This is a genomic window from Janthinobacterium sp. LS2A (assembly GCF_036543145.1).
GTDB classification, from domain to species: Bacteria; Pseudomonadota; Gammaproteobacteria; order Burkholderiales; family Burkholderiaceae_D; genus Janthinobacterium; species Janthinobacterium aestuarii.
The window spans coordinates 284,373-339,697 of sequence record NZ_JAZHPB010000005.1 but is presented as its reverse complement, the minus strand read 5'-3'; the positions used below and the strand labels follow the sequence as shown (position 1 = coordinate 339,697).

Here is a 55,325-nt window from a genome sequence, read left to right as displayed (position 1 = left end):
GTGCGCCGTTGTCGCTGGCGCCGCCGCCGGTTCCAGTCCGGTCGCTTCGATCGCGCCCGCGTTGGCAGGGGCGGCGAGGAAGCGCAGCAAGGAGCGGCCGGCTTCCGGTTCCTTGCCGCCCGGGACCAGCGCCGCCGAAAACTGCGTCATCTTCTGCACTTCCGGCGGCAGCAGGCCGACGATGTCGATACCCTCGACCGGCAGCAGCTCGCTGCGCTGCTGGCAGCCGAAATCGGCCTGGCCATGCGCGATGATTTCACCGACGGGGGTGGCGGGAATTTTTGCGGCCTTGCCCTGCATCTGCTCCGAAATCTGCAGCTTGTTCATCAGCTGCGTCTCGATGTAGACGCCGCTGGCGCTGTCCGAATAGGCGACCTTGTCCGCCTTCAGAAAGGCGCTGCGCAAGCCCTCGGTGGTGCTGATGTCGGGCTTGGCCGCACCGCGCCGCACGGCGCAGGCAATCGGTGAATTGGCCAGGACCACCTTGCTGCCGGGGACCAGGCGGCCTTCCTGCATCAGCTTGTCGAGCGCGTCGCCCACCATGATGACGACGTCGATCGGCTCGCCGCGCGCCAGGCGTGCCGGGATCGCATTCTTGGTCGTGCCCATCGACGGCCCCCATTCGGAAACCAGATGGTCGCCGCTGGCGCGCTCGTAGGCGGGCCCGAGGTTTTTGTAGGCCTGGGCGAAACCGCCCGAGCTGACCACGCGGATGTCGGCGGCATGGGCCGCGCCGGCGGCGAGCAGCATGAAGCCGGCCAGTAGGGGGGCGGAGCGCCGCACGAGGATATGTTGAAGCATGGTTGTTTCTCCTGTCGTTAAAATTTATGCATGAGGCCGAGCGTCAAGCCCATGCCTTTGCGGTCGTTGGCCCGCGTTCCCGTGACGCCGGCCGCATCGCCTTGCCACGTGGTGTAGTCCGATTCGAGATACAGGGTCGAGCGCGGCGAGAGCGTTTTTTCCAGATAGGCGAAAGCGCGCTGGAAGCCGTCGTCGACGTGGCCCGTGGCGCTGCGCCGTACCTTGTAGTAGGCGGTCGTGAGCAGCACGTCCGGCGCCATTTGCCGGCTTACGCCGGCCGATATCACGCTCTGCCGGACCGACTTGCCGGCGCCCACGTCGGCGCGGTTGACGCCCAGGTTGGCCTTGAACTGCCAGGCGTCCACCTTGTAGGCGGCGCCCACGGTGGCGGCGTCGAGGCTGCGGTTGTCGCGATTGCGAAAGCGCATCGCAGCCCCGCACACGGCCAGCCCCGCCTGCTGGTACGTCAGGGCGCCGCCCCAGGTCGACAATGGCGACGTGCCGCCCGCCACCTCGCCGAACGAGTAGGCGGCGCGCGCCACCACCGGCCCGAGGCTGGCGCTGGCTTTCACCATGTTGTCGAGACGGTAGAAGTTGTCGGCATAGCCGCTGCTGCCGTATTGCTGGCCGAACGAGTGGCGGCCAAAAGCCGTATTGCTCAAGCCCGTGATGTTCACGTTCGGATTGAACGAGGCGTAGCGGATGCCCAGCGGGTCCACCGGTGCGATGGCGTCGGCCAGCAAGGTCGCCTGGCGCCCCATGGTCAGGGAGCCCAGCGGTGACTTCAGGCCCACCCACGCTTGCCGGTCGAACAGCTTGTCGGATTTGGCCGCGCTGCCCGTATCCAGATTCAGGCCACCCTCGAGGCGGTACAGCGCCTGCCAGCCGCCGCCGAGGTCTTCCTGGCCGCGCAGGCCCCAGCGGCTCGTGTTGTTGATGCCGCTGCTGATGGCGGGCGTGGTGCCGCCTGGCGTGGGCGCATTGGCGGCGTTCAAGCCTTTGCCATAGCGGATGCCGGCATCCGCGATGCCATACAAGACCGCGCCGCTCTGGGCCAGGCAGGTGCCGCTGGCCGCGAACAACAGCGCGAACGTGGAACAATGTCGCATGGTGTCTCCATTTTTTTTGGGGGATGCCTTCTTGATGCCTTCTTGGCGAGGCTCAGCATTAAGACCCCATCATCGTTGAAATGGCATAATTTGATAATTGCAATTTTTCCGGGGATTCATGCATGCAGCGCATCAATTACGAACTTCATGATTTGCAGGCCTTCGTGGCCGTGGCGGAGCGCAACAGCTTTCGCCAGGCCGCGGCCGACCTGTTCCTGTCGCAGCCGGCACTGAGTCGCCGCATTGAAAAACTCGAGGATGCGCTGGGGGTCAAGCTGTTCGAGCGCACCACCCGGCGCGTGCAGCTGACCAATGTGGGGCAGGTGTTTCTGGTGAACGTGCGCGATGCGCTCAACGGTCTCGAGGATGCCGTGCTCGGTGTCGCCGACCTGGCCGCGCACCGTACCGGGATGGTGACGTTCGCCTGCGTGCCGTCGGCCGTGTGGCACTTCCTGCCGGACGTGCTCAAGCGCTTCAGCGCGCAGTTTCCGAAGATCCGCGTGCGCGTGCATGACGAAAGCGCGCAGGACGTGCTCAACCTCGTGCTGACGGGCGAGGCGGATTTCGGCATCAGTTTTACAGGCGCGGAAAATCCGGAGATTCTTTTCCAGCCCATCTATGTCGAGACCTACGTGCTGGCGATGCGGCACGACCACCGGCTGGCCAGGCGCAAGAAGCTGAGCTGGAAGGATACCGTCGACGAACGCTATATCTCGGTGTCCAAGTCGAGCGGCAACCGCAGCGTGCTCGATGCGGCGCTGGCCGGCGTGGAAAAGCATCCGTGGATCTCGTGCGAGATCAACCACGTGTCAGGCATCTTGGCGCTGGTGGAGTCGGGTTTGGGCGTGGCGGCGGTGCCAGGGCTGTCGATTTTGCCGGAGCGGCAGGGCACGGTGGTCGGCGTGCCGCTCGTCAATCCCGCCGTGAAACGGACATTGGGCCTGATCAGCCGGCATCAGCACGCGATGCCGCCCGCGTCGCGCACCCTGTTCGACATGATGAGCGCGAGCATAGGCAAGCAGGGGCGGCGGGCGTGAGCGGTCTTATTTTTGCATGATGGGATCGCGCCCCAGTGTACGCGCCAGCGCGCCGCCGTCGCCGCGCCAGAATTCGCGGTCGGCCAGGCGCACGCGCTCGGCCGCATGCTGCATGTGTTCCATGGCCGCCTGGCGCGCCCGTTGCGGGTCGCCGTCGGCGATCGCCTGGACGATCTTTTCATGTTCGTGCCGCACTTCGATGGAAAAGTCCGTGCGCCGCGCTTCATTCGCGCGCGTCACCTTCACGGCCGAGCGGATCGGGTCGGCAAACATGGCAACGAATTTCGGCCAATAGGGGTTGCCCGTCGCTTCAGCGATCGACAGGTGCAGGCGCACGTCTTCTTCCACGCCGTCGACGCCGGCCGCCACGGCTTCCTCGATCCGGTGCAACGCATGCTCGATGTCGGCCAGCTGGCCCGGCGTGCGCCGCACGGCCGCCAGCGCGGCGATTTCCGCCTCCAGTCCCTGCCGCACCTCGATCAGGTTCAGCAGCGATTGCACGGACTGCTCCGTCAGCGCGTCGCCCCGTTCGCCCGTCTTCGCGCCATCCTGCGCGCACACGAAGGTGCCGCTGCCCTTGCGCGTAACGAGGATGCCGTCGGCCTGCAGCAGGGCGATGGCTTCGCGCAGCACCGTGCGGCTCACGCCGAAGTGGCTGGCCATCGCCTGCTCCGACGGCAAACGCGTGCCGCCGGCCAGGCCATCGTTGTGGATTTGCTGGCGCAGCCGTGCCGCCACCCGCGCACCCAGGGTGCCGGTGGTGAAACTGCCCGCGGCGGGCTCCGGCGGGGGAAGGGTAAAGCGGAACGTGCGGTCCATCGGGTGCATCCTTGTGCTAGCGGTTCTCATGGGGCTTGCCTGCTTGCCATTATATGGAATATACAGCTTGACACACACAAAACACACACATAATATACATCCATACAAATTTTAGACAAGTTGCCAGCCACCTCCGGTGGACCATAAAAACCCGGCACGGTCGATCCCCCAGCGATCAGGAGACAAGCATGGACGTATCACAAGCATTGCCCGGACAGCCGGCCGGCGCCGCCGCAAGCCAGAAAACCATCGACGACGCCGTCTACCGCAAGGTGACCTGGCGCATCATTCCCTTCCTCATGCTGTGCTACATCGTCGCTTACCTCGACCGTGTGAACGTGGGCTTCGCCAAGCTGCAAATGCTGGCCGATCTGCAGTTTTCCGAAACCGTATACGGCCTGGGCGCGGGCGTGTTCTTCCTCGGCTACTTCCTGTTCGAAGTGCCCAGCAACGTGATGCTGCACAAGATCGGCGCGCGCGTGTGGATCGCCCGCATCATGATCACGTGGGCCGTCATCTCGGGCGCCTTCATGTTCGTCACGACGCCGACCCAGTTCTACGTCATGCGCTTCCTGCTCGGCATCGCCGAGGCGGGTTTCTTCCCCGGCATCATTCTTTATTTGACCTACTGGTATCCGTCCGAGCGCCGCGCGCGCATGGTGTGCACCTTCATGGCCGCCATTCCCGTGGCGGGCCTGATCGGCGGCCCCCTGTCGGGCTGGATCATGGAAACCTTCGCCGGCTGGCATGGTTATGCGGGTTGGCAGTGGATGTTCGTGCTCGAAGCGATTCCCGCCGCGCTGATGGGCGTGGCCGTGCTGTTCTACCTCGATAACAGCATCCGCGCCGCGAAGTGGCTGACGGAAGACGAAAAAGTCATCCTCGAACAGCGCATCGCCACGGAAGCGCAGGGCAAGGTATCGCACCCATCGATCCGCGCCATGTTCGCCGACCCGCGCATCTGGGTCATGGCCCTGATTTATTTCTGCTGCGTGATGGGCCAGTATTCGCTGACCTTCTGGTTGCCCAGCCTGATCAAGGCGGCCGGCGTGACGGGCGTGCTCAATATCGGCCTGTTCACGGCGATCCCGTACTCGGTGGCCGTGGCGTCGATGATTTTGCTGGGCCGCAGCTCGGACAAGTACCGCGAACGCCGCTGGCACATGGCCATCCCGCTGGTCGTCGGCGCCGCCGCCATCGTCTGCAGCGCGCTGGCCGGCGCCCATAACACGGGCTGGGCCATCTTCTTCCTGACGATCGCCGCCGGCGGCATCCTGGCCGCCTCGCCAATGTTCTGGAGCCTGCCGACGGCTTTCCTCGGCGGCGTCTCGGCCGCCGCCGGCATCGCCGCCATCAACTCGGTGGGCAACCTGGCCGGCTTCGCGGCGCCGTACATGATCGGCTCGATCAAGGACCTGACGCAGTCGACCGACATCGCCATCTACCTGCTGGCCGGCATCCTGGTGATCGGTGCCATCATCATCATGCGCGTGCCGGCCAAGCTGGTGAACAAATAAAACTGGAGTAGCAGATGAACGTAGAAATGAAAAAAGTGGGCGTGATCGGCCTGGGCGCCATGGGCATGGGCATCGCGCAATCGTTGCTGCGCGCCGGCTTTGAAGTACATGCCTGCGACGTGCGCGCCGACACCGTGCAAGCGCTGGCCGGCCAGGGCGCCCATGCGGCGCGGTCTCCGGCCGCGCTGGCGGCGCAGGTGCAAGCGATGCTGATCGTCGTCGTCAATGCGCAGCAGACGGAAGCCGTGCTGTTTGGCGAACACGGTGCGGCTGCCAGCCTGGCGCCGGGCAGCGTGGTGATCGCCTGTGCCACCGTGGCGCCCGAGTTTGCCGAGGCGCTCGGCGCGCGCCTGGCGGCCATGGGCCTGCGCTTCATCGATGCGCCCATTTCCGGCGGCGCGGCCAAGGCGGCTGCCGGCGAGATGTCGGTGATGGCGGCCGGCGCGCCCGATGCGTTCGACGCCTGCGCCGGCATTTTCGACGCCATCTGCGCCAGGCTGTACCGCCTGGGCGAACAGCCGGGGCAGGGCTCGAAGGTCAAGATGATCAACCAGTTGCTGGCCGGCGTGCACATCGCCGCCGCCGCCGAAGCGATGGCGCTGGGCTTGCGCGCGGGCTGCGACCCGGACGCCCTGTACGAAGTCATTTCGAACAGCGCCGGCAGTTCCTGGATGTTCCAGAACCGCGTGCCGCACATCCTGAAGGGCGACTACACGCCGCTGTCGGCCGTGAATATCTTCGTCAAGGATTTGGGCATCGTGCTCGATTACGCGAAGAAAAGCGTGTTTCCATTACCGCTGTCCGCCACGGCGCACCAGATGTTCATGCAGGCATCGGCGGCCGGCTTTGGCGGCGAGGACGACTCGGCCGTCATCAAGACTTTCCCGGGAATTACTTTGCCGGCGAAGGAGTCACTGAATCAAGAGGAACCATCATGACCGTACTACTGGGATGTATCGCCGATGACTTCACGGGTGGCACCGACCTGGCCGGCATGCTGGTCAAGGCCGGCATGCGCACGGTGCAGCTGATCGGCGTGCCGCAAGGGCCGCCGCCAGCCGATGTCGACGCCGTCGTCATCGCCCTCAAGTCGCGCACGAATGCGCCCGAGGACGCCGTGGCCGAATCGCTGGCCGCGCTGGCATGGCTGCAGCAAGCCGGATGCAAGCAGTTCTACTTCAAGTACTGCTCCACGTTCGACTCCACGCCGCGCGGCAATATCGGCCCCGTGGCCGAAGCGCTGATGCGGGCGCTCGACACGGATTTCACCATCGCCTGTCCCGCATTCCCCGCCAACGGCCGCACCATCTACAAGGGCAACCTGTTCGTCGGCGACGTGCCGCTGGCCGAATCTGGCATGCGCGAGCATCCCCTGACGCCGATGACGGATTCGAACCTGGTGCGCGTGCTGCAGCAGCAGGTGCAAGCCAAGGTAGGCCTGGCCGATTTCTCCGTGGTGGAGAAGGGTGCGGCCGCCATCGCCCAGCGCTTTACGGACTTGCGCGGCCAGGGCTGTCATTTCGCCGTCGTCGATGCCGTCTCGAACCGCGACCTGGAAGCCATCGGCGCCGCCTGCGCGGACTTGAAACTGATCACTGGCGGCTCCGGCATCGCCTTGGGACTGCCGCAGAATTTCCGCCAGCGGGGCCAGCTGGCGCCATCGCCGGCGGGACAGGCTGGACACTTGCCGCCGCCGACAGGACTGCGCGCCGTGATCTCGGGCAGCTGCTCGGTGGCCACGCAGCAGCAGGTGGCGCATTTGCGTGAACTGGCGCCGGCGTTCCACGTCGATCCGCTGCAGTTGGCCGCAGGCGGCGAAGTGGTCGACGCCGTGGTGGAACAGGCCTTGGCCTGGGCCGGCGCGCACCTGGCGCAAGGTCCGGTGCTGATCTATGCCACGGCCACGCCGGACGCCGTGCGCGCCGTGCAGGCGCAGCTGGGCGTGGAGCGTGCCGGCGCCCTCGTCGAGGAAACCTTGGCCGCCATCGCGCAAGGCCTCGTGCGCCTCGGCGTGGGCCAGCTGATCGTCGCCGGCGGCGAAACCTCGGGCGCAGTGGTGAACGCGCTGGGAGTGGCGGGCTTGCGCATCGGCCCCGAGATCGACCCTGGCGTGCCGTGGACGCAAGCCTTGCCTGCGCCGGGCGACGATGGCCGGGCGCCCTTGGCGCTGGCCCTCAAGTCCGGCAATTTCGGCACGGTCGATTTCTTCAGCAAGGCCTGGCAGGTGCTGGCATGAGCGCCACCGAATCGCGCCAGCGCGAGCTGATCGTCGACTTCGGCAAGTCGCTGTTCGAGCGGGGCTTGACGGCTGGCAGCAGCGGCAACCTGAGCGTGCGCCTGGATGACGGCTGGCTGCTCACGCCGACGAACGCCAGCCTGGGCCGGCTCGATCCGGCGCAATTGTCCAAGCTCGATTGGGACGGCAATCTGATCAGCGGCGCGCCGCCGTCAAAAGAGGCGTTCCTGCACCGCGCCATGTACGAACAGCGGGGCAGCGCCGGCGCCATCGTGCACTTGCATTCGACCCATTCGGCCGCCGTGTCGTGCATGTGCGGCTTGAACCATGACGACTGCATTCCGCCGCTCACGCCCTACTTTGTGATGAAGGTGGGGCGCTTGCCGCTGGTGCCGTATCACCGGCCCGGTGACCCGGCGCTGGCCGGTGCGATCAGCGCCATGGCGCGCAAGCACTCGGCCGTGCTGCTGGCCAATCACGGTCCCGTCGTCTCGGGCACGAGCCTGGAAGCGGCTGTGTATGCGGCCGAGGAACTGGAAGAGACGGCCAAGCTGTTCCTGCTGCTGCGCGACGTGCCCACGCGCCCGCTCGACGCGGCGCAGATCGCGGACCTGAAGCACACGTTCAAACTCGACATATAAGATTCCCAAGGAGATACCGCATGCCCCGCTTTGCCGCCAATTTGACCATGATGTTCAACGAAGTCCCTTTCCCGCAGCGCTTTGCCGCCGCCGCGCAAGCGGGTTTTAAAGGCGTCGAATTCCTGTTCCCCTACGATTACGCGCCGCAGGAAGTGGCCGGCTGGCTGCGCGAGCACGGTTTGATAAATGTGCTGTTCAACCTGCCGCCGGGCGACTGGGCGGCCGGTGAGCGGGGCATCGCTTCGCTGCCGGGCCGCGAAGAAGAATTCCGTGCCGGCGTGGCGCGCGCCATCGAGTATGCGCTGGCGCTGGGCACGCCGCGCGTGCACATGATGGCGGGCCTGCTGCCCTTGGGCGCCGACGTCAAGCTGCACCGCGCCACCTACCTGGCCAACCTGCGGTACGCGGCCCAGGCCGTGGGCGAGCATGGCCTTGAGCTGCTGATCGAACCGATCAACGGGCGCGACATGCCCGGCTACTTCCTCGTCACGCAGGCACAGGGCCATGCGCTGCGCCTGGAGTCGGGCGCGGCCAACGTCAAGGTGCAGATGGATTTTTACCACACGCAGATCGTCGAGGGCGATATCGCCATGACGTTCAAGAACAACTTCGACGGCATCGGCCACGTGCAGATCGCCAGCGTCCCGGCGCGCAATGAGCCGGACGATGGCGAAGTCAACTACCCGTATCTGTTCAAACTGCTCGATGACCTCGGCTACGAGGGCTGGATCGGCTGCGAATACCGTCCGCGCGGGCGTACTCAGGATGGCCTGGGCTGGCTGGCCGCTTACAACAACAAACAAGGAGCATGAACATGAAAGTACTGATTACCGGCGGCGCCGGATTCCTGGGGCAGCGCCTGGCGCGCCAGTTGCTGGCGCAAGGCCAGCTGACGGACAGCCACGGCCAGTTGCAAACGATCAGCGAGCTGGTACTGGTCGACGTGGTGGCCGCGCATGACTTCAACGATGCGCGCGTCAAAGTGGTCACGGGCGACATCGCCGACGGCGCTCTCATGCGCGCCACCATCGATGCGCAGACCAGCTCCATCTTCCACCTGGCCGCCATCGTCAGCGGCCAGGCGGAAGCCGATTTCGAGCTGGGCATGCGCATCAACCTTGACGCCTCGCGACTGCTGCTCGACATCTGCCGCGAACTGGGACACAAGCCGAAGGTCGTGTTTACCAGTTCCGTGGCTGTGTACGGCGGCAAGCTGCCGGACGTGGTGCAGGACACCACCGCCCTGAATCCGCAATCGTCGTACGGCGCGCAAAAGGCCATCGGCGAATTGCTGCTCAACGATTACAGCCGACGCGGCTTTGTCGATGGCCGCGTGCTGCGCTTGCCCACCATCAGCGTGCGTCCCGGCAAACCGAACAAGGCCGCGTCGTCGTTCGCCAGCGGCATCATCCGCGAACCGTTGAATGGCGAGGCGGCCGTGTGCCCCGTGTCCACCGATTTGCGTCTGTGGCTGCTGTCGCCGCGCGGCGCCATCGCCTCGCTGATCGCCGGCCATGAACTGGCGGGCGAGGCGTTCGGTGCCAGTCGCACGGTGAACTTGCCGGGTTTGAGCGTGAGCGTGGGCGAGATGATCGCCGCACTCGAAGAAGTGGCGGGCAGCGAAGTAACAAAGCGCATCAGCTATGCGCCCGATCCGGCCGTCGAGCGCATCGTCAAGAGCTGGCCCGGCGCCTGGGATACCCAACGCGCCGAAGCGCTGGGCTTGACGGCCGATGCGGATTTCGCCAGCATCATCCGCGCGTATATCGACGACGTGAAAGCGGCCGGCTAGGCGGCTGTCGGCAGTTGCGAGCGGCGATAGTCGAGCGGCGTGCTGCCCACCAGTTCCGCAAAACTGCGGCTGAAATGGGCCTGGTCGAAAAAGCCCAGTGCATGCGCCAGGCTGGCCAGGTCGGGCGCATCAGGCTGCGCCAGGCGCCAGATCGCTTCCTGCAGGCGGTAGCGCTGGATCACCCACTTCGGCGGCACGCCCACGTAGTTGGCGAACAGGCGCTGCAGCCGGCGTTCGCCGATGCCCATTTTTTCGCACAGCTGCGCCACGCTCGCCGGGCCGTTGTGGGCCGCCGCCGCGGCCGTCAGCCTGGCGGCCAGCAGGGCCGCGTCATCGACCTGCGGCAGCCTGGCCAGCAGCAGCGCCTGCGCCTGCGCCACCATGGCCGTATCGCCGGCTTGCCGCAGCACGAGCGCCTCGGCTTCCCCTGCCGGCATGCCCAGCAGGGCATCGGCGGCGATGGCCGTGTCGGTGAACGATGACAGGGGCTGGCTGATGAACGGGCGCAGGCCGCCCGGCGCGAAACGCACGCCCAGCACCTTACCCGCACCGGTCAACGGCCTGTCAAAGGCGCCGCGCACGACGCCATGGATGGCCGTGCGTCCAAGGTCAAATACCAGGTGGGCGTTCGGGTAGGGCAGCACACGCTGCGTCTCCGGTGGACAGCCTCGCCTGTCCCATTCCACCACCCAGAAATACTCGACGAACGGCGCCAGCGCGGTGTCCGGCGGATAGGTCGCCAGCCGCAGGCGGCGCGCCGCCGCCTGCGGGTCGACGATGCCCTTCGGCGCCTGGCAGCGCGCGGCGAGCACATTGCGCGTGCTGTCGGCTTTATCCAATATTTGTCTCCTGAGCGGTACTAGGATGGTTCTCTCGCATCGATTGAAAGGGAATCATGAAATCACACAGCTTGTCCGGCCTGGTGCTGGCCGCATGTTGTCTATCGGTGGCGCCGGCCGGCGCCGCTTCATCTGCAGAGGGAGATCATCGCATGCCAGTGCACGCCACGGGAAGTTTCAGCATCACCATGACGCCATCTGCGGCGCCGCAGCGTGCGGGGCGCACGGCCTTGGGCAAGGTATTGCTCGACAAAGTCTATGCCGGCGACCTGGTCGCCACGGCCAAGGGGGAGATGCTCAGCGCCGTCACCGACACCAAGGGCGCGGCCGGCTATGTCGCCATGGAAGCCATCACGGGCGTGCTGCAAGGCAGGGAAGGCAGCTTCGTGGCGCAGCATGCGGGCACCATGGCCGATGGCAAGCAGCAGCTGTCCATCGTCATCGTGCCGCATTCCGGCACGGGGCAACTGACGGGCATCAGCGGGACGCTGGCCATCCGCATTGAAAACGGCCAGCATTTCTACGACATCGACTATTCGCTGCCGGAGTAGGGCAAAGCCCATGGGCAGCGGTCCTGTAGGCGCTGGTGCGGTCAAGGCTTTTCAAGTAGGTCGGATTAGCGGCAAGGCCGCGTAATCCGACACCGCCACCAGCGCCAACGATGTTGTCGGATTACGGCCCGCAGGGCCTAATCCGACCTACCCAGTATCGATGTCACATTGTCGGTACCTGGTGCGCCGAACAGCTGCTGCTTGAGGATATGCAGCTGGTCGCGCACTTGCGCCGCTTTTTCGAACTCGAGGTTCTTGGCGTGGTCGACCATCAGTTTTTCCAGGCGCTTGATTTCCTTGCTGACCTGTTTCTCGCTCATGGCCTCGAACTTGGCCGCTTCCTGCGCCACTTGCAGGGTTTCGCGCGCTTCCTGCGGGCTGTAGACGCCATCGATCATTTCGCGGATCGATTTCTTCACGCCGATCGGGATGATGTTGTTGGCCGTATTGAAGGCGATCTGCTTGGCGCGGCGGCGTTCCGTCTCGTCGATGGCGCGGCGCATGGAGTCCGTGATGCGGTCGCCGTACAAAATCGCCGTGCCGTTCAGGTTACGCGCGGCGCGGCCGATGGTCTGGATCAGGCTGCGCTCGGAGCGCAAGAAGCCTTCCTTGTCCGCGTCGAGGATGGCGACCAAGGAGACTTCCGGCAAGTCCAGGCCCTCGCGCAGCAGATTGATCCCCACCAGCACGTCGAAGGTGCCCAGACGCAGGTCGCGCAGGATTTCCACGCGCTCCACCGTCTCGATATCGCTGTGCAGGTAGCGCACCTTGATGCCATGGTCGCCCAGGTATTCCGTCAATTGCTCGGACATGCGCTTGGTCAGGGTCGTCACCAGCACGCGCTCGTCCTTCTTGATGCGCTCGACGATTTCCGACATCAGGTCGTCCACCTGGCTGCTGGCGGGACGCACGATGATTTGCGGGTCGACCAGGCCCGTGGGGCGCACGACCTGTTCGACCACCTGGTCGGAATGGTTCTTTTCGTATTCGGCCGGCGTGGCCGAGACGAATACGGTCTGGCGCATCTTCTGCTCGAATTCCTCGAATTTCAAGGGCCGGTTGTCGAGCGCCGACGGCAGGCGGAAGCCGTAGTCGACGAGGTTCGTCTTGCGCGAGCGGTCGCCGTTGTACATGGCGCTCAGCTGGCCCGTCAGTACGTGCGACTCGTCTAGGAACATGATGGCGTCGGGCGGCAGGTAGTCGACCAGGGTCGGCGGCGGCTCGCCCGGCAGCGCGCCGGACAGGTGGCGCGAGTAGTTCTCGATGCCCTTGGTGAAACCGATTTCCGCCATCATTTCCAGGTCGAAGCGCGTGCGCTGCTCGAGCCGCTGCTCCTCGATCAGCTTGTTCTCCTTGCGGAAGAACTCGAGGCGCTCGCGCAGCTCGTCCTTGATGGTTTCCACGGCGCGCAGCACGGTGGAGCGGGGCGTCACATAGTGCGAGCCCGGGTACACGGTGAAGCGGGGGATCTTTTGCCGCACTCTGCCCGTCAGCGGGTCGAACAGCTGGATCGATTCGATCTCGTCGTCGAACATTTCCAGGCGCACGGCCAGCTCCGCATGCTCGGCGGGGAAGATGTCGATCGTGTCGCCGCGCACGCGGAAGGTGCCGCGGCCGAAATCGACTTCGTTGCGCGTGTACTGCATCTGGATCAGGCGCGCGATGACGTCGCGCTGGGCGACTTTGTCTTTGACGCGCAACGTCAGGATCATCTGGTGGTATTCGTTCGGGTTACCGATACCGTAGATGGCCGAGACGGTGGCGACGATGATGACGTCGCGCCGTTCCATCAGCGATTTGGTGCACGACAGGCGCATCTGTTCGATATGCTCGTTGATCGACGAGTCCTTTTCGATGAACAGGTCGCGCTGCGGCACGTAGGCTTCCGGCTGGTAGTAATCGTAGTAGCTGACGAAGTATTCGACCGCGTTTTGCGGGAAAAAGTCGCGGAATTCGCTGTACAGCTGCGCGGCCAGGGTCTTGTTCGGCGCGAAGACGATGGCGGGCCGGCCCATGCGCGCGATGACGTTGGCCATGGTGTAGGTCTTGCCCGAACCGGTCACGCCCAGCAGGGTCTGGAAGGCCAGTCCGTCGGCAATCCCCTCTGATAACTGGTCGATTGCCGTGGGCTGGTCACCGGCCGGAGGGAAGGGCTGGTGCAGCTTGAACGGGGAGTCCGGGAAAGAGATAATTGCGCTTTCCGTCTCGCTGGCGGTAGATAATTCGGGCATGTGAATCAGACCTTTGTTAGAATAGTGCTCTGCTGGCGGCCCTGGCGTTGTATTTTGGGGCGCTGTCTACAACTCCGCTGTGAACCTGCTTCCAATCGAATCCAATCTTATCATGACGAACCCAACTGTTTCTGCCAGTCTGTTTAGCGCCATCGAGATGGCCCCACGCGACCCGATCCTGGGCATCACCGAAGCATTTAACGCGGACCAGAATCCCGCCAAAATCAATCTGGGCGTTGGCGTCTATTATGACGACAACGGCAAAGTGCCTCTGTTAGCTTGCGTACGCAAGGCGGAAGCCATCCTGATCGAACAGGCGGCGCCACGCACCTATCTGCCGATCGAAGGCCTTGCCGCCTACGACAAGGCTGTGCAAGAACTCGTATTTGGCGCCGACAGCGCCGTAATTCAAGAGCGCCGCGCCGTCACCGTGCAAGCCATCGGCGGCACGGGCGCACTGAAGATCGGTGCCGACTTCCTGCAGCGCTTCGCGCCGGGCGCCCAAGTCTACATCAGCGACCCGAGCTGGGAAAACCACCGTGCGCTGTTCGAAAACGCCGGTTTCGTCGTCAATAACTACACCTACTACGATGCCGCCACCCATGGCGTGAACTTCGACGGCATGCTGGCCAGCCTGAACGCCATGCCAGCCGGCTCCATCGTCGTGCTGCACGCCTGCTGCCACAACCCGACCGGCGCCGACCTGAGCGTGGCCCAGTGGGATCAGATCATCAGCGTGGTGACCTCGCGCGGCCTGGTGCCGTTCCTGGACATGGCCTACCAAGGCTTCGCCAACGGCATCGCCGAAGACGGCGCCGTGGTGCGCCGCTTCGCCGACGCGGGCGGCCCGCTGCTGGTATCGAACTCGTTCTCGAAATCGTTCTCGCTGTACGGCGAGCGCGTGGGCGCCCTGAGCGTCGTCGCCTCGAGCGCCGACGAAGCGGCACGCCTGCTGTCGCAGCTGAAGCGCGTCGTGCGCACCAACTACTCGAACCCGCCAGTACACGGCGGCAAGGTGGTTGCCACCGTCCTGGCGACGCCGGAACTGCGCCAGTTGTGGGAAGAGGAACTGGCCGGCATGCGCGTGCGCATCCGCGAAATGCGCAATGCCTTCGTGGAAAAGCTGAAAGCCAAGGCGCCAGGCCACGACTTCGAATTCGTGCGCCAGCAAATCGGCATGTTCTCGTACTCGGGCCTCACCAAGGAGCAGGTGGCGTCTTTGCGCGAACAATCGATCTACGCCGTCGACACGGGCCGTATCTGCGTGGCAGCATTGAATTCGCGCAATATCGACATCGTCATTGACGCGATCGCCAAAGTACTTTAATATCTTGCTTCTTCGGCGCTGCATGCAAGTGCGGCGCTGATGGCGGTAGAAAGTCGGCGATGGCCGTGTTTGTGATGATGCAGTGTCGGTCTTGCAAATATGGAACAAGCGACATATAATATTGCCTCTTTTCCCTGATAGCTCAGTTGGTAGAGCGACGGACTGTTAATCCGCAGGTCCCTGGTTCGAGTCCAGGTCGGGGAGCCAGAATTCGAAAGGCCACGTTGAAAAACGTGGCCTTTTTTGTTTTTGCGGCGCCCGCGTATAGCTTGGGCCACGATAAGATTTTCCCTATGGAAATCTGGACAGCGCCAAGTTTGGCCTATATAATACGGCCTCTTTTCCCTGATAGCTCAGTTGGTAGAGCGACGGACTGTTAATCCGCAGGTCCCTGGTTCGAGTCCAGGTCGGGGAGCCAGAACACGTAGCAGCAGAAAGCCCAGCCTTCACCGGTTGGGCTTTTTGCATTTCAGCGCGCCGCGATGGGTGCGGGCAGGGTCTCGATGATCGATCGCTGGAATTTCTCCGGTTCATCCTGGTGTATCTGATGGCCCGACTGTTCGAATACAAACAGCCCCTTCCTCGGCGCCTGCAGCTGCTCAAAATAGTCTTGCGTGATGCGGGTGGAGGTCTGGATGTCGTTCTTGCCAACGAAGAAATAGACCGGGCAGTCGACTTTCTTTAAGGTTTTCGGCAAATCGATATGCATCACCTCGTTCCATACGGGCGACCAGGCTTTGGACCATTGCAGAAAACCGGTCTTGAAGCCATCGCTGGTAGCAAAAGCCTTCCCCTCTTTATGGAAAAGCCATTTGCGCAGGTAAAACAGGTCTTCATCCTGTTGAAAGGGGATATGCACTTGCGCCAGTTCCTTGCTGGCGAAGGCATCGTCCCGGAAATGCGTCTTCAAATTGGCCAGCAATGCCATTTCGCTGGCCAGCTGGCTGATGACGGGATTGACGGCGAAATACGCATGCAGCAATTCCGGATGCTGTTCGACGATATGAAAACCGAGCACATTGCCCCAGGAGCTGCCCAGCAAGTATATTTTTTCCTGCCTGAGCTCTTTTTGAAGAAACGTGATGACCTGATACGTGTCCTGCTTCATCTGCGCGACGGAAGGCTGGCTAGGCGACGGATTGAGTTTCAGGGTTTTTCCCGCATCGCGCTGATCCCACTGCACCAGCGTAAATCTGTTTTTCAGGATGGCGGTGAAGGCATCCGCATTCTTCATCATCGAACTTCCCGGTCCGCCCGATAAAAAGAGCAGAACAGGTTTTTTTGAGTTATCTGTCTTGATTTCCACAAACTGCTTGATCCCGCCGATGTCCGGTGTCAGCAGCGCATCGATGGCGAGCGCTTGCGCTTTGCTTGCGGAAAATGGCATCAGGGTGATGAATAGCACTGCCAGTAGCTTAGTCATGGGCGGATATCGATGGTGGCCTGCGGGTATGGGGTGTCCATGGGGGATATTATCCGAATAACATGTTGCATATAGAGAATATGTGTGGCGTGGCGGGCCGCTGCCTGTGTGCTTTTTCGTTTTGCGCTATCCTGAATGCAACCCCATAGGAGAGCTGCCACCATGACCTGTTCAATTCCGTTGCGCCATATCGTCCTGTGTGACTTTCTCGAGGACATCACACCGGCCAAGCATGCCGAGCTGGTCTATGAATTTTCTCAGCTTAAATACCGCATTCCCGGCGTGCTGCAATTCGAATGGGGACCGAACGTCAGCCCGGAAGGCCTCGATGACGGTTTTACCGATTGCTTTACCTTGACCTTCGATGGTGCCAGCGCGCGCGACGTGTACCTGGCCCATCCGGCCCACCTGGCCTTTGTCGATCTGCTCAAGCCATGGCTGGGAAGGGTGCTGGTGTTTGACTATCAGCCCCGGGAAAATCCGGGCTGATCGCCGCCGCGCGTAAATTTTTTGGCGTAAATCTGGACAACTGAAAATTTGCCCTATAGAATGCGGCCTCTTTTCCCTGATAGCTCAGTTGGTAGAGCGACGGACTGTTAATCCGCAGGTCCCTGGTTCGAGTCCAGGTCGGGGAGCCAGAACATCAGCAGTATCGAAAAGCCCAGCCTTTACGGTTGGGTTTTTTGCATTGCGGCCATGGTTCTCGTGACATTTCACGCTGATTTGCCAAAAAGTATCTGTCATACTTGCTCGGCACGTTTGCTGCCTCTCGATGAAAACAACCTTTCCTATGAAGAATCTCTGCGCCCTGCTGTTGATGCTGGCCGCCGGCACGGCCTACGTGCCCCTTGCCGGCGGCCAAGGGCGCCAGCCGGTATCCGAAGCGAAGGTCAAACAGCAGATCATCGCCGAGTCGATTGCCGCCTATCCTGGCCGCTGCCCCTGTCCCTACAATGCCGCCAAGAATGGCAGCGCTTGCGGAGGGCGCAGCGCATGGAGCCGGAAGGGCGGTTACGCTCCCATCTGCTATGAGCGCGAAATCAGCAGCGAGATGGTGCGCAAGTGGCGCGAGGACAATGCCGCCGCGCTGTGACTATTACCCCGTGCGCAACGCTTCCAGCGCCAGATAGCCGGGCTGTACTTGCGCGGCGATGGTGGCCAGGCCGTTGGCTGCGGCCACTGGCGGATCGCCGTGGTAGGCCGTGCCGTATTTTGCATGCACGCCGCCGCGCGCGCGCATCGCTTGCAACTGTGCCGGCGTGGGGGCGATGCCCAGGCGGGTCAATACATCGCTGAACACGATATCTGGCAATTGCTTGTAGTGAATTAATTGCAGCTGGCCGGCGGCAGCATGGGGCAGGGCGGCCTTGAACAGGCTGGCCAGTACGAGGCCCGTATAGCCATCGATATCGCCTGGCGCCAGCTGGTGCGGGGGCAGCGGCAGCTGTGCCTGGTGCAGCATGCCGGGCACCATTTGCGGGCCGCGCTGGCGCTGGTGCGAGGCCAGCACGGCCAGCGGTTCGCGGTAGACGAACAGGCAGGGCGTGCCGGGAAACGCTTGCAGCAGCAAGTCCAGACTGTGGATGTGCCAGCAGTCGAACTTGATGATGAAGTGCGTCTCTGTGCCCGAGCGGCGCTGGCCCAGTGCCAGGATGGTCTGGCGCAACAGGGCGATGCCGGCGGCTGGGGCATCGCTGTCGTGATACATGCGCAGCAGCGAATCGATCACGGGCGGCTCGGACATGACTATGCATTGCGGCAAGGACGCCAGCAGCTGGCTCAGCAGGGTTGAGCCGCAGCGCGAGACGTGGAAGATGAAGGCATCGGGCGCCAGGCCATCGCCCAGCGTGGCCATCATGGTTAGCGCGGCCAGCGGCGTGCGGCAGACGCGGCGCTCCTCATGCGGCTGGCGCGCCAGGGTATTGACAAAGAAGGCGTCGCTGAAAGCCGTGTCCCCCAGCGCGCGCCAGCACATGGCGGCGTCCGCCAGCGCCTCGCCGCGCTCCACATACAGCGGATACCAGCCGCGCAAGTCCATGCCTTCGTGCCACGCCACCGTCTCGCCCTTGGCCAGCAGGCGTTCCTGCTGTGCCAGGCCATGCGCGGCGCTCACGGCGCGCTCCCTTCTGCCAAGGCGGACAGTTGGCTGGCCAGCGCCAGGCTGGCGGGCGAGGGGGACAGCCGCAGCTGGGCGATGACGGCCCGCACATTGCCATCGTTGATGCTGGGGTCGCCATATTTGTTGGCTGCTTTCGGCGCGAAGCCGGCCGAGGCGAACAGCGTTTCGAGCCAGGCATTGGTGACGCAGTCGAGCACGAGGTGGATGCGCGGCGCGGCGCCATCGTTGCGCACCGCATGCAGGCAGCTGGCGTCCATGTACCAGGCATGGCCGGCCGCGAAGTGCACGTTCTCGCCGTCGATGCTGAACAGCACTTGGGGCGTAGTGTGGATGGGAATGTGGATGCGGATCAAGCCATCGGCCAGCGACGTGCCGGCGTCGCGGTGGGCGCGGATGATGGCGCCTGGCGCCAGAGCCATCAGGCGCGCGGCGCGGATCTCGCAGGCGAAGCTGGCGAGCACCTCGCGTAGGCAGGGGCAGCGCGCCAGTTGCGGTGTGCTGGCATAGGCGGCGCCGTCGACGGGCATGATGTCGCCGGCTGCTCCACCGGGCGAGCGCAGCGGCACGCAACTCCAGCCCGTGTCGTAGGCGCCCGTATTGAAATGAGGGAGCCACTCGCCGGCGGCGAACTGGTCGCTGTCGCGCTGCATGCGCGCCACGTCAAAGCGCAGCGGCAGCCGCAGCCAGGTGCTGGGCGGAATCGGCGCCCCCACTATGGCGCGCTCCATTCCAGTTGTTCCTGGACGTCGTTTTCCCCGCATAATCGAAAGCCCAGCCGCTGGTACAGCGCGCGCGCGGCGGTGTTGCTTTTGTTGACGGCAAGCTGGATCCGGCATTGCTGCGCGCCCGCTTGCGCTTGCAGGCCGCGCAGCACGGCGCTGCCGGCGCCCTGGCCTTGCGCGGCGGGCAGGATGGCGATGTCGACCAGATGCAGCACCTGATCCAGACGGTCCAGGACCAGGCGGCCGATGGGCGTGTCGCCGTGCTGCAGCACCAGGTACATGGCCTGCGGATACGCTTGCCGGTAACCGTGGCTTTGCATGCGCTGCTGCATGGTGATCAGCTGCTCGATGACGGCGGGATCGGCCGGCATCTGGCGCAAGTCGTCGCGCGTGGAGCTGTACAGCGCGGCGGCAAAGCCATCGTCGTCGTCGCGCTGGACGCGCAACTGGTAGGGGGCGGAAAGCGGCAAGTCGTGCATCGGTGCTCCGGTAGGTGGTGGCGATGGGGGCGATGGTGCCAAATGCGCAGGCGTTTATTTATTTGCTATGCTGCCAATTTTTCCGCTCACTTGCAATCATTTCAAGGAAGCCACCATGCATTCTGTCTTTATCCCGCCTTTTCCGTGGAGTTGCCCGTGGAGTTGCGCGTGACTTCGGCGCGCGCGGAACTGGCCGCCATGGCGGCCGCGCTGTGCGATCCTCAGCGTACCCTGGCCAGCCTGGTCGGCGAAACGGTGCAGCTGCGCCAGCTCGTCGAGCGCCATTCGCGCCTGCCCATGGACCGGCAGGACGGCTTGCGCGACGGCGAAAGTTTTCTCCCCAGCGGCTGGGCCATCTCGCCCGTGCAGGCGGGCCTGTGCGCGCGCGAGCCCTACCGCAGCGCCGCCTTTATCCAGGGCCTGGCGCAGGCCGTGCGCGAGCGGCTGGACGTGAACGGAGGCCGGCCCGTGCGCGTGCTGTATGCGGGCTGCGGTCCGTTCGCCTTGCTGGCCCTGCCGGTGATGGCCGTGCTGGACGCGAGCGAGGTGCAGTTTGCCATCCTCGACGTGCATGTTGAGACCCTGGACTATGCGCGCGAACTGATCGCCGCCCTGGGCCTGGATAGCCACGTCGCCGAATACCTTTGCGCCGACGCGGCAGCCTACCGCATTCCTGCGGGCGCCATGCCGGACGTGATCGTCAGCGAAACCATGAATACGGCGCTGGGCAAGGAGCCGCAGGTGGCCATCCTGCGCAACCTGCACGCGCAAGCGCCCGCGGCGGCGCTGCTGCCGGCGGCCGTCACCGTGCACCTGGGCCTGGACCGGCGCAGCCCCGGCGAGCCGTGCACGGACTGGGGCCGCGTGTTTGCGCTCGATGCGGACGCCATGCGCGCCTGGCAGGGGGAGCGGGGCGACACGCTGCCCGCCGCCAGCATCCGCCTGCCTGACGTGCTGGAGCAGGCGCCGCGTTTGCTCACGCGCATCCGCGTGTATGGCGACATCGTCCTGGGCGACCACGAGTGCAGCCTGAACCTGCCATTGCCTTTGCCGGACAAGCCCTCGTTGGCTGGCGGCAGCGTGCTGGACTTCCATTACCGCCTGGGCGGCCAGCCAGGACTGGCGTTTTGCCTGCGTGAAAAACAGGAATTGCACCAGCCAATATCTCAGTAGTAATACTACATTGGCAGACTATTTACTTCTGTAGGATAATATGGAACCGGTTCCATATATGCGCAAATGCAATGTGGCGCAATCATCGAAGTCAATAAAACAACAAGTCTTGCGGGAGTCTCATGAACCATCCAGGCAACGAACCATCTGCAACATCCGTGTCATCCCTTCCCCGCATCAGCCGCCGTCACGCCCTGATCGGCCTGGCCGCCTTGCTGGCGCAAGCCGGTTTCTGGAGCAATCCCCTGTCCGCCGCCATGCAGGCGCCGGCCAGCGCGCCGGCTGCCGGCCTGGCGCCCGCCACCATGCTGTTCTACACCCTGTCGCAAACGATCACGGGCCACCGCGATCTGTCCGTCGCGACGGCGGCGCGCATCGAGCAAGCCATGCGCACGAACGTGCCCGGCTTTGCCGAGCGCTTGCCGCAACTGGGCGCGCTGCTCGTCACGGGCCAGGAAGCGAAGACCTTGCTGGCGGCCGCCACCGCCGCCGATGCGCGTCTGCGCGAACTGGCGCTGGCCATCGTCGCCGCCTGGTACACGGGCACTGTTGCCGGCAACGCGGCGCAGGGCACGAAATCCATCGTCGTCGCCTACGCCGAGGCCTTGATGTACCGCACGGTGGCCGATGGTCAGGTCGTGCCGACTTACTGCAATTACGGTCCCCTGTGGTGGCTGAAGGCGCCGCCGGCCGTGCGCGTTTCCGCACCCGTGGAACCGAAACCCGTGCCCGCGCCGGCCACCACCGGCACCCCCGAACCGAAAGGCAAGCAAGCAAAATGAAATCACCCCAATTCAAGAGTAATGGCGACGTCGTCGCCGATGTCGTTATCGTCGGTACGGGCGTCGTCGGCGCCATGATGGCCGACCAGCTGGCCGCGCAGGGTCACTCCGTGATCATGCTGGAAGCGGGCCTGCGCATCGAGCGTGGCCAAGCCGTGGAAAACTGGCGCAACATGCCGTTCGAAAACCGCGTCGGTTCCGATTTCCAGGGCCTGTATCCGCAGGCGGAAAACGCGCCCGCACCCCTGTATTTCCCGAAGAATAACTACGTGGAAGTGTCCGGCCCCAACGGCAGCAGTTTCCAGCAGGGCTATCTGCGCACGGTGGGCGGCACGACCTGGCACTGGGCCGCGTCATGCTGGCGCCATCTGCCGTCCGACATGCGCATGAAAAGCGATTATGGGGTAGGGCGCGACTGGGCCATTTCCTACGATGAACTGGAACCGTACTATTGCCGCGCCGAGCAGGAAATGGGCGTGGCCGGCCCCAACGATCCGGCCCTGCAATCGCCGAGCGAACGCAGCGCGCCGTACCCGATGGACATGGTGCCCTGGGGCTATGGCGACAAGCGCTTCGCCGAAGTGGTCAACCCGCACGGCTACCGTTCCGTGCCGATTCCGCAAGGCCGTTCGACGCGCCCATGGCAGGGCCGTCCCACCTGCTGCGGCAACAACAATTGCCAGCCGATCTGCCCCATCGGCGCCATGTACAACGGCATCCACCACGTGGAACGGGCCGAGCTGAAGGGCGCGGGCGTGCTGGCCGAGGCCGTCGTCTACCGCATCGACACGGACCACAACAACAGAGTGACAGCCGTGCACTGGTACGACGCCAAGAAACAGTCGCACATGGCGACGGGCAAGGCTTTCGTGATTGCCTGCAACGGCATCGAAACGCCGCGTTTGCTATTGCTGGCGGCCAACAAGAACAATCCGAACGGCATCGCCAACAGTTCCGACCAGGTGGGCCGCAACATGATGGACCACTCGGGTTTCCACTGTACCTTCCTTGCCAATGAACCGATCTGGACGGGCCGTGGCCCCGCGCAAAGCAGCTGCCTGGTGGGCCCGCGCGACGGCGCCTTCCGTGCGCAGTATTCGGCCAACAAGATGATCCTCAATAACATCACGAGGGTCGGACCGGCTACCCAGCAATCGTTGAAGCTGGGCCTGGTGGGCAAGGACCTCGACGACGAGATCCGCCGCCGCGCCGCGTTTGGCGTGGACTTGTCGATCAGCCTGGAGCCGCTGCCCGAAGCGCACAACCGCCTGACCCTGAGCAAGACGCGCAAGGACCCGCTGGGCCTGGCCTGTCCCGACATTTACTATGACGTGGGCGACTACGTGCGCGATGGCGCGAAGGCCGCGCATGCGCAGCTCAAGCACATCGGCAAGCTGTTCGGCGCCGTGGAATTCCATATCACCGACAGCCTGAACGCGAATAACCACATCATGGGTGGCGTCATCATGGGTTCGAATCGTCTTGACTCCGTGGTCGACGGCAATTGCCGCGCCCACGACCACGCCAACCTGTGGCTGCCGGGCGGCGGCGCCATGCCGTCGGCCAGCGTCGTGAACACCACCCTCAGCATGGCCGCGCTCGGTTTGCGCGCTGCCGACGACATCGCCCGCACCCTGGCAAGGGAGGCCGCATGATGCGCCGTTTATTGCTGAGCCTGACCCTGGCGGCCGGCTTGCCGCTGGCCGCGCACGCTGCACCACCGGTGCCGCCCGTCACGCTGACGCCGGACCGTCCGGCCACGCCCGCGCCCGCCAAGCCCGATGCGCGCCTCGAACGGGGCCGCTACCTGGCCATCGCCGCCGACTGCATGGCCTGCCATACGGCAGCGGGCGGCAAGCCGTATGCGGGCGGCTACGCCATCGATTCGCCGCTGGGCACGATCTACGCAACGAATATCACGCCATCGAAAAAAGGCGGGATCGGCCACTACACGGAAGCCGACTTTGCGCGCGCCCTGCGCGAAGGCGTGCGCGCCGATGGCAGCCACCTGTATCCGGCCATGCCCTACACCAGCTATGCGCAACTGACGGATGCGGACGTGGGCGACCTGTATTACTACTTCATGCAGGCCGTCAAGCCCGTCGACGAGCCGGCGCGCCAGACGGCATTGCCATTCCCGTTCAATGTGCGCCTGTCGATGCTGGGCTGGAATACCTTGTTCCTCGACAATAAGCGCTTCGTGCCGGACGCAACGAAGAGCGCGCAGATCAACCGCGGCGCCTACCTGGCCGAAGGCCTGGCGCACTGCAGCGCCTGCCATACGCCGCGCAATGCGCTGATGGCGGAAATCGGCAGCCAGACCCTGGCCGGCGCGTCGCTCGGTTCCTGGCATGCACCGAACATCACGTCCGACAAGGTCAGCGGCATCGGCGCGTGGACGGATGCGGAAATCGCCGCCTACCTGAAGACGGGCCATGTGGAAGGCAAAGGGCAGGCGGCGGGCGGCATGGCCGAAGCCATCCAGAACAGCCTGCAATTTTTGCGCGACGACGACGTGGCCGCCATCGTCGCGTGGTTGCGCACGGTGCCGCCCGTGCGCGCACCGGGCCAGACCAAGGCTGCCTTCAGCCATGGCAGCGCGGCCAGCGAAGAACCGCTGCTGCGCGGCATGGCCGCTTCCACCGAGCATCATTCGCTCAATAGCGGCGCCGTGCTGTTTTCCGGCTACTGCGCCAGCTGCCACTCGGCCAGCGGCGCCGGCAGCACGGGACAAAGCTATCCAGCGCTGTTCAACAATACGGCGACGGGCGGCAACACCCCGGCCAACCTGGTGTCGGCCATCTTGTTTGGCGTCGAGCGCAAGATCGAAGGGGAAGAGCACGAAGCGTTCATGCCCCGTTTCGACCAGCGCTCCTACGTGCAGCCCTTGACGGACGAGCAGATCGCGTCGATCGCCAATTACGTGCTGAAGCAGTATGGCAACCCGGACGTGTCCGTCACGCCTGCCTACGTGGCGCAGGCGCGCAGCGGCGGCGAGAAACCCGTGCTGGCGCGGGCGCAACCGTTCATGCTGCCGGGCGGCATCGTGGGCATCCTGCTGCTGATCGCGCTGTTTGTATGGCTGCGCCGGCGCCGCCAGCGCAAGGAATAAGTGTCGAAACGGCGGCGAATATGAACGTTGGGCGCAACTTGCAGTAAAATGCAGGCTGAAAAATGGTTACGAGCAATCGTAGCCATTTTTTATTCTGGCCCGATCCTGGCGAGAGTGTTCGCCCTATTTGAAAAGTGACAATGTCCCATTCCCTGCATCACCAATTTCTACGTTTCGCCGCTGTCGGCGCTTCCGGCACGGCCGTGCAATACAGCGTGCTGTGGGGCGGCGTGGAATGGGCCGGCATCAGCGCCGCCGCCGCGTCCGGCATCGGCTACATCCTCGGTTCCGTCGTCAACTACCTTCTCAATTACTTTTTCACGTTTAAAAGCGACAAGGGCCATGGCGAGGCGGCCAGCAAATATTTCACTTTGCTGGGCATCGGCTGGTGCATCAATACGGGCCTGATGTGGCTGCTGGTACACCAGTTGGGCTGGTATTACTGGCTGGCGCAGGTGCTGGCGACGGGCATCGGGCTGGTCTGGAATTTTGCGGGCAGCCGCTGGTGGGCCTTCAAACCGGCTGGCGCAGCGACCAAGTAAATAGTTGCAAGAAAAAATGCGCTAGGCCAAGACCTGGCGCGCGGTTTCACCAAAACAAGGGGTTAATCATGCAGTTCCTGGAACGCTATTTCAAACTGAAGGACAACGGGACCAATGTGCGCACGGAGCTGCTGGCCGGCCTGACCACGTTCCTGACGATGGCCTACATCATCTTCGTCAACCCGTCCATCCTCGGCGATGCGGGCATGCCGAAAGACTCCGTCTTTGTCGCCACCTGCCTGGCGGCCGCCATCGGCACCCTGATCATGGGCCTGTACGCGAACTACCCGATCGCGCTGGCGCCGGGCATGGGCTTGAATGCGTACTTCTCGTACACGGTGGTCAAGGGCATGGGCATGAGCTGGGAAGTGGCGCTGGGCGCCGTCTTCATTTCCGGCTGCCTGTTTATCCTGGTGAGCCTGTTCAAGGTGCGCGAGATGATCATCAACAGCATCCCGCCCGCGCTGCGCACGGCGATCACCGTGGGTATCGGCCTGTTCCTGGCCATCATTTCCCTGAAAAGCGCGGGCGTGGTGGTGTCGAACCCGGCCACCATCATCGCGCTGGGCGACTTGCACCAGGCGGCGCCCATCCTGGCCATCCTCGGTTTCTTCATCATCGTCGCGCTGGACCGCCTGAAAGTGCCGGGCGCCATCCTGATCGGCATCCTCGCCATCACGATTGCCAGCTTCTTCTTTGGCGGCAACCAGTTCAACGGCATCGTCTCGGCGCCACCGGCCATCGAGCCGACCTTGTTCAAGCTCGACATCATGGGCGCGCTGTCGTTCGGCATCATCAACGTGGTGCTGGTGTTTTTCCTGGTCGAACTGTTCGATGCGACGGGCACCCTGATGGGTGTGGCCAACCGTGCGGGCTTGCTGAAAGACGGCAAGATGGAGCGCATGAACAAGGCCTTGCTGGCCGACAGCACGGCGATCGCCGCCGGCGCCTGCCTGGGCACGTCGAGCACGACGGCCTTCGTGGAAAGCGCGGCCGGCGTGCAAGCGGGCGGACGCACGGGCTTGACCGCCGTGGCCGTCGCGCTGCTGTTCCTGGGCAGCCTGTTCTTCGCCCCGCTGGCGCACACGGTGCCGCCGTATGCGACGGCCCCAGCGCTGCTGTACGTGGCTTGTTTGATGTTGCGCGAACTGACGTTTATCGACTGGGATGACAGCACGGAAAGCATTCCTGCCGCCATCACGGCGCTGATGATGCCATTTACGTATTCGGTTGCCAGCGGCGTCGCGTTCGGCTTCATCACCTATGCCGTATTGAAACTGCTGACGGGCAAGGGCAAGCAGGTGTCCGTGGTGGCGTACATCATCGCCGCCATCTTCCTGTTCAAGTTTATCTACCTGGGCGAATAGCGTGGGCGAATAGCGGGTTTGCCGCCGCAATGACAAGGCCGCCCGTGCATCCGCACCGGCGGCCTTTTTTGATGGCGCGGCCTACATCAGCAGGGCCGCCACCAGGTCTTTTTTGGCCTCGCCGGCGCTGCCGTCGAAGCGCAGGGCTGCTTCCACGTGCGCCAGGTGCTCGACCATCAGGCGCGCCGCCAGGTCCGCATCGCCGCTGCGCGCAGCCTCGAGAAAGCGGCCGTGTTCGTCGCACGAGCAGGCGGCATCGTGGCCCGACTGGTATAGCATGGTGATGAGCGAGCTGCGGCCCACCAGTTCGCGCACGATGTCGCGCAGCACGGCGTTGCCGGCGATATCGGCCAGCAAGACGTGGAAATCGCCCAGCAGTTGCGAGCGCAGCGGCGTCGCTTGCGCCAGCGCCTGGCGTTCCGCCTTCAGGTGGCGCTCGAGCATCCTGTAGTCGGCAGGCTTGGCCCGCGCAACGAATTCGCGCGCCACGGCCGCTTCGATGATGCGCCGCGCGGCAAAGATGTCGCGCGCCTCCGCTTCGGTCGGCTGGCTGACGAAGGCGCCCTTGTCGGGCACCATGCGGATCAGTTTGTCTTTGGAGAGGATGAGCAGGGCGGCGCGGATCTTGGTGCGGCTGACGCCGTACAACCGGCACAGCGCCTCTTCGCGCAGCCGCGTGCCGGGCGGCAATTGGCGTGCCACGATGGCGGCCGCCATATGCGCGGCAATGTCCGCCGAGCTGTCGCCGCTGCCGGGATTGTCCACCAGGGTTGCGCTTGATTCTGTCATGTCGGGTGAGAGCAGTAAGCCAGGGGCAAGGCGAACCTCGCAAGCGCATGTCCGCGCGACGGCGTGGTTGACGCCCCGCTGCCGGCATGCCGTTGTACGCCTTGCGTGTCGGCAAGGCCTGGCTATTCTACTATCTTGCATGGCGCCGCGCAGACGGGCGCAGCCAGCCGGCGAGGCTTGCTCCCTGGCGGCCAGTTTTGCTGGCCATGCAGCAACAACTGGACATGAGAAATTTTGACGTATATAATTCGGCCTCCTTTCCCTGATAGCTCAGTTGGTAGAGCGACGGACTGTTAATCCGCAGGTCCCTGGTTCGAGTCCAGGTCGGGGAGCCAGAACAAGCAGCAGCAAAAGGCCACGTGGCAACACGTGGCCTTTTTTGTCATGCGCACACGGTTTCCCGTTCACGCTAGTTATCGCTTCAGCGCATCAACGGCGTGCGCGGTGTTCCCTGATCAGGGATCCACAAACACGTCGAAACGCACCTTGAGCGGGCTGCCCCACGAGATATCCACCCAGGCACGGAAGCCGCCGTTATATGGTGCGATGTTGTACACGGCCATGCGGGCTGAGCCGATGAAACGGTCCTGGGGAGTCGCGGCATATTCGCTGATGTTGAGCAATACGCGCGAATTGGCTTTCACGTTGGCATTGGCGAAGTTGACCGAAGGATGCACGCCATTGGCCGTCCACGTGTAGTAGGTGGTGAAGGCGGCGGCGCTCAGGTTCAAGTCCTGTGCGCTTGCGCCTTGCGCGGCTTGGCCGTCCTGCTCCAGCGGCAGGTCGGTGGTTTCCGGGGCCAGGTTGCTGCCCGTGCGATTTTCTACTTTCATTTCCATGATGTACTCCTCATCGATAGTTTGGACACCGCGCCTGTCGTTGTGCGGCAAGACGCCCTATCTGTGTTGCCGTGACGGCCAGTGTCACGTCCAGGCTGATAAGGTAGCCGCTTGCTCCATGCTGTTGGAGTAATTCATTCTAGGCATACACAGGCGTAGAAAGCGCGCTGGGCCGCTGGAAAAGCGGCGCTCGCTTGTGCTGGCGCAAATACCTTGCAGGCAAGCGGCAAGAACTTTTCCGACAGGCTATTTTTATGGGGGCGCCACGCATGCCGCGCAGGACAATGGCACAATAGGCCCAGCCGACCTGCCGATACGGAACCCGTTGCGAGCCTAGCCCATGCCGATACTGAACCTGAGTGCCGAAACCGATATCTATTACGAATTGATCGAAGGCGACCCCGCCAAGCCCTGCCTGGTATTCCTGCACGAGGGACTCGGTTGCTGTGCGATGTGGAAAGATTTTCCCGCGCAGCTATGCCAGGCGACGGGATGCCGCGGCTTGCTGTACGACCGCCACGGCTATGGGCAGTCGTCGCCGCTGGCGGCGCGCCGCCAGCTCCATTATCTGCACGACTATGCGCTGTGCGAGCTGCCGCAAGTGCTGGCGGCACTGCTGCCGGGACAGGATCATTTTCTCGTCGGCCACTCCGATGGCGGCAGCATCGCCCTGATCTATGCGGCGCAGCAGCCGCCGCGCTTGCGCGGCATCATCACCGAGGCGGCGCACGTGTTTGTCGAAGGCATCACGCTCGATGGCATACGCGAGGCGGACGCGGCATTCGGCGCGGGCAAGTTGCGCGCGCTGGCGAAATACCATGGAGAAAAGACGGAGACCATTTTCAAGGCCTGGTCGGACACCTGGCTCAGCTATGGCTTCCAATTCTGGAACATCGAGTATCTGCTGCCTTCCGTCGAATGCCCGGCGCTGGTGGTGCAGGGCAGCGAGGACCAGTACGGCAGCGCGGCCCAGGTCGACACCATCGTGGCGCAGGCGCTCAACGCCATGCCCGCCATGGTCGAGCAGTGCGGCCATACGCCGCACCAGGAGCAGCCGCAGGCATTGCTGGCGCTGATGGAAGGCTTTTTACAGGGCCGCATGGACGCGGCCATTCACCCGAGAACGGCATGATAGACCACCTCGACCACCTGGTATTGACCACCCGCGACAAGGCTGCCTGCATCGATTTCTATACGCGCGTGCTGGGCATGCAGATCGAAACGTTTGGCGCCGGCCGCCATGCCTTCAAGTTTGGCGCGCAAAAAATCAATCTGCATGAGGCCGGCAAGGAATTCCTGCCCAAAGCGGATTTGCCCACGCCCGGCGCGCTGGACCTGTGCTTCATCGCCGCCGTCCCGCTCGACGTGTTCATCGCCCATTTGGCGGCGCTGGGGATTGCCATCGAGGAAGGACCGGTGGCCCGCACGGGCGCCAACTGGCCCATCCGCTCCGTGTATCTGCGCGACCCGGACCGCAATCTGATCGAAGTGTCCGAGCGCGCCTGAGGTTCACCCCGACGCTCAATGGCAGGCGGGATCGTTGTCCCAGCGGCCCGAGCAGATGCGCGAACGGCACAGCATGCCTTCGATCAGCCCCAGCTGCTGACAGCGCTGCAACAGGTCCGCCGTTTCCTCGTCCTGTTTGCGCAGCACCACGTCGCGCACGGGCACTGCCGTGCCTGCTTGCCAGTGCGCATGGGCCACCATGGCCGTCAGCAAGGCGACGTCGCTGTCGCCGGGCGCGGCAGCCGGCTTCGCGCCTTGTGGGCGGGCGGCCGCCTGGCGCACGGGCGCTAGCACCTTGCGTGGCGCGCTCACGGCTGCCACCTCGGTCAAGGGCGGTCCCGCCGTATTGACGATAGTGGCGGCCTGCGGCGGGGAGGCCGCCTGTTGCAGCACCGTTGGCGCCGGTATTGTGGGCGCCGCCATGGCAATGGCGGGCGCCGGCGGCAGTGGCGTGGCGTCCGTGTCGTAGGCGAGCACGGCCGTGACCAGCACCGCCAGGCACAGCGCGCCAGCGGCTCCGTGCCGCCAGCCGGGGCGCCAGCGCAGGGCTGGCTTGGCCACAGGCGCGGCGGCGCCGTGCTCGAGCTGCGACAGGATGCCCTTGCCTTCGATGCGCGCACCAGCCGTGCCGGCCTTGCTCAGCAGGTCAGGACCGCGCGCCTGGCCATCCCCGGTTTTCAGTAAAGACAAAATATCACCTCCGCAGTGGATCAAATTCGACTGACCTTGATGTAAACCGCGCTCATGCGGGCCGCGGACGCCTACGATCTAGCGATACCGCCGAGCAATGGATTGCCCGGCCCCGCCGATTCCCGTCACGGAGCGCCCCATGTTCGTCGCCCTGGTCCTGATGTATTTCTTGCTCGCCTGTCTTGCCTGCTGGCTGCTGCTGTTTCCCGGCGGCCGCGCCATCGTGCTGCACACGCTCGTCAACCTGGGCTGGCGCATGCAGCGGCGTGCACAGGGGTTGCAGCGGGGCGGCGGCGCGCAGTGGCAGCGCGTGCAGCAACACTCGGGCTCGGGCATGGCGCGCGTCTGGCAACTGCTGTGGCGGCATCGCTGGCTGAGCCTGGCAGGCAGCGTGCTGGTCATCGTGCCGCCGCTGCTGGCCTGGCTGTCCAGCGACCGCATCGCCCTGCGCGGTTATGCCGACCAGCAACACGTTATCAACGACCAGGTCAGCGACTTGCTCAAGGGCGAGCAGCTGGTGCCGCCACCGACCTTGCCGCCGCTGCTGTTTTCCACGGCCGAAGTAACGCAGCTGCGCCCGCTGCTGGGCGGCGCCAGCCGTAACTGGCAATTGCTCGACCACGATTTCGCGCAGCGCTTGCTGCTGGTCTTCAAGATCATGAAGGACGTGCATGGTTACGATATGGTCTTGCTGGAAGGCTATCGCAGCCCGGCGCGCCAGGATCAATTGGCGGCGGCCGGCCCGAACGTGACGAACGCGAGGGCGTTTCAAAGCTATCACCAGTATGGCCTGGCGGCCGATTGCGCATTCATGCATGAAGGAAAGCTCATCATTTCTGAAAAAAATGCCTGGGCCATGCGCGGCTACCGTTTATATGGCGTGACGGCCGAATCGGTGGGCCTGCGCTGGGGCGGACGCTGGACCATGATGGATTTTGGCCACACGGAATTGCCGCAACCGCGCGTGCTGGGCAAGTAAGCCGCGCCAGCCATTCTAGCGCCGCGTGCGGCCCCGAATTTCACTGCTGCAAGCTTGATTGCGCAGCGTCAATGGCCTGCCAGTGCCTGCCGCGCGCTGGCGCCAGATACTTGTCGTATGTCAACAAAGGCGCGCCCCATTGCTGTCAGCATGGGCCGAATCCGCCTTGCTTTGCGACCTCACCCTGGGCTTATCATGCTGCGACGACTCTGGCATTTCCTCACCGACAGCCGCCAACTGACCATCCTCGGCTTCGTGGCGCTGGCCGTGTTCCTGTACCTGGGCGCCGAGGTGCTGGAAGTGGCGCTGATATGGGCCCTGGTCTTGCTGCTGCTGGCTTTTGCCACCTGGCTGGGCGTGTGGCTGTGGCGCCGGCGCCGTGCACGGCGCGATGCCCAGGCGCTGGGCCAGGCCATCCTCAACGAGGCCGAGATCGCCGCCGCGCAGGCGGCCTCGGCCTCCACGGCCGGCAGCACGCAGCAGGGCGAACTCGGCGCCGTGCGCTCGGGCATGCTGGCCGCCATCGAGACCATCAAGACATCCAAGCTGGGCCTCAAGTCGGGCGCCGCCGCCCTGTACGAATTGCCGTGGTACATGATCATCGGCAATCCTGCCGCCGGCAAGAGCAGCGCCATCCTGCATTCTGGCCTGCAGTTCCCCTTCGCTGACGGCAAGATCGTGCAAGGCGTGGGCGGCACGCGCAATTGCGACTGGTTTTTTACGACGGACGGCATCGTGCTCGACACGGCGGGGCGCTACTCCGTCGTCGACGAGCACCGCGGCGAGTGGTTCGGCTTTCTCGACCTGCTGAAAAAATACCGGCGCAAGGCGCCCATCAACGGCATCCTCATCGCCGTCAGCATCGCCGAGCTGGGCGGCGATCCTGATGTCGGCATGCAACTGGCGCGCAGCCTGCGCAAGCGCGTGCAGGACGTCATCGAACGGCTGGAAGTGTTTGCGCCCCTGTACATCGTGTTTACCAAGGCGGACCTGATCGCCGGCTTCACGGAGTTTTTCGCCGATGCCGAGCGCAGCGAACGCGAGCGCGTCTGGGGCGCCACCATGCCCTACCAGCGCAAGTTGCCCACGGCCGACTTGCTGGCGTTTTTTGACCAGAGTTTCGATGAATTGCACGATGGCTTGACGGAGCTGAGCCTGGCCAACATGGCGCACCGGCAACGCAAGACGATGGCGCCCGGCGTATTCACCTTTCCGCTCGAGTTCGCCGCCATCAAGCCGGCCTTGCGTGCCTTCATCGCCACCCTGTTCGAGGAAAACCCGTTCCAGTTCCAGCCCGTGTTCCGCGGCTTTTATTTCACCAGCGCGCTGCAGGAAGGCGAGCCCGTCAGCGCTTCCTCGCAGCAGGTGGCGCGCCGCTTCGACCTGGCCTTCGCGCCGGCTCCGGCCGCAGCGCCGTCCGGCGCGCGCCAGCATGGCTATTTCCTGCTGGAGCTGTTCCGCAAGGTGATTTTTGCCGACAAGCATCTGGTGGCCAACTATGCCAACCGCGCCAAGCTGCGCTTCAAATATGCCGTGTTCTTTGCCGCCACGGTGTCGCTGGGCGCCTGCCTCGGTGGCTGGAGCTGGTCCTACCTGGGCAACCGGCAACTGGTGGCCAATGTCGAGGCCGATTTAAATAAAGTGGTCAAGCTGCAGGAGCGGCGCCTGGACTTGCAGTCGCGCCTGGAAGCGCTCGAGATCTTGCAGGACCGCATCGAGCAGCTGGACGCGTACCGCACGCAACGGCCGTGGTCCTTGCGCCTGGGCCTGTACCAGGGGGAGTTACTTGAACGCAAGCTGCGCGAGGAGTATTTTGCCGGTGCGCGCCAGGTCATGCTGGCCCCCGTGGCGGGCGCGCTGGAAGCCTTGCTGTTCGAGATGAACGCCAGCGCCGACCAGCTGCAGCCCACGGCGCGCACGCCGCAGACGCCGGCCGCCGCACCCGCAACGCCTTCCGCCGCGCCGCGCAATGTCCAGTACCAGGCGGCCAGCGCGACGAATGTGGAAGACGCTTACAACGCGCTGAAAACCTATCTGATGCTGGCCGATAAAACGCATGCGGAAAGCAGCCACCTGAACGACCAGATGACGCGCTTCTGGCGCGGCTGGCTGGAGGGCAACCGGGGCGCCATGCCGCGCGAGCAGATGATACGCAGCGCCGAACGGCTGCTGACGTTCTACCTGGCGCAGATCGGCGACCCGTCCTGGCCGCGCATCGAACAGAAGCTGGCGCTGGTCGACCAGACGCGCGAAAACCTGCGCCGCGTGGTGCGCGGCATGCCGGCGCGCGAGCGCGTGTATGCCGACGTCAAGGCGCGCGCCTCGACGCGCTTTCCCGGCATGACGGTGGCGCGCATCGTCGGCGAGCAGGATCAGGCCCTGCTGGCGGGCAGCTATGCCGTCTCCGGCGCCTTTACGCGCCAGGCCTGGGAAAAGTTCGTCGAGGGCGCGTTTCGCGACGCCGCCAACCGCGAACTGCAAAGCGCCGACTGGGTGCTGAAAAGTGCCTCCACCGACGACCTGACCCTGGAAGGCAGTCCGGAGCAGATCGAGAAAAATCTGGTGGCCATGTACAAGGCCGATTACGCGCGCGAGTGGCAAAAATTCGTGCAGGGCGTGGCCGTCGCCGACCTGAAAGGTTTTGACGGCGCCGTGCAGGCGATGAACCGCCTGGGCGATCCGCAGTCGTCGCCGATCGCCAAGCTGCTGACGACCATTTACGAGGAAACCTCGTGGGACAATCCGGCGCTGCAAAATGCGCAACTGCGCAAGGCCGAGCGGGGCATCATCGCCTGGTTCAAGGAAACCGTGCTGCGCCGCGCGCCATCGCAGCTGACGACCAACCCCGGCATGAATGCGCAGCTCGATCCGGCTCGCCTGGATAAACCGATGGGTCCCGTGGGGCGCGAATTTGCCGGCGTGGGCAAACTGGTGGCGGCCAGGGACAACAATGCCTCGCTGATGCGCGCCTACCTGGAAGCGCTGTCGAAACTGCGCAGCCGCCTGAACCAGCTGAAGAACCAGGGCGACGCGGGGCCGGGCGCGCGCCAGTTCATGCAGCAGACCCTGGAGGGCAGCGGTTCCGAGTTGGCCGACGCCCTGAAGCTGGTCGACGAGCAGGTGCTCACGGGGATGAGCGACGCGCAGAAGCAGGCGATACGCCCCATCCTCGTGCGCCCGCTGATGCAGACCTTCGCCGTCATCGTCGCGCCGGCCGAACTCGATATCAACAAGACCTGGGCGGCGCAGGTGTACGAACCGTTCCAGAAATCGCTGGCCAACAAATATCCGTTTGCGCCCACGGCGCGCATCGAGGCGAGCAACCTGGAGATCGGCCAGTTCTTCGGCCCCGAAGGCCTGGTGGCGAAATTCGTCACGACGTCCATGGGGCCCCTGGTGGTGCGGCGCGGCGACGTGCTGGCGCCGCGCACCTGGGCCGACATGGGTATCAGCCTGGCGCCGCAGGTGGTGGCGCGCTTCCCCGGCTGGATTGCGCCGCTGGGCGCGGGCGGCGTGGCGGCCACGTCGACGGCGGCGCAAACCGTGTTCCAGATCCAGCCGTCGCCCGCGCCCGGCACCCTGGAATATACGGTGGAGATCGACGGCCAGCAGCTGCGCTATCGCAATACCCCGGCGCAGTGGACCAACATGGTCCATCCGGGGCCGCAAGGCGCGGCGGGCCAGCAAGGCGCGCGCATCACGGCAGTCACGTTCGACGGGCGCACGGTGGAACTGTTCAACGAACCGGGGCAATTCGGCTTGAAGCGCATGATCGACGCGGCGGCCAAGAAGCGCAAGGATGGCGGCGTGTTCGAACTGCGCTGGGCGCGCGGTGAGGTGGCCGTGGCGGTCGACCTGAAGATCACCAGCAGCGCCGAGACGACAGGCGCCGGATCTGCCACGGCGGTGCAGGATCAGGGCTTTCGCGGCATGCAGTTGCCCGAGACGATCGTCGGCATGCCGGGCGTTCCCGCGCCGGTCATGGCCGCAGTTGCGGCGACCGGGGTGGCGCCATGATGCGCGTGGCGCAGCAGGTGCGCCTCGGCTATTTTGGCAAGATCCCCGCGCGCGGCGATTTCATCAAGGCTTGCGACAATCACGCGCTGGTGCAGCTGCTCGACGACTGGCTGGCGCAGGTCATGATCGCGCTGACGGTGGAACCGCGCTGGAAGCTCAATTACGACGCCTTGCCGCCGCTGCGTTTTGCCTTCGTCGGCACGCGCAGCCGGCGCGCCATCGCCGGGCGCCTGGAAGCGAGCAACGACCAGTCGCTGCGGCGCTTTCCCTTCATGGCCATGGGCGCGCTCGAAGTCGATGACGCCGAGGCCTTTGTCGCTTGCAGCCCGCTCGCGCTCGCGCCCCTGTGGCAGCGGGTGGAGCAGCTGTCGCAAGGCATCGTGGCCAGCGCCGAACCGGGGCCGGCCCTGCTGGCGCTGGCCGGCAACGTGGTCGAAGTCGAACCGGCCGCAGCGTGCCATGCGGAGCGGCTGGCTGACTTCCTGCAGGCGCAGACCGTGCATGGCCTGCAAACGATGCTGGCGTCGCCCGCGTTCCCCGTGACGGTGCGCGAATTGCTGCTGGGCCTGGGCCTGCTGCTGCGGCCGGTGCTCCAGAGCGGCTTGCCGCGCCTGGAGAAAAGCCTGGTGCTGCCGCTGCCGCAGGACGCGCAGCTGCGCGACGTGGTGGCCAGCTTCTGGCTGCATTTGATTGCACCCTTCCTGCGCCAGGCCGATTTCGAACTGGCGCTGTTCTTTTCCCACCTCGACGAGGCGCCCGTGCTGGTGATCGGCTTTTGCGGCGCCGACCCGGATGGCTTGCGCGCGCTGATCGACCCGCAGGCCGGCAGCGAACGGCTGATCGTGTTCGACCAGCTGGACTGGGTCGAGGAGCAGCTGGGACACGACGCTGCGCTGCGCCAGTTTTCCGTCTGCCTGCAGCAGGAGCAGCTGTCGCTGCGCTCGGCCTGCGCCATGTTTGCCGACACCTTTGCCTGAAGGACCGCGATGAAATCGTATGCCATTTTCCTGCTGCTTGCCGCGGCAGTTCCCTGCCGCGCGCAAGCGCAAGCGCCCCAGACGCCGATGCCGGGGCAGATCCTCGCCACGGGTACCCTGGCCGACGAGGCGGCCAAGGCGGCCGTGCTGGCCCGCCTGCGCGAACTGTACGGCACCGAGCGCGTGGTCGACCAGATCGCCATCGGCAACGTGGCCGTGCCGGCCAACTGGAACGCCTACGTGCACAAGCTGATCGCGCCGAACCTGAAGCTCATTTCACGGGGGCAGATCACCGTCGACGGCAACAACGTCAGCGTGCGCGGCGAAGTGGCGAACGAGGCGCAGCGCCAGCAGATCGCCAGCGACATCGCCACCAGCCTCAATCCCACCTACATCGTCAACAACGGCTTGCGGGTCAAGGCGGCCGAGGCCGAGCAGGGCTTGCTCGATGCGGCGCTCGATAAACGCATCATCGAATTCGACAGCGGCAAGGCCACCATCACGCCGGCAGGCCTGGCCATCCTCGACGAGATGGCGGCCGTCATGCTCAAGCTGCGCGGACGCAAGGTCGAGGTGATCGGCCACACGGACGACACGGGCCTGCGCGCCAGCAACGTGGCGCTGAGCCAAGCGCGCGCCGAAGCCGTGCGCGCCTACCTGGCCAGCAAGGGCATCGTGGCCGATTCCGTGCTGGTGTCGGGCCAGGGACCGGACCGCCCCGTGGCCAGCAACGCCACGGCCGATGGCCGGGCGAGAAACCGGCGCATCGAGTTCAGGATCGCGCAGTAGATTGGGTTGACACCTCACAAAACCGTAGCGAGCGGAAGGGAGAGGCGGTCGAGAAGCGCAACCGTGCCAGAGCACGGTGAGCATCGCAGGCCGCCCATACCGACGCGCAGTAGGTTTTGTGAGGTGTTCAGGGCAGGGTGATGGTCAGGTGTGCTGGGCGTGGCGCCAGCTTGACCAGGTCCGCATACGCGGCCAGGGTCGTTTGCGTGCCGCGCGTCAGATGCGTTTTCAGGCCCAGGTAGGCGCAGATGGCCAGCAGGGCGAAAAAGCTCGACAGCGCCCACAGCGGCACGTCGCTGCCACGCTTGTTGACCACCTGGTCGGGGCGATCCGCGCGCGGCGCGAAGCCACGGCTCTTGCCCTTGATGTGGGCGATCTCGTCGCCCAGGCGCGCTGTCAGGTAGCTGAGTTTTTCGCCGCCGTCGATCGCATACTTGCCCTGGAATCCCAGTAATAAACACATGTGGAAGACCTGCAGCGCCTGCACGCGCATGGCGCCCTTGCCGCGCAAGGCGTCGAGGCGGTCGAAGAAGTGTTCGCCGGCGAGCTGGTCGCCAAAGATCAGCAGCTGCAGCGGGCGCCGCTCCCACTGTTTGCGCAGGGCGAACGGCGAGGCCAGGATGATTTCATCGACGGCCGCGCAGAACGCATACTTGGCCGCCTCGATATCGTCGCCATCGGCGCGGATTTTTTTCGCTTCGCGCTCGAAGTCGTCGAGGAAGGCCGTGATGCGGTCCATGAAGCTTTGTTCGTCGCCGGGCGCCGAACCGTGCTTCAGCATGAACAGCATATAAAAGCCTTCGTGCATCAGATCCAGCAGGGTGCTGCCGGCATGCCGGCTGGCCGTGCCGCCGGGGGCGGAACCGCGTTGTCCCAGCAGGGAGGGTGCTGCGCGCCGTTCGATGAGCTGGCTCATGCCGTCACCGCGATCAGTTCCAGCTGCAGGTCGCGTATGCCGGCCGGCACATAGACGGAAATCGACTGCGCCTTGAGCATCTGCTCATACAGGACGCCGCGGTTTTCAATCGCAAAATAATAGGTGTCGGGGCGCACGGGAATGGCGGCCGGCACTTGCGGCGCATGCGACAGCTTCAGGCCGGGCATGGCTGTGAGCACGCATTTTTCCACGTCGTCGGGCGCGCCCACTTTCACGCGCAGCGGCACCACGTCCACCAGTTCGATGGCGGGCATGGCGGCGCGAATCGCCAGGTACAAGGTGGTGTGCTGGTCGATCTTGTCCGAATCGAGCTTGCCCAGGTAGTACGACGGCTTGTCCTCGAGCAGGGCGATGGAAAAATACTTCGACGAGATGACGGTGTCGAGCAGTTCGCGGATGATCGCGTCGATGGCGTCGAAACAGGCGCCCGGCTGCGCGTGGTCGTAGGCGGGCAGGCTGGCCAGGGTGTAATGCTTGGAGTAGCTGAGCAGGCCGCCCGCCAGGCCCAGCAGCGCCTCGTACAGGCGCTCCGGATGCAGGGCCGGATGGCGCACATAGTGCATCAGGGCGGCGGCGGCCGTGCTGACCGTGTGCAGCAGCCAGAACGAGGACACGTCGCCCGAGCGGAACTCGATCACGTTGCGGCTCGGTTCGCGGTGGTGGCCGTGCAGCGCGCTCACTTTCGCCTGCAAGGCGTCGAGCAGGTGTTCCAGCACGCCCTGCAGGCGCGGCGCGCCGGCGATCGCCAGGCTGGGCGCCATGAACGAGGGCACGGGTTCGAAGCCGCCCGACACCGTGCGCCGCAGGGCGATCAGCGGCAGGCAGTCGTAGGAGCCGCGCGCTTCGCTGTCGGGAATCAGGCGCACGGTTTTCTTCAGGTAGGCCACGTCGGCCACGGCGGACTCCGTAAACAGGTCGGGCGTGGCGCGCATGGCGTGCGCAAAGCGGGTGCTGGCCGGCGTGCCTGCCGTTGCTGCCTGCACCGTGTAATTCATGCCTTCGCGGTTGAGTATGGGCAGCGCCGCGTAATACGTCACTTCCTGCACGGCCGGCGGCAGCGCTTCCAGGTCCACGGGCGGGGGCAGGGTATCGCTGCCCGGCGCACCGTCGCCCAGCGATTCGAACACTTCGCCGTCGCGGAAGATCGCCGACAGCGCTTGCAGGCGCAGGCTGCCCGTCTTCAGCGCCGCCAGGTCCCACGCCATGTGCGCCACGCCCCACAGGTAGGGATGCAGCGCGCTGGCCGTGTGATGCAGGCGCGCTTCGTGATATTGATCCTGGCGCTGGAAATGCTGCGGCCGCAGGAACAGGCCTTCTCCCCACAAGACTTTCGCTGCCATGCCCATCTCGGTTCTCCTTGAATGTGTGGCGTGTCTGTTCGTGTTACTGGCAGCGCGGGGCCGACAGCGCGGCTACCCCGCTGATGCTGAGCGCGCAGGCGTGCAGGCCGACGGTGATGCCGCCGCGTTCCGCATCGGCGGCGGCAAAGGTGGCGCGCCAGCGCTGCGCTGCCGGCGCGCGGAACAGGGCCACTACGCCGATGAAATACGCTTCCTTGCTGACTTTTTCCTGTACTTCGTAGCGCTGGCCCGGCACCAGCAGCACTTCCTTCACTTCCATCAGGTCGGCGCCCAGCGCGGCCTTTTCGCGCTGCGTGTCGAGGAAGCTGTCGTACGGCGCCTGTTCGAAGGCGGCGCTCTGGCGCAGCTTGTAGATGCGCGCCACCAGCGCCAGCGGCCGGCCGTCGGCATCGGTGTTGAGACGCTGCGCCGCACGCAGGCGGATGCTGACATTGCGCGGCGGCTTTTGCGCGTCGGGCAGTTCCGGCGGCGGCTTGGCCACGCCGGCCATTTGCAGCGCCGCGTTGGCCAGTGTACCGATGGCGCCGCCCGCACAGCCGGCCAGCAGCAAGGCCATCAGCAGTAGCGCGGTGGCGCGGGCTGGGCGGACCAGGGCGTCAGGTGGCATGGGCGACCTTTGTAAATTGAAGGGTGGAAATAAAAGTGTTGCAGTCATTTAAACGCATGCACTGGCGGCCTGCTTGCGTTGGCGCAAGATCGGCCTGCGATCAAGACAATTACTGCGCCAGATCAGGATTCATGGCGCTGTACGCGGCTGTGATGTGGAACTTCTTCTTTGCTGATTAATCTCAATTTGGCAAAAAATTGCCGATCAATAATAGTCTCCACCAAGGCGCCGCCCATTGTTCCCAGTGGTAGCGTCCTCCACGTGAAGGAGTGCCCGATGAAGCCAGTCAGCATCTTGCCCCGTATTGCCTGCCTCGCCAGCGCCTTGCTGCTGGCCGCCTGTGCCACGCCAGACCAGCCGGCGCCCCAAAAACCTGCCGCGCCGACCCTGGCGCAAGTGATGAGCGAGGCCGATGCGGCCGCGCGCGCCGGCCAGTACGAACGCGCCATGACCCTGCTTCAGCGCGGCGGGGTCAGCTACCCGGCTGACAAGGCGCCGTGGCTGCAAATGGCGCAGATGAAGTTCGACCGCGGCCAGTACGGCGATGCCATTGGCCATGCGCTCGAAGCGCTGGAGCGCGACCCGGACGACAAGGTGGCCAACAGCATTGTCGCCGTCAGCGGCTTGCGCCTGTCCGGCAAGGCACTGGCCGACCTGTCGCGGCAAAACAATCTGAATGGCTCGCTGCGTTCGGAAGCGCAGGACCTGGCCAAGCTGCTGCGCGCGAGCATCGGCGAAGACGTGCTGGTGCCGCCGGCCAAGCGCCCGCCAGCGGCCGGCAAGCGCGCAGCCACATCCGGCTCCGGCTCGCCGGCGGCGAAGGGCGCGGCGGCGCCAGGCAGCACGGCCGACCCGTTCAGCGGCCTGAAATAAGCGAGCATCCCCACCATCCCCTTGCAAAGGAAGCGACATGCCCAAGTCCGATAGCGTGCAAAAACGCCTGCAGAAGATACGCGCGCCGCGCGTGCAAATGACCTACGACGTCGAGATTGGCGACGCGATTGAAAACAAGGAGCTGCCCTTCGTGGTCGGCGTGCTGGGCGACTTTGGCGGTAATCCGGACAGCGAGAAAAAACGCCTGAAGGACCGCAAGTTCGTTTCCATCGACCGCGACAACTTCGATGAAGTGCTGGCCGGCGTGGAGCCGGTGGCCCGTTTCGCCGTGCCGAACCGCCTCAGCGACGCGGGCGGCACGTTCGCCGTCGACCTGCATTTCCGCTCGATGGATGACTTTCGCCCCGAATCGGTGGTGCGCCAGGTCGACCCCTTGCGCAAGCTGCTCGAAGCGCGCACCAAGCTGGCCGACCTGCGCAACAAGCTGGCTGGCAACGACAAGCTGGAAGACTTGCTGACGGAAGTGCTGAACAACACGGACAGCCTGGCCGCCCTGAAACCGCAGTTCCCAGCGCAGGAGGATTGAGATGAGCGCCCAGGCAGAAGCCCTTGCAGTATCGGCCGCCAATGCGCCGGCCGCCACCGACTTGCTGGACCAGATCGTCGAGCAAAGCCGCGTCGCCAAGTCCGGCGCCGAACATGCGCGCGCGCGTGACCTGATCTCCGAGCTGGTGGCGCAGGTGCTCGATGGCACGGTGCTGATGTCCAGCAGCCTGTCGGCGACGCTGGACGGGCGCGTGGCGGAGATCGACCGCCTGATCTCGGCCCAGCTCAGCGAAATCATGCACGCGGCGCCGTTCCAGCAGCTCGAACAAAGCTGGACGGGGCTGCGCTACCTGGTCGGCAATTCCGATACGGGCACGCGTTTGCAGATCCGCATGTTCAACGCCACCAAGCGCGAACTGGTGAAGGATTTCCAGGCCGCGCTGGAGTTCGACCAGAGCAGCATGTTCAAGAAGGTGTATGAAGAGGAATTCGGCACCTTCGGCGGTGCGCCATTCGCCGCGCTGCTGGGCGACTTCGCCATTTCGCGCCAGCCGGAAGACATCTATTTCGTCGAGCAGATGTCGCACGTCGCGGCCGCCGCGCATGCGCCGTTCATCGCCTCGGCCGCGCCGGAACTGTTTGGCCTGGAAAGCTACGGTGACCTGGGCAAGCCGCGCGACCTGGCCAAGGTGTTCGACACCATCGAATACGCGAAATGGAAAGCCTTCCGCGAATCGGAAGACGCGCGCTACGTCGGCCTGACCTTGCCCCGCTTCCTGGGCCGGCTGCCCTTCAATCCCGTCGATGGCACCACGGTCGAAGGTTTTAATTTTGTCGAGGAAGTCGACGGCAGCGACCATCACAAATACCTGTGGTGTAACGCCGCATATGCGTTCGGCTGCAAGCTGACAAGCGCCTTTGCCGACTACGGCTGGTGCGCCGCCATCCGCGGCGTGGAGGGCGGCGGCCTGGTGGACGACCTGCCGACCCACACCTTCAAGACGGACGAGGGCGACGTGGCCTTGAAATGCCCGGCCGAAGTGGCGATCACCGACCGCCGTGAAAAGGAATTGTCGGACCTGGGCTTCATCTCGCTGGTGCACTGCAAGAACACGGCATATGCGGCGTTTTTCGGCGCACAGTCGGCGCAGAAAAGCCGCAAGTACAACAGCGATGCGGCCAATGCGAACGCGGTGCTGTCGTCGCAGCTGCAGTACATCTTCGCCGTCTCGCGCATCGCCCATTACATGAAAGCCATGATGCGCGACAAGATCGGCAGCTTTGCCGCCGCCTCCAACGTGGAAGATTTTTTGAACCGCTGGCTGATGCAGTACGTGCTGCTCGACGATAACGCCAGCCAGGAACAGAAGGCGCAGTTCCCGCTGCGCGAGGCTTCCGTGCAGGTGCACGAAGTGCCGGGCCGGCCCGGCGTGTACCGCGCCGTGTCGTTCCTGCGGCCGCACTTCCAGCTCGATGAATTATCCGTTTCGCTCCGACTGGTCGCGGAGTTGCCGAAGTCGACCAATTCCTGATTCACCCATCTTTCAACCACAGGAGCACACCATGGCAATCGATGTATATCTGCAGATAGACGGCATCAAGGGCGAGTCCACCGATGACAAGCACAAGGACTGGATCGAGTGCAAATCGGTCAGCTGGAGCGTCGAACAGCCGAAGTCCGCCACCGCGTCGACGGGCGGCGGCCACACGGCCGAACGCTGCGAGCACAAGGATATCGTCATCTCCAAGCTGGCCGACCTGGCCTCGCCGGTGCTGCTGCAGACCTGCTCGGCCGGCAAGACCATCCCCAAGGCGCGCTTCGAATTCATGCGCGCCGACGGCCAGGGCGAGCGCGTCAAGTACTTTGAAATTGAAATCGAGAATGTGCTGATCGGCGCCGTGACGCCGAACGTGGAAGAGGGCGACATCCTCGGTGAACACGTCGGCTTCAAGTTCTCGAAAGTGAAGTGGAAATACACGCAGCAGAAAGTGACGGGCGGCGCCGGCGGCAATACCTCGGGCGGCTGGGACCTGGCCGCGAACCGCGTGGCTTGATCGATGGTGCGCGGCGCGCGGCGGCTACCTTCGCCCGCGCGCCGCGCCGACTTTTCAGGAGAGCGCATGGACAGTTATGTACCTGGCCTGTTCGACCGCCTGATGGGCGATGGCGGTGCGGCGGCGGGCGGCGTGGCGGTGCGCCTGTCGCTGGAACAATTGAAGGATGCGGTGGCGCGCGACCTGGAAGAACTGCTCAACACGCGCGTGGCCCTGCCGCCTGGCGCGCTCGACGCCTATCCGGAATGCGCGGCCTCCATCGTCAACTATGGCCTGATCGATTTCGCCGGCATGTGCTTGTCCAGCAGCGATGACCGCGCCCGCATCTGCGCCGCGCTGAAGGCCGCCATCGAACGCCACGAACCGCGATTGCGCAATGTGCGCGCCCGCCTGGAACGCGAAGCGGGCGCCATCAACCGGGTCGGCTTCGTCATCAGCGGCACCCTGGCCGTGAAGGCTGGCGGCGAGACGGTCAATTTCGACGCCGTGCTGCAGCCATCGTCGCTGCGTTATTCGATCAACCGCAAGGGAGCCGCCGCATGAGCACTAATCTGAAAACCCTGATCGCCAAACTCAATGACACGGCGCGCACGGCCGCCACGCGTGCCGCCGCCATCTGCGTGGGACTGGGACAATATGAAGTCGATATCGAGCATCTGTTTTTGGCGTTGCTGGAGCAGGAGCGCAGCGACTTCGTCACCATCGCGCGGCGCAGCGAAATCAGCCTGACGGCGCTGGAAGCGGACCTGCGCCGCGAGATCGGCGGCTTCAGGACGGGCAGCGCGCGCACGCCCGTGTTCTCTCCCCATCTGCCCTTGCTGTTCGAGCATGCCTGGCTGATCGCTTCGCTCGATACGGCGCAGCCAGGCCCCATCCGCAGCCGCCACCTGTTATTGGCGCTGCTGACGGAGCCGGAACTGTCGCAGCTCGCATACCGCGGTTCGAAGCTGTTCGCCCGCTTCAGCGTGGAGCAATTAAAGCACCATCCGGACAAGCTGACGGCCGGCTCCTGTGAAGAGGAAAGCGCGGCAGTGCCGCGGCTTGCCGACACAGGTGATGATCCTGTTGCGGCCCTGGCCAGCAAAACCCCGGCGCTGGACCAGTTTACCACCGACCTGACGCAGCTGGCGCGCGACGGCAAGCTTGATCCCGTGATCGGCCGCGAGGCGGAGATACGCCAGGCCGTCGATATCCTGCTGCGCCGGCGCCAGAACAATCCGATACTCACGGGCGAGGCGGGCGTGGGCAAGACGGCCGTGGTGGAAGGCCTGGCCTTGCGCATCGCTGCAGGCGACGTGCCCGAGGTGCTGCAGGGCGCGCACATCCACGCGCTCGACATGGGTTTGCTGCAGGCCGGCGCCAGCGTGAAGGGCGAGTTTGAAAGCCGCTTGAAAAACGTCATCGACGAGGTGACGAAAAGCCCGCACCCGATCATCCTCTTCATCGACGAGGCGCACACGATGATCGGCGCCGGTGGCCAGGCGGGGCAGAACGACGCGGCCAATCTGCTGAAACCGGCGCTGGCGCGCGGCGCCTTGCGCACCATCGCCGCCACCACCTGGAGCGAGTACAAAAAATATTTTGAAAAGGATGCGGCGCTGGCGCGGCGCTTCCAGGTGGTGAAGGTGGAAGAACCGAGCGAGGACATCGCCTGCGCCATGCTACGCGCCATGGCACCGCTGATGGAGCGCCATTTCGGCATCCGCGTGCGCGACGCCGCCATCGTCGAGGCGGTGCGCCTGTCGCACCGCTACATCAGCGGGCGCCAGCTGCCCGACAAGGCCATCAGCGTGCTCGATACGGCCTGCGCCAAGGTGGCGCTGGGCCAGTGCGCCACGCCGGCGCAACTGGAAAACGCGCACCGGCGCCAGGAACGCATCGGCGCGGAAATCGACGCCTTGAGCCGCGAGGCGGCCGATGGCGAAGTGCCCGATAAAGCCGGTGCCGCGCGCCTGACGCAGCTGCGGCGCGAGCATGAAGAAGGACAGACGCAGATCGCGGCGCTGGCGCAGCGCTGGGAGCGCGAAAAGGCGCTGGTGGCGCAGATCGGCGACTTGCGTGCGCAGCTGCGCGGCGAGCGGCCGGGCGAGGTCGGCGCGGCGCGCCTGCTGGCGCTGAAGGAAGAACTGGCGGCGCTGCAGGGAGAAGCGCCGCTGTCGCCGCTGGAAGTCGATGCGCAGGTGGTGGCCGGCATCGTCGCCGGCTGGACCGGCATCCCGCTGGGGAAAATGCTCAAGGACGAGATCCGCACGGTGCTGACCCTCGACGGGGCGCTGCGCGAACGGGTGCTGGGGCAGGACCACGTCATCGCAGCAGTGGCACAGCGCGTGCGCACGGCGCGCGCCAGCCTGGACGACCCGAACAAGCCGCAAGCCGTGTTCCTGTTCACGGGGCCGTCCGGTACGGGCAAGACGGAAACGGCGCTGGCGCTGGCCGACCTGCTGTATGGCGGCGAGCGCAAGCTCATTACGATCAACATGAGCGAATACCAGGAAGCGCACAGCGTGGCCGGCCTGAAAGGCTCGCCGCCCGGCTATGTCGGCTATGGCGAAGGCGGCGTGCTGACGGAAGCCGTGCGGCGCCAGCCCTACAGCGTGGTGCTGCTCGATGAAGCCGAAAAAGCGCACCCCGACGTGCTGGAGCTGTTCTTTCAGGTCTTCGACAAGGGCGTGCTCGATGATGCGGAAGGGCGCGAAGTCGATTTTCGCAACACCATCATCATCGCCACCTCGAACCTGGGTTCGGGCGCCATGATGGCCGCCTGCCTGAACCGGGTCGCGCAGGACATGCCCACGCCGGCCGCGCTGGAAGAACTGGTGCGCCCGCAACTGGTCGCGCATTTCAAGCCAGCCTTGCTGGGACGGCTGAAGGTGCTGCCGTTCTATCCCCTCAACGACGCGGTGCTGGCCGAGATCATCCACCTGAAGCTGGCGCGCATCGGGCAGCGCATCGCGCGCAACCATCAGGCGCAGTTCAGCCATGACGCGGGTCTGGTCGACGCCGTGCTGGCGCGCTGCACCGAGGTCGATTCGGGCGCGCGCAATGTCGACCAGATCCTCAATGGCAGCCTGCTGCCGGCGATCGCCGAAGCGGTGCTGGCGCGCATGGCCGAAGGCGAGTCGGTCGCGTCGATACGCATCAGCGCGAACAAGCAGGGGCAGTTCAAGTACACGATCCGATAATCCACTTTCCGGAGAGCGCCATGTTCAATCTGGAGCAGTTGCTGCATCCCGTCAGCGCCGTCAGTCCCTGCGGCGGCGACATCACCTTCAGCCAGGAGCTCGACGCCATCGCGCGCGCGCGCCAGCACGATGACCCGAGCCTGGACCAGGGCGAGTGGGTGACGGCGTTGAAGGAGGCGGACTGGCCGTTCGTGGCCACGCGCTGCGAACAGCTGATCGCCACGCACAGCAAGGATTTGCGCGTGGCCGTGTGGCTGGCCGAGGCGCACGCGAAAACGCGCCACTTCCGTGGCCTGGGCGATGGCTACGCGCTGCTGGCCGGCCTGTGCGAGCGTTACTGGGATGGCCTGTATCCGCCGGCGGAGGAGGGCGATCAGGAACAGCGCATCGGCAATGTCTTCTGGCTGCTGTCGCGCACGCCGCAGCTGTTGCGCGAGATCCCGCTGACCGACGGCGCCAACGGACTGTATTCGCTGCAGGATTTCGATACGGCGCGCCAGCGCGCGGCCGCCAGCCTGGCGCAGGGCGCGGCGGAGCAGGGCTGGGGCGATACGCGCCATGATGAAGGGGCGACCCTGGCGCAGATGGAGGCGGCGCGGCAAAGGAACTCGCGCGCATTTTCCGACGGCTTGCTGGCCGATGCACAATACTGCATGCAGTCGCTGCTGGCGTTCGAGCGCAGCGTCGATGCGCATTTCGGCGCCGATGGTCCGAGTTTTCGCGTCGCGCGCGAAGCGCTGGAAAACGCCATTCATTTCATCGCGCCGCTGTCGCCTGGCGCGGACTTTGCCGGCGCGCCGCCCGCCGCCGGCCAGGGCGCCAGCGGAGGCGGGGGCGCCATCGTGCAGCGCCAGCAGGCGCTGGCCCAGCTGCGCCAGGTGGCCGATTTTTTCCGCCGCACGGAGCCGCACAGCCCCGTCGCCTACTTGGCCGAGAAGGCCGCCAGCTGGGGCGAGCTGCCGCTGCACCTGTGGCTGCGCGCCGTCGTGAAGGATTCAAGCACCCTGGCGCAGCTTGACGAAATGCTGGGCACGAACAGCGCAAACGGGTGATGGCGTTTTCCCCTTCCATGCTACTCTTCGCGCATGTCCAGAATGCTCATCCTGCCTGCCGCGCTGTGCCTGTTCATCGCTGCCGGCGCGCGGGCCGAGGGGCCGACGCCGCTGGTGATCTATGGCGACGACGATTATCCGCCATACTCCTACGTCGACAACGGCCAGATGAAAGGCATCTATACGGAGATCGTGCGCGAAGCCGTGCAATCAATGCCGCAGTATGCGGTGCAGCTGCGTCCCGTGCCCTGGAAGCGGGGCGTGCTGATGCTGCAGACGGGCGAGGCGTTTGCCTTGTATCCGCCGTATTCATGGCGCAGCGAGCGGCCGTACGTGCGCTATTCCGTGCCGCTGCTGATGGAGCAGCTGGTGGTGCTGTGCAACCAGGACGTGCTGGCCAAACGCACGCTGCGGCAGTGGCCCGCCGATTACAGCGGCTTGCACATCGGCGTGAACGCGGGTTTCTTGCTGGGCGATGCAAAGCAGACTGCAGCCGTGCAAGCGGCCAACATCGTGTTCGATACGGCCAAGGGCACGCGCACGAATCTGCTCAAGCTGATGCGTGGACGTATCGATTGCTATGTCAGCGACCGCCTGTCGGCGCAGTGGGAATTGCAGCGCATCCGGCGCGAGGAACCGCCGGGCACGCCGATGCAGGCGATTCAGGAAACGGCGCAGCTGGCCAGCCAGCAGGGACACCTGGGTTTTACGGAGCGCCGGCCTGCCGCCTACCCGTATCGCGATGACTTTATCGAACAATTCAATGCCGCCATCGTGCGCATGCAAAACAATGGCGCGATCCGCCGCATCGTCGATCGCGCGCTGCAACCCTGACCTTGCCACCCTGATTTCACCCGATGGAGAAAAACATGAAAAAACTGCTGTTCCTGTGTGTGCTTGTGCTGGCCGGCTGCGTGGGCCGGCCCGAGAATATTGTGCCAGTTAGCAACTTCGACACGACCCGCTATCTGGGAAAGTGGTATGAGATCGCGCGCCTCGACCACTCGTTCGAACGGGGCTTGAGCCATGTGACGGCCGACTACAGCCTGCGCCAGGATGGCGGCCTGAAAGTACTGAACCGCGGCTACAAGGATGCGGACGCTGTCTGGAAGGACGCGGAAGGCAAGGCGTATTTCGTCGACAAGAAAGACGTGGGCTACCTGAAAGTGTCGTTTTTCGGCCCCTTTTATGGTTCCTACATCGTCTTCGACCTCGACCAGCAAAATTACAGCTATTCCATGATCAGCGGCCCCGACAAATCCTACTTCTGGTTGCTGTCGCGCACGCCAACCATGGACCCTGCCTTGCAGCAGCGCCTGATCGAGAAAGCCGGTGGCCTGGGTTTCGATACGTCAAAATTGATCTACGTGAAGCAAAACTGACACTGCTTGCCTGCCGCCCGTTCGTGGCGGCATACCACCTTCTGGTTGTTGCTTTTCTGCATGTTATTTCTTGCAATGCCACTCTGATTCACTCACAATCTGCTCCAAAGTAGTGCGCTGCGGCGCGCTGCCATTCCGGTGGCGTGGATAACGTTGCGCCACCTCTCGTGATTGCCGCACGGCAGATGCCTGCTATATTGATACGTAGCAGTAAATCGGTTTCGTGGCGTCTGTGCATCGTTTTTTCAGATTGGAATCACGCAATGAAGAACCTCAAAATCGGCGTACGTCTTGGTGGCGGTTTTGCCGCCGTCCTCCTTCTGTTGACGACCTTGACCGTGGTGGGCATCGTGCAGATGCAAAGCGCCAGCAAGGAGACCGATGCGCTCGTCAACGTCAAGGTGCGCAACGAGCGCCTGATCGGTGAATGGACCAAGGTCATCGAGGTGAACGCGGCGCGCACGGCGGCCGCCTGGAAAGTCAGTGATCCTGAACACCAGAAACAGTTTGAAAAGGAAATGGCGGTCTCGTCCGCACGCGCCACGGAAATCCAGAACGATATCGGCAAGAGCCAGCTGAACGCTGAAGAGCAAGCGCTGTACCAGGAAGTGCTGAGCACGCGTAAGGCCTACACGGAAGTGCGCAAGAATGTGTTCAAGGCCAAGAATGCGGGCGATCTTGAACTGGGCAAGCACCTGTACGAAGGCGACATGGGTGTCAAGCGCGACATCTACCTGGCGTCGCTGAAGAAGCTGGAACTGCTGGAAGCCAAGTTGCTCGATGAATCAGCCGCGCAAATCCGTTCGCGCTATGAAAGCGGCCGTCTGCTGCTGATTTCGCTGGGCGTGGTCGCCATCTTGCTCGGCATCGCCTGCGCGTACTGGATTACACGCTCGATCACGCGCCCCATCACGCGTGCCGTCGAGGTGGCGGAAGCCGTGTCCGCTGGTGACCTGACCAGTCATATCGTCGTGGAAAGCCGCGATGAAACGGGGCAATTGATGCACGCGCTGAAAAACATGAACGACAAGCTGGTGAGCATCGTCGGCCAGGTGCGCGCCGGCACCGAATCGATCAGCACGGCGTCGAGCGAAATTGCCGCCGGCAACCTGGACTTGTCGTCGCGCACGGAAGAGCAGGCCAGTTCGCTGGAAGAAACGGCGTCTTCCATGGAAGAGCTGACCTCCACCGTGAAACTCAACGCCGACAATGCGCGCAGCGCCAACCAGCTGGCCATCGACGCCTCGCAGATCGCCAGCAAGGGCGGGGTGGTGGTATCGGAAGTGGTCAGCACCATGGGCTCGATCAACGATTCCTCGCGCAAGATCGTCGATATCATCAGCGTCATCGACGCCATCGCCTTCCAGACGAATATCCTGGCCTTGAACGCGGCCGTGGAGGCGGCCCGGGCCGGCGAGCAGGGCCGTGGTTTTGCCGTCGTCGCTTCCGAGGTGCGCAACCTGGCGCAACGCTCGAGCGCGGCGGCCAAGGAAATCAAGGGCTTGATCGACGATTCCGTGCAAAAGGTCGAAGCAGGTTCGCAACTGGTGGACAAGGCGGGCCGCACCATGGACGAGATCGTGCAAAGCATCAGCCATGTGACGCAGATCATGAACCAGATCACCGACGCCAGCGATGAACAGCGCACCGGCATCGAACAAGTCAACCAGGCCATCGGCCAGATGGACCAGGTGACGCAGCAAAACGCGGCCCTCGTGGAAGAAGCGGCTGCGGCGGCCGAATCCATGCAGGAACAGGCGGCCAAGCTGGCCGACGTGGTGGGCCTGTTCAAGCTCGATGCAACGCAGCACTATGTGTCGGCCAGTGCCAGCCCGTCCGTGACGGCATCCGCACCAGCTGCCATGCGACCTGCGACGCGACCTGTCACCAGGCCCACCATCCAGCCCGCAAGGCACCGCGCGCCGGCGCCAGCCGTGGCGGCACCCGCGCCGGGCAAGGCGGCGCAAGCGGACGCCGTGCATGCACGCGCGCCGAAGGCACCGGTGGCATCCGGCGCCGACGAGTGGGAAGAGTTTTAAGCGCAAACTCCCTTTGGCATGGCGTGGGCGCTACAATCGCGGCTTGAAGACAGCCGCGAACGCGCTCCGCCATGACCACCCGCCGTACCTCCAGCCATCCGTCCAGTAATACCTCGAGCCATGCCTCCAGCTCTACCGCTGCATCGTCCTCCCTGGCGGAACCCGCCAAACGGGCGCGCTGCCCGGCTTGCCTGCGCGCCGTGTCCAGCTGCATCTGCCGCTGGATCGCCCCCGTTTCCCATGCGGTGGAAGTGCTGATCCTGCAGCATCCGCTGGAAGTCCACAATGCCAAGGGCAGCGCCCGCTTGCTGCACCTGAGCCTGCCCAACAGCCGCATGCTGACAGGCGAGCAGTTTGCCCCCGATGTTCTCGCCGGGCTGCTGGCCGGCAAGCACAATGTGCTGCTGTACCCGGATACGCCAGGCGACCGTTCGCTGGGCATCGCGCCGCCGCCAGTGCTCGACCCCGCCATCTTGCTTGATCCCAGCCAATTGCGGCTGGTGGTGCTGGACGCCACCTGGCGCAAGAGCCGCAAGATGCTATATATGAATCCCCCGTTGCAACAGCTGCCGCGCCTGCCACTGCGCGATACGCCCGCTTCCCATTACCTGATCCGCAAGGCGCATGCGCCAGACCAGTTATCGAGCCTGGAAGCGACGTGCTATGCCTTGATGCAGTTGGAGCAGGACGCGGCCCGCTTCGTTCCCCTGATCACGGCATTTGACGGTTTTGTCTCGCAGCAGTTGAGTTATGTCATGCCGCAGGGTGAAAAAGCTTGAAATAGCACCATGGCAGCCCTTGATATTGGCCGGACAGCGGCATAGTATACTGTACGTATATACAGTTGATGGGGCCGTTCATGAAAGCAATCATTCCAGAGCACGATGACAGCTTCGCCGGGCAAGCCATGCTGCCGCCGCAATCGCTGAAAGCTCACAAGGGCCGTGGGGCCGTCTCGAACCTGCAAGGGCGCTACGAGGTGCATGCGCGCGCCGGTTTCGACGATGGCTGGAGCGTGGGCGGCCTGGATGAGGCGGCCGGGGAAGAGGGGGCGCCGGGCTGGAAGACGCAGGTCAGCGATGAGCAGGCGCGCACCATCCTCACGCGCAACGCTTCGCCCGATTTGCCGTTCAATGTCTCGCTGAACCCGTACCGCGGTTGCGAACACGGCTGCATTTATTGCTTTGCCCGTCCCACGCACAGCTATCTGGGCCTGTCGCCGGGCCTGGACTTCGAAAGCCGCATCTACGCCAAAGTGAACGCTCCTGAACTCTTGCGGCGCGAACTGGCCAGGCCGTCGTATGTGCCTGAACCGATCGCCCTCGGCGTCAATACCGATGCGTATCAGCCGTGCGAACGCGAACGGCAGCTGACGCGGCGCGTGCTGGAAGTGCTGCAGGAGTGCGACCATCCCGTGGCGCTGATCACGAAATCGTCGCTGATCGAGCGCGATATCGACATTCTGGCACCCATGGCGGCCAGGCATCTGGCGGCCGTGGCCGTGACTGTCACCACGCTCGATCCCGCCATCGCGCGCACCCTGGAACCGCGCGCGGCTGCTCCGGCGCGGCGGCTGCGCACCATCCGCACGCTGACGGAGGCCGGTATTCCCGTGGGCGTGAGCATCGCGCCCATCATCCCGTTCGTGACGGAGCCGGAAATCGAACAGCTGCTCGAAGCCGTGCGCGACGCGGGCGCCATCCACGCCCATTACGTGGTGCTGCGTCTGCCGTGGGAAGTGAGCCCGCTGTTTCAGCAATGGCTGGAAGCACACTTCCCGGAACGGGCCCAGCGCGTGATGAACCGGGTGCGCGAAATGCGGGGCGGCAAGGATTACGACAGCGCGTTCGGCGCGCGCATGCGGGGCGAAGGCGTGTGGGCCGACCTCATCCGCCAGCGCTTTGAAAAGGCCGTGCACCGGCTGGGGCTGCATGGCAAGGGCGGCCGCTTCAAGCAGCTCGATTGCACGCAGTTCCGGCGCCCGTTGGTGGTGCCGCCGTTGGGCGCGAAAGTGAAAAATGGCAATGCGGGACAACTGGATTTGTTTTAAGAAGTTAAGCCAAGTTAAGTCGTCGTTACCGCGGCTGGGGCGGAGGTGCTGCGGCGCTATCGTGTAGCCCTAACGTGTAGCACTATCCTGCAGCGTTATCCTGTGCAGGTGCCTGTATCTGCGCCAGATGTTGCTCGATGGCAAAGACATGCGGATCGCTCTTGCCCAGCTCGCGCAAGGCGCTGGCCAGATGCAGCAGGTATTCGCTGTTCGGGCCGCTGGGACCGTTTGATCGGGCGATCTGGCGAGCGATATCCAGTTCCGGGGCGGCGCCCAGGAAGGCGGCGTTTTCCTCGTTGGCGATGTACACGAGGCCTTCGACCTTGCCGCCGTCCTCGAAGGTGATGTCGGTGGCCAGGCGCAGGTAGCCGTTCTTTTCGCGGTGGTCGAGGTGGGCGAAGACTTCGGGCGTGATCAGATAAGCCATGCCGTCGCACATGGCGCCCGCCTGCGGCACGATGGTGGCGACCCGGCCCGGCGCCATCGGCGTGCCGCGGTGGTCATGCGAACCTTGCCAGAAGCGCCGCGTCCAGCCGGCGATGCTGGCGGGGCGGCGTTCGATGTAGGGGAAGTCGGCCTTGTAGATCAGCGACCCATAGCCGAACAGCCAGACCTGTGCATGGCCGTCGAATTTGTTCATGCGCTGGTTGATGGCGATGGTGGCGGCGTCGATGGCGGACAGGTCATTCTGGGCAGGCTGGGTCATGGCGTAGGCGGCAAAGGGCGATGCGCCATTATAAAGCGGCGCCAGCCGGGCCGCCTGCGGGCAGGGCGTCGCGTGCCGCGCCGCTGCCAGCTCCCACATTCCACTCGTGCGTCTCGACAAAGCGGAACAGGAAGGCCATGAAGCTTTCGGCGGCCGGCGACAGCGAACGGCCCGTCTTCGTGTAGACGAAAAAGCGCCGCGTCAGTTCCGGCTCGTGCAGGGCGCGCATGTGCAATTGATATAGTTTCACCATCGGTTCCGCGTACGGCAGGCAGACCGTGATGCCCAGGTTGGCGCTGACCATGGCCAATGCCGTCGTCATGAAGGTCACTTCGTTATAGGGATTGAGCGACAGCTCGCGAAACGCGCCGTGCATGTCGCGCAGCAGGCGTTCCGTGAACTGGCCCTGCAGTGAGATGAACGGGTAGTCGCCCACGTCGGCCCAGGTGACTCTTTCCTTTTGCTGCAGCGGGTGCTGTTCGGGGAAGACCAGCACGAAGGGCATCTCGAACAGCGCCTGCGCGGCGATTTCCGCCGTCGGATCGCGTTCGGGGCCGATACCGAAATCGACTTCGCCGCTGAATACGCGTGCCGAGACATTCTCCACGGGGCAGTCGACGAGGCGCAGCTGCACGTCCGGGTGCGCCTGGCGGTAGGCGGCGATTACTTCCGGCAGCAAGGTGCACGCCATCATTTGCGGCGCGGCGATGCGCACCATGCCCGTTTTCAGGGCCTTGCGCTGGGCGATGCCGGCCATGGCGCCGTCGAGGTCCTCGATCATCTTTTCAAACAGCGGATACAGTTCGCGGCCGATTTCCGACAGCTGCGTCTTGCGCGTGCTGCGCTCGACCACCCGCACGCCCAGCACGCTTTCCAGTTCCTTGATCAAGCCGCTCAAGGCCGATTGCGTCACGTGCAGGTATTCGGCGGCCAGGGTAAAACTGCCGGTCTTGGCCAGCGCCACGAAGGCGCGCATTTGGCGCAGGCTGGGACTCATAAGATAATCCGATAAATCAATGGTTAAAAATTGTTTGTATGATAGCTGTAACTCGATTCTAATGGTGAAAAGCTGAAAAACAGGCCAGCCCACGCGCCCACGGCGCCATCCATTGGAGACAAGCACATGAAGATCAAGCAAATCCACCACGTCGCCTACCGCTGCATCGACGCGAAGAAAACCGTCGAGTGGTACGTCAAGCATTTGAACATGAATTTCGTCCTCGCCATCGCCGAAGACCTGGTGCCGTCGACCAAGGCGCCGGACCCGTACATGCATGTCTTCCTCGATGCGGGCCAGGGCAATGTGCTGGCCTTTTTTGAACTGCCGACGCAGCCGCCGATGGACCGCGACCGCAATACCCCGGCCTGG

At 64.4% G+C, this 55,325-nt stretch carries 53 protein-coding genes and 4 tRNA genes (2 of these 57 cut by a window edge); 40 read left to right on the top strand and 17 right to left on the bottom strand.

The features are described from left to right. Both V3C40_RS16930 and V3C40_RS16925 read right to left on the bottom strand, forming a co-directional pair. Positions 1 to 801: the 5' portion of a substrate-binding domain-containing protein gene (locus V3C40_RS16930; protein ID WP_331778039.1), read on the bottom strand. The gene continues 3 nt to the left of window position 1, outside the view; 801 of the gene's 804 nt are visible here — the first part of the coding sequence; its start codon is at positions 799 to 801; the stop codon falls past the left edge of the window. A gap of 17 nt (positions 802 to 818) precedes the next feature. Next, positions 819 to 1,910: a porin gene (locus V3C40_RS16925; RefSeq protein ID WP_331778038.1), complete on the bottom strand. Its 1,092-nt coding sequence runs from the start codon at positions 1,908 to 1,910 to the stop codon at positions 819 to 821. Between the two features lie 122 nt (positions 1,911 to 2,032). Here V3C40_RS16925 and V3C40_RS16920 point away from each other — a divergent pair, with 122 nt between their 5' ends. Next, complete coding sequence (locus tag V3C40_RS16920; protein WP_331778037.1) at positions 2,033 to 2,947, top strand: LysR family transcriptional regulator; 915 nt, start codon at positions 2,033 to 2,035, stop codon at positions 2,945 to 2,947. A gap of 6 nt (positions 2,948 to 2,953) precedes the next feature. On the opposite strand, the gene V3C40_RS16915 is transcribed toward V3C40_RS16920, so the two are convergent. Next, complete coding sequence (locus V3C40_RS16915) at positions 2,954 to 3,796, bottom strand: FadR/GntR family transcriptional regulator (protein WP_331778036.1); 843 nt, start codon at positions 3,794 to 3,796, stop codon at positions 2,954 to 2,956. Between the two features lie 158 nt (positions 3,797 to 3,954). Between V3C40_RS16915 and V3C40_RS16910 the strand changes: the two genes are divergently transcribed. From V3C40_RS16910 to denD, 6 genes are read left to right on the top strand one after another with little or no spacing between them, the layout of a single operon-like run. Next, positions 3,955 to 5,283 (top strand): MFS transporter, encoded by a 1,329-nt coding sequence (locus tag V3C40_RS16910; protein WP_034752002.1) that lies wholly within the window; start codon positions 3,955 to 3,957, stop codon positions 5,281 to 5,283. Positions 5,284 to 5,297: 14 nt separating this feature from the next. Continuing rightward, positions 5,298 to 6,221, top strand: a complete 924-nt coding sequence (ltnD, locus tag V3C40_RS16905) for an L-threonate dehydrogenase (RefSeq protein ID WP_331778035.1) — start codon at positions 5,298 to 5,300, stop codon at positions 6,219 to 6,221. After that, positions 6,218 to 7,519, top strand: a complete 1,302-nt coding sequence (otnK, locus tag V3C40_RS16900) for a 3-oxo-tetronate kinase (protein ID WP_331778034.1) — start codon at positions 6,218 to 6,220, stop codon at positions 7,517 to 7,519. Before ltnD ends, otnK begins: the two co-directional genes overlap by 4 nt. Next, a complete protein-coding gene (gene otnC / locus V3C40_RS16895) occupies positions 7,516 to 8,160 on the top strand; it encodes a 3-oxo-tetronate 4-phosphate decarboxylase (RefSeq protein WP_070301506.1) in 645 nt (214 codons plus the stop codon). The genes otnK and otnC overlap by 4 nt, the downstream gene beginning before the upstream one ends. Before the next feature lie 20 nt (positions 8,161 to 8,180). After that, positions 8,181 to 8,972, top strand: coding sequence for a 2-oxo-tetronate isomerase (gene otnI, locus V3C40_RS16890; protein ID WP_331778033.1), 792 nt, complete (start codon positions 8,181 to 8,183; stop codon positions 8,970 to 8,972). 2 nt (positions 8,973 to 8,974) lie between these two features. Further along, a complete protein-coding gene (gene denD, locus V3C40_RS16885) occupies positions 8,975 to 9,952 on the top strand; it encodes a D-erythronate dehydrogenase (protein ID WP_331778032.1) in 978 nt (325 codons plus the stop codon). Here the strand turns inward: denD and V3C40_RS16880 are convergent. Next, positions 9,949 to 10,791 carry a helix-turn-helix domain-containing protein gene (locus V3C40_RS16880; protein WP_331778031.1) on the bottom strand — a complete coding sequence of 281 codons (843 nt, stop codon included), beginning with the start codon at positions 10,789 to 10,791 and terminating at the stop codon, positions 9,949 to 9,951. The genes denD and V3C40_RS16880 overlap by 4 nt on opposite strands. A gap of 56 nt (positions 10,792 to 10,847) precedes the next feature. Here V3C40_RS16880 and V3C40_RS16875 point away from each other — a divergent pair, with 56 nt between their 5' ends. After that, positions 10,848 to 11,342, top strand: coding sequence for a DUF3224 domain-containing protein (locus V3C40_RS16875; RefSeq protein WP_331778030.1), 495 nt, complete (start codon positions 10,848 to 10,850; stop codon positions 11,340 to 11,342). Positions 11,343 to 11,479: 137 nt separating this feature from the next. Here the strand turns inward: V3C40_RS16875 and uvrB are convergent, their stop codons facing one another. Further along, positions 11,480 to 13,573, bottom strand: coding sequence for an excinuclease ABC subunit UvrB (gene uvrB / locus V3C40_RS16870; RefSeq protein ID WP_331778029.1), 2,094 nt, complete (start codon positions 13,571 to 13,573; stop codon positions 11,480 to 11,482). Positions 13,574 to 13,685: 112 nt separating this feature from the next. Between uvrB and V3C40_RS16865 the strand changes: the two genes are divergently transcribed. From V3C40_RS16865 to V3C40_RS16855, 3 genes are all read left to right on the top strand, one after another. Continuing rightward, the gene (locus tag V3C40_RS16865) at positions 13,686 to 14,900 is read left to right on the top strand and encodes an amino acid aminotransferase (protein WP_175444492.1); all 1,215 of its coding nucleotides are present in this window, start codon (positions 13,686 to 13,688) and stop codon (positions 14,898 to 14,900) included. A 131-nt stretch (positions 14,901 to 15,031) separates the two neighbouring features. Next, positions 15,032 to 15,107, top strand: a tRNA-Asn gene (locus V3C40_RS16860). Positions 15,108 to 15,242: 135 nt separating this feature from the next. Then, a tRNA-Asn gene (locus tag V3C40_RS16855) sits at positions 15,243 to 15,318 on the top strand. 51 nt (positions 15,319 to 15,369) lie between these two features. Here V3C40_RS16855 and V3C40_RS16850 read toward each other — a convergent pair. Beyond that, a complete protein-coding gene (locus tag V3C40_RS16850; protein WP_331778028.1) occupies positions 15,370 to 16,323 on the bottom strand; it encodes an alpha/beta fold hydrolase in 954 nt (317 codons plus the stop codon). 162 nt (positions 16,324 to 16,485) lie between these two features. Between V3C40_RS16850 and V3C40_RS16845 the strand changes: the two genes are divergently transcribed. From V3C40_RS16845 to V3C40_RS16835, 3 genes are all read left to right on the top strand, one after another. Then, entirely contained in the window at positions 16,486 to 16,812 is a 327-nt protein-coding gene (locus tag V3C40_RS16845) for a Dabb family protein (protein WP_331778027.1), read from the top strand. Positions 16,813 to 16,885: 73 nt separating this feature from the next. Then, a tRNA-Asn gene (locus tag V3C40_RS16840) sits at positions 16,886 to 16,961 on the top strand. Positions 16,962 to 17,113: 152 nt separating this feature from the next. Beyond that, on the top strand, positions 17,114 to 17,416 hold the full coding sequence (locus tag V3C40_RS16835; protein ID WP_331778026.1) for a hypothetical protein: 303 nt from the start codon (positions 17,114 to 17,116) through the stop codon (positions 17,414 to 17,416). A gap of 3 nt (positions 17,417 to 17,419) precedes the next feature. Here V3C40_RS16835 and V3C40_RS16830 read toward each other — a convergent pair whose 3' ends face one another. Genes V3C40_RS16830 through V3C40_RS16820 form a run of 3 tightly spaced genes read right to left on the bottom strand, consistent with a single transcriptional unit; the run spans position 17,420 to position 19,643 of the window. Next, complete coding sequence (locus V3C40_RS16830) at positions 17,420 to 18,436, bottom strand: sulfotransferase (RefSeq protein ID WP_331778025.1); 1,017 nt, start codon at positions 18,434 to 18,436, stop codon at positions 17,420 to 17,422. Continuing rightward, positions 18,433 to 19,170: an aspartyl/asparaginyl beta-hydroxylase domain-containing protein gene (locus V3C40_RS16825; protein ID WP_331778024.1), complete on the bottom strand. Its 738-nt coding sequence runs from the start codon at positions 19,168 to 19,170 to the stop codon at positions 18,433 to 18,435. Before V3C40_RS16825 ends, V3C40_RS16830 begins: the two co-directional genes overlap by 4 nt. After that, the gene (locus V3C40_RS16820) at positions 19,155 to 19,643 is read right to left on the bottom strand and encodes a GNAT family N-acetyltransferase (protein WP_331778023.1); all 489 of its coding nucleotides are present in this window, start codon (positions 19,641 to 19,643) and stop codon (positions 19,155 to 19,157) included. The genes V3C40_RS16825 and V3C40_RS16820 overlap by 16 nt, the downstream gene beginning before the upstream one ends. A gap of 168 nt (positions 19,644 to 19,811) precedes the next feature. Between V3C40_RS16820 and V3C40_RS16815 the strand changes: the two genes are divergently transcribed. The 6 genes from V3C40_RS16815 (at position 19,812) to V3C40_RS16790 (ending at position 26,619) form a co-directional block, all read left to right on the top strand. Then, entirely contained in the window at positions 19,812 to 20,816 is a 1,005-nt protein-coding gene (locus tag V3C40_RS16815) for a hypothetical protein (RefSeq protein WP_331778022.1), read from the top strand. Between the two features lie 158 nt (positions 20,817 to 20,974). After that, positions 20,975 to 21,598: a sugar dehydrogenase complex small subunit gene (locus tag V3C40_RS16810; protein WP_331778021.1), complete on the top strand. Its 624-nt coding sequence runs from the start codon at positions 20,975 to 20,977 to the stop codon at positions 21,596 to 21,598. After that, on the top strand, positions 21,595 to 23,253 hold the full coding sequence (locus V3C40_RS16805) for a GMC family oxidoreductase (RefSeq protein WP_070302271.1): 1,659 nt from the start codon (positions 21,595 to 21,597) through the stop codon (positions 23,251 to 23,253). Before V3C40_RS16810 ends, V3C40_RS16805 begins: the two co-directional genes overlap by 4 nt. After that, on the top strand, positions 23,250 to 24,710 hold the full coding sequence (locus tag V3C40_RS16800) for a c-type cytochrome (protein WP_331778020.1): 1,461 nt from the start codon (positions 23,250 to 23,252) through the stop codon (positions 24,708 to 24,710). Before V3C40_RS16805 ends, V3C40_RS16800 begins: the two co-directional genes overlap by 4 nt. Positions 24,711 to 24,850: 140 nt before the next feature. Further along, positions 24,851 to 25,252, top strand: a complete 402-nt coding sequence (locus V3C40_RS16795) for a GtrA family protein (RefSeq protein WP_034750164.1) — start codon at positions 24,851 to 24,853, stop codon at positions 25,250 to 25,252. A gap of 68 nt (positions 25,253 to 25,320) precedes the next feature. Continuing rightward, positions 25,321 to 26,619 (top strand): NCS2 family permease, encoded by a 1,299-nt coding sequence (locus V3C40_RS16790; protein WP_072452653.1) that lies wholly within the window; start codon positions 25,321 to 25,323, stop codon positions 26,617 to 26,619. A gap of 81 nt (positions 26,620 to 26,700) precedes the next feature. On the opposite strand, the gene V3C40_RS16785 is transcribed toward V3C40_RS16790, so the two are convergent. Continuing rightward, positions 26,701 to 27,408, bottom strand: coding sequence for a GntR family transcriptional regulator (locus tag V3C40_RS16785; RefSeq protein WP_331778019.1), 708 nt, complete (start codon positions 27,406 to 27,408; stop codon positions 26,701 to 26,703). 259 nt (positions 27,409 to 27,667) lie between these two features. Here V3C40_RS16785 and V3C40_RS16780 point away from each other — a divergent pair. Beyond that, positions 27,668 to 27,743 (top strand) — tRNA-Asn (locus tag V3C40_RS16780). A gap of 120 nt (positions 27,744 to 27,863) precedes the next feature. Here the strand turns inward: V3C40_RS16780 and V3C40_RS16775 are convergent. After that, positions 27,864 to 28,247, bottom strand: a complete 384-nt coding sequence (locus V3C40_RS16775) for a hypothetical protein (protein ID WP_331778018.1) — start codon at positions 28,245 to 28,247, stop codon at positions 27,864 to 27,866. A 340-nt stretch (positions 28,248 to 28,587) separates the two neighbouring features. On the opposite strand from V3C40_RS16775, the gene V3C40_RS16770 reads away from it, so the two are divergent. Continuing rightward, on the top strand, positions 28,588 to 29,379 hold the full coding sequence (locus V3C40_RS16770; RefSeq protein WP_072452658.1) for an alpha/beta fold hydrolase: 792 nt from the start codon (positions 28,588 to 28,590) through the stop codon (positions 29,377 to 29,379). Continuing rightward, positions 29,376 to 29,753, top strand: a complete 378-nt coding sequence (locus V3C40_RS16765) for a VOC family protein (RefSeq protein WP_034750152.1) — start codon at positions 29,376 to 29,378, stop codon at positions 29,751 to 29,753. Before V3C40_RS16770 ends, V3C40_RS16765 begins: the two co-directional genes overlap by 4 nt. Positions 29,754 to 29,768: 15 nt before the next feature. Here the strand turns inward: V3C40_RS16765 and V3C40_RS16760 are convergent, their stop codons facing one another. After that, entirely contained in the window at positions 29,769 to 30,443 is a 675-nt protein-coding gene (locus tag V3C40_RS16760) for a hypothetical protein (RefSeq protein WP_331778017.1), read from the bottom strand. A gap of 139 nt (positions 30,444 to 30,582) precedes the next feature. Here V3C40_RS16760 and V3C40_RS16755 point away from each other — a divergent pair, with 139 nt between their 5' ends. The 4 genes from V3C40_RS16755 to V3C40_RS16740 all read left to right on the top strand — a co-directional run bounded on the left by V3C40_RS16755 (position 30,583) and on the right by V3C40_RS16740 (position 37,205). Then, positions 30,583 to 31,422: a M15 family metallopeptidase gene (locus tag V3C40_RS16755; RefSeq protein WP_331778016.1), complete on the top strand. Its 840-nt coding sequence runs from the start codon at positions 30,583 to 30,585 to the stop codon at positions 31,420 to 31,422. Between the two features lie 195 nt (positions 31,423 to 31,617). Beyond that, on the top strand, positions 31,618 to 35,439 hold the full coding sequence (gene tssM / locus V3C40_RS16750; protein ID WP_331778015.1) for a type VI secretion system membrane subunit TssM: 3,822 nt from the start codon (positions 31,618 to 31,620) through the stop codon (positions 35,437 to 35,439). Beyond that, on the top strand, positions 35,436 to 36,416 hold the full coding sequence (gene tagF / locus V3C40_RS16745) for a type VI secretion system-associated protein TagF (protein ID WP_331778014.1): 981 nt from the start codon (positions 35,436 to 35,438) through the stop codon (positions 36,414 to 36,416). The genes tssM and tagF overlap by 4 nt, the downstream gene beginning before the upstream one ends. Before the next feature lie 9 nt (positions 36,417 to 36,425). After that, on the top strand, positions 36,426 to 37,205 hold the full coding sequence (locus V3C40_RS16740) for an OmpA family protein (RefSeq protein WP_331778013.1): 780 nt from the start codon (positions 36,426 to 36,428) through the stop codon (positions 37,203 to 37,205). A gap of 127 nt (positions 37,206 to 37,332) precedes the next feature. Here the strand turns inward: V3C40_RS16740 and icmH are convergent, their stop codons facing one another. From icmH to tssJ, 3 genes are read right to left on the bottom strand one after another with little or no spacing between them, the layout of a single operon-like run. Continuing rightward, complete coding sequence (gene icmH, locus V3C40_RS16735; protein ID WP_331778012.1) at positions 37,333 to 38,121, bottom strand: type IVB secretion system protein IcmH/DotU; 789 nt, start codon at positions 38,119 to 38,121, stop codon at positions 37,333 to 37,335. Next, entirely contained in the window at positions 38,118 to 39,488 is a 1,371-nt protein-coding gene (gene tssK / locus V3C40_RS16730) for a type VI secretion system baseplate subunit TssK (protein WP_331778011.1), read from the bottom strand. The genes icmH and tssK overlap by 4 nt, the downstream gene beginning before the upstream one ends. 37 nt (positions 39,489 to 39,525) lie before the next feature. After that, positions 39,526 to 40,110 carry a type VI secretion system lipoprotein TssJ gene (gene tssJ / locus V3C40_RS16725; RefSeq protein ID WP_331778010.1) on the bottom strand — a complete coding sequence of 195 codons (585 nt, stop codon included), beginning with the start codon at positions 40,108 to 40,110 and terminating at the stop codon, positions 39,526 to 39,528. A gap of 276 nt (positions 40,111 to 40,386) precedes the next feature. Here tssJ and V3C40_RS16720 point away from each other — a divergent pair, with 276 nt between their 5' ends. The 12 genes from V3C40_RS16720 to V3C40_RS16665 all read left to right on the top strand — a co-directional run bounded on the left by V3C40_RS16720 (position 40,387) and on the right by V3C40_RS16665 (position 53,250). Beyond that, complete coding sequence (locus V3C40_RS16720; RefSeq protein WP_331778009.1) at positions 40,387 to 40,983, top strand: tetratricopeptide repeat protein; 597 nt, start codon at positions 40,387 to 40,389, stop codon at positions 40,981 to 40,983. 37 nt (positions 40,984 to 41,020) lie between these two features. After that, positions 41,021 to 41,530, top strand: coding sequence for a type VI secretion system contractile sheath small subunit (tssB, locus tag V3C40_RS16715; RefSeq protein WP_034750131.1), 510 nt, complete (start codon positions 41,021 to 41,023; stop codon positions 41,528 to 41,530). A gap of 1 nt (position 41,531) precedes the next feature. After that, entirely contained in the window at positions 41,532 to 43,022 is a 1,491-nt protein-coding gene (tssC, locus tag V3C40_RS16710; RefSeq protein WP_072452675.1) for a type VI secretion system contractile sheath large subunit, read from the top strand. Between the two features lie 31 nt (positions 43,023 to 43,053). Next, positions 43,054 to 43,545: an Hcp family type VI secretion system effector gene (locus tag V3C40_RS16705; protein ID WP_034750126.1), complete on the top strand. Its 492-nt coding sequence runs from the start codon at positions 43,054 to 43,056 to the stop codon at positions 43,543 to 43,545. 66 nt (positions 43,546 to 43,611) lie between these two features. After that, positions 43,612 to 44,088, top strand: coding sequence for a type VI secretion system baseplate subunit TssE (tssE, locus tag V3C40_RS16700; protein WP_072452677.1), 477 nt, complete (start codon positions 43,612 to 43,614; stop codon positions 44,086 to 44,088). Continuing rightward, complete coding sequence (gene tssH / locus V3C40_RS16695; RefSeq protein ID WP_331778008.1) at positions 44,085 to 46,727, top strand: type VI secretion system ATPase TssH; 2,643 nt, start codon at positions 44,085 to 44,087, stop codon at positions 46,725 to 46,727. Before tssE ends, tssH begins: the two co-directional genes overlap by 4 nt. Before the next feature lie 20 nt (positions 46,728 to 46,747). Further along, positions 46,748 to 47,779: a type VI secretion system protein TssA gene (gene tssA, locus V3C40_RS16690; RefSeq protein WP_331778007.1), complete on the top strand. Its 1,032-nt coding sequence runs from the start codon at positions 46,748 to 46,750 to the stop codon at positions 47,777 to 47,779. A 33-nt stretch (positions 47,780 to 47,812) separates the two neighbouring features. Further along, the gene (locus V3C40_RS16685; RefSeq protein ID WP_331778006.1) at positions 47,813 to 48,613 is read left to right on the top strand and encodes a substrate-binding periplasmic protein; all 801 of its coding nucleotides are present in this window, start codon (positions 47,813 to 47,815) and stop codon (positions 48,611 to 48,613) included. Between the two features lie 35 nt (positions 48,614 to 48,648). Continuing rightward, positions 48,649 to 49,161 (top strand): lipocalin family protein, encoded by a 513-nt coding sequence (locus tag V3C40_RS16680; RefSeq protein WP_034750114.1) that lies wholly within the window; start codon positions 48,649 to 48,651, stop codon positions 49,159 to 49,161. 263 nt (positions 49,162 to 49,424) lie between these two features. After that, positions 49,425 to 51,200, top strand: a complete 1,776-nt coding sequence (locus tag V3C40_RS16675) for a methyl-accepting chemotaxis protein (RefSeq protein ID WP_331778005.1) — start codon at positions 49,425 to 49,427, stop codon at positions 51,198 to 51,200. A 71-nt stretch (positions 51,201 to 51,271) separates the two neighbouring features. After that, on the top strand, positions 51,272 to 51,979 hold the full coding sequence (locus tag V3C40_RS16670; protein WP_331778004.1) for a tRNA-uridine aminocarboxypropyltransferase: 708 nt from the start codon (positions 51,272 to 51,274) through the stop codon (positions 51,977 to 51,979). A gap of 80 nt (positions 51,980 to 52,059) precedes the next feature. Beyond that, entirely contained in the window at positions 52,060 to 53,250 is a 1,191-nt protein-coding gene (locus V3C40_RS16665; protein ID WP_419177875.1) for a PA0069 family radical SAM protein, read from the top strand. An 82-nt stretch (positions 53,251 to 53,332) separates the two neighbouring features. Here V3C40_RS16665 and V3C40_RS16660 read toward each other — a convergent pair whose 3' ends face one another. Both V3C40_RS16660 and V3C40_RS16655 read right to left on the bottom strand, forming a co-directional pair. After that, positions 53,333 to 53,956 carry a gamma-glutamylcyclotransferase gene (locus V3C40_RS16660; protein WP_442907274.1) on the bottom strand — a complete coding sequence of 208 codons (624 nt, stop codon included), beginning with the start codon at positions 53,954 to 53,956 and terminating at the stop codon, positions 53,333 to 53,335. 28 nt (positions 53,957 to 53,984) lie between these two features. Next, positions 53,985 to 54,953 carry a LysR family transcriptional regulator gene (locus V3C40_RS16655; protein ID WP_034750103.1) on the bottom strand — a complete coding sequence of 323 codons (969 nt, stop codon included), beginning with the start codon at positions 54,951 to 54,953 and terminating at the stop codon, positions 53,985 to 53,987. 126 nt (positions 54,954 to 55,079) lie between these two features. Between V3C40_RS16655 and V3C40_RS16650 the strand changes: the two genes are divergently transcribed. Continuing rightward, positions 55,080 to 55,325 carry the start of a VOC family protein gene (locus V3C40_RS16650; RefSeq protein WP_092710160.1) on the top strand. 288 nt of this gene lie beyond the right edge of the window, so only the first 246 of its 534 coding nucleotides appear in the window; it begins with the start codon at positions 55,080 to 55,082; the stop codon falls past the right edge of the window.

Bases quoted from the DNA above. Each gene is read 5' to 3' on its own strand.
- V3C40_RS16925 (WP_331778038.1), bottom strand. From the start codon at position 1,910: ATGCGACATTGTTCCACGTTCGCGCTGTTGTTCGCGGCCAGCGGCACC.
- V3C40_RS16920 (WP_331778037.1), top strand. From the start codon at position 2,033: ATGCAGCGCATCAATTACGAACTTCATGATTTGCAGGCCTTCGTGGCC.
- V3C40_RS16915 (WP_331778036.1), bottom strand. From the start codon at position 3,796: ATGAGAACCGCTAGCACAAGGATGCACCCGATGGACCGCACGTTCCGC.
- V3C40_RS16910 (WP_034752002.1), top strand. From the start codon at position 3,955: ATGGACGTATCACAAGCATTGCCCGGACAGCCGGCCGGCGCCGCCGCA.
- ltnD (WP_331778035.1), top strand. From the start codon at position 5,298: ATGAACGTAGAAATGAAAAAAGTGGGCGTGATCGGCCTGGGCGCCATG.
- otnK (WP_331778034.1), top strand. From the start codon at position 6,218: ATGACCGTACTACTGGGATGTATCGCCGATGACTTCACGGGTGGCACC.
- otnC (WP_070301506.1), top strand. From the start codon at position 7,516: ATGAGCGCCACCGAATCGCGCCAGCGCGAGCTGATCGTCGACTTCGGC.
- otnI (WP_331778033.1), top strand. From the start codon at position 8,181: ATGCCCCGCTTTGCCGCCAATTTGACCATGATGTTCAACGAAGTCCCT.
- denD (WP_331778032.1), top strand. From the start codon at position 8,975: ATGAAAGTACTGATTACCGGCGGCGCCGGATTCCTGGGGCAGCGCCTG.
- V3C40_RS16875 (WP_331778030.1), top strand. From the start codon at position 10,848: ATGAAATCACACAGCTTGTCCGGCCTGGTGCTGGCCGCATGTTGTCTA.
- uvrB (WP_331778029.1), bottom strand. From the start codon at position 13,573: ATGCCCGAATTATCTACCGCCAGCGAGACGGAAAGCGCAATTATCTCT.
- V3C40_RS16865 (WP_175444492.1), top strand. From the start codon at position 13,686: ATGACGAACCCAACTGTTTCTGCCAGTCTGTTTAGCGCCATCGAGATG.
- V3C40_RS16850 (WP_331778028.1), bottom strand. From the start codon at position 16,323: ATGACTAAGCTACTGGCAGTGCTATTCATCACCCTGATGCCATTTTCC.
- V3C40_RS16845 (WP_331778027.1), top strand. From the start codon at position 16,486: ATGACCTGTTCAATTCCGTTGCGCCATATCGTCCTGTGTGACTTTCTC.
- V3C40_RS16835 (WP_331778026.1), top strand. From the start codon at position 17,114: ATGAAGAATCTCTGCGCCCTGCTGTTGATGCTGGCCGCCGGCACGGCC.
- V3C40_RS16825 (WP_331778024.1), bottom strand. From the start codon at position 19,170: ATGGAGCGCGCCATAGTGGGGGCGCCGATTCCGCCCAGCACCTGGCTG.
- V3C40_RS16820 (WP_331778023.1), bottom strand. From the start codon at position 19,643: ATGCACGACTTGCCGCTTTCCGCCCCCTACCAGTTGCGCGTCCAGCGC.
- V3C40_RS16805 (WP_070302271.1), top strand. From the start codon at position 21,595: ATGAAATCACCCCAATTCAAGAGTAATGGCGACGTCGTCGCCGATGTC.
- V3C40_RS16800 (WP_331778020.1), top strand. From the start codon at position 23,250: ATGATGCGCCGTTTATTGCTGAGCCTGACCCTGGCGGCCGGCTTGCCG.
- V3C40_RS16795 (WP_034750164.1), top strand. From the start codon at position 24,851: ATGTCCCATTCCCTGCATCACCAATTTCTACGTTTCGCCGCTGTCGGC.
- V3C40_RS16790 (WP_072452653.1), top strand. From the start codon at position 25,321: ATGCAGTTCCTGGAACGCTATTTCAAACTGAAGGACAACGGGACCAAT.
- V3C40_RS16785 (WP_331778019.1), bottom strand. From the start codon at position 27,408: ATGACAGAATCAAGCGCAACCCTGGTGGACAATCCCGGCAGCGGCGAC.
- V3C40_RS16775 (WP_331778018.1), bottom strand. From the start codon at position 28,247: ATGGAAATGAAAGTAGAAAATCGCACGGGCAGCAACCTGGCCCCGGAA.
- V3C40_RS16770 (WP_072452658.1), top strand. From the start codon at position 28,588: ATGCCGATACTGAACCTGAGTGCCGAAACCGATATCTATTACGAATTG.
- V3C40_RS16765 (WP_034750152.1), top strand. From the start codon at position 29,376: ATGATAGACCACCTCGACCACCTGGTATTGACCACCCGCGACAAGGCT.
- V3C40_RS16755 (WP_331778016.1), top strand. From the start codon at position 30,583: ATGTTCGTCGCCCTGGTCCTGATGTATTTCTTGCTCGCCTGTCTTGCC.
- tssM (WP_331778015.1), top strand. From the start codon at position 31,618: ATGCTGCGACGACTCTGGCATTTCCTCACCGACAGCCGCCAACTGACC.
- tagF (WP_331778014.1), top strand. From the start codon at position 35,436: ATGATGCGCGTGGCGCAGCAGGTGCGCCTCGGCTATTTTGGCAAGATC.
- V3C40_RS16740 (WP_331778013.1), top strand. From the start codon at position 36,426: ATGAAATCGTATGCCATTTTCCTGCTGCTTGCCGCGGCAGTTCCCTGC.
- icmH (WP_331778012.1), bottom strand. From the start codon at position 38,121: ATGAGCCAGCTCATCGAACGGCGCGCAGCACCCTCCCTGCTGGGACAA.
- tssK (WP_331778011.1), bottom strand. From the start codon at position 39,488: ATGGGCATGGCAGCGAAAGTCTTGTGGGGAGAAGGCCTGTTCCTGCGG.
- tssJ (WP_331778010.1), bottom strand. From the start codon at position 40,110: ATGCCACCTGACGCCCTGGTCCGCCCAGCCCGCGCCACCGCGCTACTG.
- V3C40_RS16720 (WP_331778009.1), top strand. From the start codon at position 40,387: ATGAAGCCAGTCAGCATCTTGCCCCGTATTGCCTGCCTCGCCAGCGCC.
- tssB (WP_034750131.1), top strand. From the start codon at position 41,021: ATGCCCAAGTCCGATAGCGTGCAAAAACGCCTGCAGAAGATACGCGCG.
- tssC (WP_072452675.1), top strand. From the start codon at position 41,532: ATGAGCGCCCAGGCAGAAGCCCTTGCAGTATCGGCCGCCAATGCGCCG.
- V3C40_RS16705 (WP_034750126.1), top strand. From the start codon at position 43,054: ATGGCAATCGATGTATATCTGCAGATAGACGGCATCAAGGGCGAGTCC.
- tssE (WP_072452677.1), top strand. From the start codon at position 43,612: ATGGACAGTTATGTACCTGGCCTGTTCGACCGCCTGATGGGCGATGGC.
- tssH (WP_331778008.1), top strand. From the start codon at position 44,085: ATGAGCACTAATCTGAAAACCCTGATCGCCAAACTCAATGACACGGCG.
- tssA (WP_331778007.1), top strand. From the start codon at position 46,748: ATGTTCAATCTGGAGCAGTTGCTGCATCCCGTCAGCGCCGTCAGTCCC.
- V3C40_RS16685 (WP_331778006.1), top strand. From the start codon at position 47,813: ATGTCCAGAATGCTCATCCTGCCTGCCGCGCTGTGCCTGTTCATCGCT.
- V3C40_RS16680 (WP_034750114.1), top strand. From the start codon at position 48,649: ATGAAAAAACTGCTGTTCCTGTGTGTGCTTGTGCTGGCCGGCTGCGTG.
- V3C40_RS16675 (WP_331778005.1), top strand. From the start codon at position 49,425: ATGAAGAACCTCAAAATCGGCGTACGTCTTGGTGGCGGTTTTGCCGCC.
- V3C40_RS16670 (WP_331778004.1), top strand. From the start codon at position 51,272: ATGACCACCCGCCGTACCTCCAGCCATCCGTCCAGTAATACCTCGAGC.
- V3C40_RS16665 (WP_419177875.1), top strand. From the start codon at position 52,060: ATGAAAGCAATCATTCCAGAGCACGATGACAGCTTCGCCGGGCAAGCC.
- V3C40_RS16660 (WP_442907274.1), bottom strand. From the start codon at position 53,956: ATGACCCAGCCTGCCCAGAATGACCTGTCCGCCATCGACGCCGCCACC.
- V3C40_RS16655 (WP_034750103.1), bottom strand. From the start codon at position 54,953: ATGAGTCCCAGCCTGCGCCAAATGCGCGCCTTCGTGGCGCTGGCCAAG.